The following is a 57,671-nucleotide window of genomic DNA, read 5'->3' on the forward strand; positions in this document are numbered from 1 at the left end:
AACTCGCCAGCATCGGTCCGCTGGCGCAAAAAGGCCTGATCGCCAATGCCCGACTGCTGGATTCGCGCCAGTCCGTGGCCGACCTGCAGGGCAAGATCCTGGACTACGAAACCGCCATCCTCACCGCCAAGCAGGCGATCAGCAAGGCGAAGCAGGATGCTATCGATGCCCAGAACACCTTGAGTTCAAGTCTCGCCACTGACCGGCAGCAGACCGAAGCCGACCTGAACGAGGCCGCGTTGAAGGTGAACATGCAGAAAGGCCTGATAGCCCAGGCCAGCGATCCCGCGATGGCGGCCGCTATGACAAATGATCAGCAGCCGACCCTGCTCTATTCACTGGTGCGCAATGTCGACGGCAAGACCACCGAAATAGCCGCCAAGGAAGAAACCCCGGTGCTGCCTGGCGATGTGATCAAGATCAAGCTGGCGCCGCTGGCCAGCCAGTAGACCGACTTCCAACACGATCCAGTGTTTCGAGCCAGAGCCTCACCCGACAAATCGGGATGAGGCTCTGGCTCAGTTGTTTGAACATCTCCTGCGGAAACCATAATAGCCGTCTCGGGATCGAGGCTTCCCGTCCGAGCACATGCTTGCTCAAAAAAGGAAGGCCGCTCCCTTCAGCCCGCGAGATGATAGTTTATGAGGGACCGGCGCCCGCCGGATGGCCGGCATACCGAGGCCAGTCAGTCTCGCCCCCGGCCGCGTCAGCCGGCTCCAGAGCCGGTGACCGCCGCCTGCGGGTAACGGGCAGCCGCGCCAGCTTGAAGAAGCTGAAATACATCAGGAAAGAACCCATGATGTAGGGATTCAGTATCTCGACCTCGACGAAGGAGCGGATCAGCAGCAGGACCATCACGCCGAAAAGTATCACCGAGTCCGCCTGCCATGCCTTGAAGATCACCGCCGAGACGTGGCCGTAGAGCGTGCGCAGCATGATCAGCGACACCAGCGTCGCTCCGACGAAGCCGAGTTCGACGAGGGCCTCGATATAGGTGTTGTGGAAGTGGAAGCCGGTGCGGGTGGTGATGTAGAATTCGTTCCACAGCCGCTCGGCTTCAGCGAAGCCCTGCACCCAATAGGCGGCATAGCCGACGCCGAGAATCGGCGATTTCTGGACCGTGTTCCAGCCTTGCTCCCACAGATAGGTTCGCCCGGTGAGCGTCGAATCCTTGCCGAAGAGGCCGAGGACGAAGTCCATCAGCCCGAGATTCAAGGCGACGAAGGCCGTCACGACCAGCAGCCCCGCGCCGATCAGGAAGATGACCCGGCGATAGCGGCGTGACAGAAGTTTGCTCATCGCAAGAAGCGCCACCAGCGCCAGAACCGCGGGTATCGAGGCCATCGAGGTGGCGGAATGCGAGGCGACCAGGACATAGGCCGACAGCAGCACGACGGGCACCGCCAGTATGAAGCTCAGCCGGCCGCGTCTGTAGAATGCAAGGAAGACAACGCAGAAATAGATGCCGAGCGAGCCGACAAAGCCGATCTGATTCTTGGAGGCGAAGGCGCCGACGAAGTTCACGGTGCCGTCGAGGACATCCTCGGAATAGTTCCCGACCTTCAGCGAATAGAGAAGGACGACGAATATCCCGACCAGCGCCCCTATGGTCAGCGTGCGCACGCTGACGGTGCGCGCAGCTACGTAGGCGCAGGCAATATGGGAAAAATACTGGACCGACGTCCTTGCGGTGACGCCGGGAGCCTGCGACCAGAAAACCGAGAAGCAGATATAGGCCGCAAACAGCAGCGGCAGCCAGGCGCTGGACAGATGCCGCAGAAACCGCCGGTAATCGACCAGGATGAGCGGAAGCCAGACCGCATAATAGGCCAGGATCAAGATTTGGCCGAAGATGACCGAATAAGAAAACGCCCAGATCGAAACGGCTACGGCAAAGGCGCCATAGACCGAATTCTTCTCGGGATCGATAAGCAGGGACTTTGGAATCTTCATCTCAGGGTTCCGCCGACACGACCCAGGGCCGGCAAGCCATGAGCCGGCCGGAATCTTCGCAAATATGGGCGTGCAATAAACGGCGTCTCCATTGTGCAGTGCAATATAACCTATTGCGCCCGGCGCTCAATGGCAAATCCGGTCACCTTGTCTTACAGCGAGGCATCTGCGGAGAGATCAGCCGCTACCAAAGCGCTCCGCCGGTGATCTGGATGTTCTCCATGGTGATGCCCTTGGCGAGATCCGAGCACAGGAACACCGCCAGAGCCGCGATCTCCTGCGGCTGCAGCATGCGCTGCTGCGGGTTGCTTTTGGCGATCTCGGCCATCGCTTCCTCAGCGGTGCGCCCCTTGCCTTGGCGCTCGACGACCTGCGCCACATTGCGGCGCATCAGTTCGGTCTCGACCCAGGTCGGGCTGATCATGACGCAGGTGACGCCATGCGCTGCCCCTTCCAGCGCCACGCAGCGTGTGAGGCCGAGAAGGCCGGCCTTGGACGCGCAGTAGGCTGGGTTGTCCTTCCAGCCGACCGAGGCGGCGGTTGAGCCGATGTTGACGATGCGGCCCCAGCCGCGTTCGATCATGCCCGGCAGTACCGCACGCGTGACGCGGAAGGCGCCCGTCAGGTTGGTATCGACGATCTTGTCCCATAGCGCGTCGGAATGGCCGCAGACCGGCTGCTCCGCGGTCGTCCCAGCGGCATTGACCAGGATATCGGCGGGGCCGATGGCCACCTCGGCGTCAGCCGCGAACCGATTGGCGACGTCGCTGTCGCGCACGTCTAGATGAGCGGCGTGAACCCTCGTTCCGTGGGCGGCAAGAGCCGCACGCACGCGCCCGATCTCGTCCGCGCCGGGATAATAGGCGGCATCGGACCTGTCGGCGCCGGCCGGCGCGATGTAGGAGCCGACGGCGACGTTCGCGCCGGCTTCAGCCAAAGCCGTGGCAATGGCAAAGCCCATGCCCGAGAACCCACCGGTAACGATGGCGCTACGGCCGAAAAGGTTGTTCATGGCGCACGGTCTCCACTTCGTTCCGGGCAGGCAATCAGGCCTGACCGTATTTGGCAATCACACCGGCGCAGCCTCCATCGCCAGCGTTTCATGTTTGCTGGAGCGGTTTGCCTAGCCATTCGCGATAGAAGCCTTCGAGGTCGGGCTCGAAATCGTGGACGATGGGATAGCCAGGTGCCGCCGCTTCCACTTCGTGCAGCGTGCCGCATTGCGGACAGATGAATTCGCGGATCTCCATCCATTCGGGATCGGGGAGATCGCTGTTGGGATAGATTTCGCGCAAAGCCCCCTCGGTGTTGCGGACGTTGATCGCAGCCTTCAGCTTCCAGTTCTTGCGATAGTCGCCGAAGGAGTGGCCGCATTCGCAGCGGGTAATGCGCTCATCGCCGCTCTGGCAGATGAACAGATGGTCCGAGACCGGCAGCAGGATCGGATCTTTCCAGGCGACACGATCCTGATAGACGGCAACCATCTTGAAGAAACGGTCATCGTCCTTGTAGGCACTCATGATCCGCCTTGTCTGTGGCCAGGGCAGCTTGCCTGCGGCCAGATCGCCCAGGACTTCCTTGCTATACGAGGTCATGGCTTTGCTCCCGGCATGAAGATCGATCTGGCATCGACGTTCCAGAACTCGCTGAATTCGCTGGTGAAGCGCGGCGACAGCTTGATCGCGCTGGCGTACATTTTCTTCACCTCGGGGGCGAAATCGGCCTTTTCGACACGACCACGCTCCTTGGCGATCCAATCCACCACAGGGACCGCCTTGGCCAGACGCTCCTTGCGCATGGCGGCGCGGCGCTCGACCGTGGCGTCGATATCGGCGATGGGATAGCCGTCTTCATCGTCCTTCAGCACAATGCCGAAAACCTGGTCCGCCGCTTGCCGGGTGAGAAAGCCGTTCTCGACATCCCAGGCGGTCTTGATCGGATCGCGCTCCAGTACGTCGCCGTAACCACCGCCGCCATTGTAGGAATGGCTGAAGATGTCGCCGGATTTGTGCGGCGCAGTGATGTAGGGGCCCTCGACCACGACATGGTCGCCACCGATGTTCCGCTCGTAGTCGGAGACATGCGGATCGATGCCGGGCGCATGCGCCAGCGGTTCGCCTTTTGCCGCGAGTTCGTGAATGTCTGAGTTGCGCACGGCGCGATGCTTCTGGCAGGTCGGCGCCGGATAACCGCCGCACATGCCGCCATTGTCGAACACGCGCGAAGAATGTTCGGAGGTGTGGAGCCGCAGATGCGACGTCTTGTTGATCAGCCAGGTCGAGACGAAGGAACAGCCGCCGCGATATTTGCCGGCACCGCCGGAGTTGGGCACGATCGAGCGGCCGATATAGACCATCGGCATCGACTGTTCCCAGACCTCGATGTTGCCCATGTCGGATTCCGGGTTCCAGCCGACATAGGCGGTGTCGAGACCATCCTTGATTGCGAGCGCGCCGGAGCCGGCGGCGGCGCATTCAAAATGGGCCATGCCGAACGGCGTGCCGTACTGGCTCTGGCCACCCATTTCGATCATGGGGCTGTTGACCTGACCGACGAAGGCCTCCTCGACGAAGCCACGCGCGATAAAACTGCGCGACAAAAGCCGCTGGAAGACGCCATAGGCTGGCAGCAGCAGCGCCCACGAGGTGGCGGTCGCCACCATCTCGTTGTCGGGATTGGTCCAGGTGCCGTGCGGCAGTTTCAGTTCGGTCGCCATCCAGGCGCCGTCATTGACCAGCCCTTCGAAATTCATGTGCTGGGTCAAGGTGACGAACATGCCGCCATCCATGCCGGCCGGCGTGCAGTTCATCGAATGGTAGCCCCAGGGCTGCGTGCCCTCGAAGTCCATGGTGATCTTGCCGTCGGTGGTGATCTCCATCTCGATCGGGATGTTGTAGAGCCAGTCCGGATCGCCGAGCAGCTGGAAGCCGGGTTTGCCTGCGGTGACGTGGCCGTAAAAAGTGTGGCCGCGATAGATTCCGGGGACGGTGAGCTGGCGGGTGCGGGCGAGCTGGGCACGGCGGCCTTCCTCGATGAACTCCTTCGACACCTTCATCCAGTAGTCGAGGCCGATCTCGGAGATGAGCTGCTTGACGCTTTCGCGCATATCGATGCAGGAGGCGACCTTGGCCTTCTCGTCCAGCACCCAGTAGATCGGCATGCGCAGATTGCGCTCGCAGCGGATGACGTAGTCGCGGCGGATCTCGTCGTTCTCGCCGATCTTCTCGGCGCAGACGAACAGACCCTCGGTGAAGCGCTCCTGCGCGAGACACACATCACCGCCTGGGGTAATGCCGCCGGCCTCCAGCTCGTGGCAGACGGCGCCGGCCCAGCCGACAAGCGTGCCTTCATGAAAGATCGGCACCACGTCCATCACGTCGGGCACCTGCACGGTGCCTATGAAGGCGTCGTTGTTGGCGAAGATGTCGCCTTCGCGGATGCGCGGGTTGTCCTCGTAGCCGTTTTTGATCATCCATTTGATGAAGCGGCTCATCGTATGGACGTGCACCATGATGCCGTTGGAGAGAGCGATGGCGTCGCCCTCGGGCGTGTAGATGGCGACCACCATTTCGCCGACCTCGCGCACGCCGGGCGAGGCCGAGATGCGGCGCGCCATTTCGCGTGCCGAGACGCAATAGGCGCGCAGCTTGGTGTGCAGCGTCTCGAATTTCAGCGGATCCTGGTTGCGCAGCGTGAGTTCCGTGATGCCGTCATAGCAGCCGGTCTCCTCCATCAGCCGCTCGGAATCGAGCAGTCTTTCGCGAAGGCGCAGGGCCGAGGCAGGTTTGTCCAACATGGCGGTCGCCCTCTCAAGCGTGGGTGTAGTGCAGCAGCGTCCATTCATCGACATGGACACGGTCCTGCGGATGAACGACGAGCGTGGTGGCGGGATGTTCGATGATGGCCGGGCCGATGACTTCATGGCCGGGCTGAAGCAGATCCATCTCGTAGAGATTGGCCTTGTGCCAGCGCCCGCCGATATAGGCCTCGCGCACGCCCTTGTGGGCGACTGCCGGATCAGACTTGCCGAGCGGCCGCTTGAGCAGCACCGGCTTGACCTTGTCTGCGGTGGCGATCAGCCCGAGTTCGGTGATGGTGAAGCCGGCTTCGCCATAGCGCGACACGCGATGGTTGACCTTGGCATAGACCGCCTCGAACTCGTCGATAACCCCGCGCATGTCGTCGGCCGAACCGACCTCGGCCAGCGGCGCCATGACTTCGACGTCCTCGAGCTGGCCGGTGTAGCGCATCATCAGGAACGGCACGGTCCTGATCTTCTCCCTGGTATGGCCGTCGGCGATCATCTCGTCGACCGCTGCCTTGGTCAGGTCGTTCCAGACCGTGGTGACCTTGGCGCCGAAGGCGGCCAGCGTAGCCCCGTCGGCGCGTGACGGGATGTCGTGCTGGGTGGAGACGGAATGACGCCGCATGAAATCGGCCGTGGTGCAACCGAAGGCGGAGAAGGCGGCCGCGAACTGGAAGGTGATGATGTCCTTGAAGCCGATGCCCCTGGAGCAGCCGGCCAGATGCAAAGGTCCCGAGCCGCCATAGGACAGCAGCGTGAATTCGGAGGGATGGATGCCTTGCCCGGAAATGACCCGGCGCAGCGCGTTGTTGGCATCGGACTCCAGCATGTCGATCATGCCTTCCGCGGCTTCCTCGACACCAACGCCGAGCACGCTGGAGCACTTTTCCTCGAAGGCGCGGCGCGCCTTTTCGACCTGCAGCACGACCTTGCCGCCCAGGAAATAGTGTGGGTTGAGGCGGCCGAGGATGGCGTCGCAATCGGCGATGGTCGGCTCGGTGCCACCGCGATCGAAGCAGATCGGACCGGGATCCGAGCCGGCGCTTTCCGGCCCAAGCGAGACCTTCTTGGTCAGGGGATCGACCTTGAGGATCATGCCGGCGCCGGCGCCGATCGTGTCGAGATGCAGCGTCGGCACGTTGAGCTTGAAACGGTCCATCAGCGGCTCGTTCTCGATCCGCGTCTGGCCGCGTGTGATGACGCCCATGTCGAAAGAGGTGCCGCCCATGTCCGAGCAGATCAGCGAGTCGTTCCCGATCAGCTTGCCGACATAGGCAGCGCCCAGAATGCCGCCGATCGGGCCGGAGATCATGGTTTCATGCAGGCGCGGGTGGTTGATCGAGGTCAGGCCGCCGAAGGAGAGCAATGTCTGCACGCCATATTTGAAGCCGTATTTCTTCGAGACATCCTCAATGCCCTTGAGCTGCTTGCGGCCGCGCGACGTGGCGTAGGCCTCGATCAGCACCGAGTTCAGCCGCGACTGCTCGCGGATGACCGGACGAACCTCGTGGCTGGTGTAGACGATGATGTCGGCACCGGCCTTGTCGACCTCCGCGCGGCAGATCTCTGCGATGCGCTTCTCGTGCACCGGATTGACATGTGAGAAGATGGTCATGATGCAGATCGCCTCGACCTTGTCGGCGATCAATTTTTTCGCCGCGGCGGAGACTTCGTGTTCGTAGAGCGGCAACACGATGTCGCCGAACTGGTCGATGCGCTCGGTGACGCCATGCGTGCGGCGGCGCGGCACCAGCGGATCTGGATGGTGATGGGTGACGGCATGCAGCCGGTCGGCATAGGAATAGTCGGCCCAGGCCTGCAGCCCCCGGCCCATCAGGATCATGTCCTCGAGGCCCTTGGTGGTGATCAGGCCGAGCCGGCGGCCGGTGCGCGACAACAGTGTGTTGAGCATGCCGGTGCCGGAATAGAGCACGACGTTGACGCCGGAAAACAATGATTCCAGCGAGATGCCCCAGGCATCCGCCGCGTCCTCGGCAGACGCGAGAAAACCTTCGGCTTCGTTCTTCGGCGTGGTCGCCGACTTGCCGATCTTGAAGTGGCCGTCCTGATCGACAAGGATCGTGTCGGTCATGGTGCCGCCGGCGTCGATACCGATGACGATTGGATTGCCGACGATGGGGCCGGTGAGATTGGGTTGGGTCACGGTCGCCTCGGGATCTGGTCTAGGTTGACGCAAGGCTAGATTCGATGGGCGGCTTCGCGCCATATGCCTAAAGACATAATGACGGCTGAGCTGACATCGCCGAAAAAAGGGCATGCGCATGGGGACCATCTGGGCGCCGCTCGCCAAAGCGATCGCCGCCACCGGCACGGACAGGCATGTCGACTGCCTGATCGACCTGATCGGCGCGGATATCGAGCACGACCTCGTCACGGTGACGCGCTATTCGACGACGCAGACACCCGAATTCATCAAACACCGACGCTTCTCGGACGAAATGGTCCGGCGCTATCTCGACAATTACTATGTCTTCGACCCGTTCTATGCGTCGTGGCGACGCGAGCGAAGGCTGGGCATCATGCCGCTGAAACGGCTTGCCAACGATGAGGCCAAGCGCGGCCAGTACATAGCCGGCTTCCTGGCGCAGTCGGAGATCTGCGACGAGGTCGGCATCATGCTGGCGGACGGCGGCGACTGGTGCCTCGGCATCTTCCTCGACCGCTCGACCACGCCATTCAAGGACAGCGAGATCGCCCTGCTGGATGAACGGCTGCCGGTGTTCGAGGCGCTGCATGCGCTCGACATCAAGGCGCGCGGAACGGAATTCTCCCGCACGTCAGCGCCGACAGGCCCCGGCGCCTCGCCCCGGCGGGAACCGACCATTCCAGCCAGCCTGTGGCCGGAGCTGTCACTACGCGAGCGGGAATTGGTCCAACTGATCCTCGCCGGTCACCCGACGGCCAACATCGCCGAACGCCTCGGCATCACCGTCGGCACGGTCAAGAACCATCGCCGGCGCATCTACGAGAAGCTCGACATCACCACGGAGCGGGAATTGTTTTTGCAGTTCTTCCAGCATCGGGTCGACCGATAGCCCGGGTTCGGACAGCTAAGCGGGTTACGCTTTTCCCGTTGCAGGTTAGAGCTCATCCTCCCAATTGGCGCCGCCATAGAACACACGGAAGATCACCACTTGGTCGGATTCCACTGTAAAGGTCACCGTTACACGGCGCTCGAAACCGACAACCCGAAGGCCCTGGCCGCAGATCGTCACGGCGTGTTCCGCGCTCCGAGGCGTAGTCGAGACCCTGGCAGTAGGCTTCGATACGCTCGATATAGCGTATGGCCGTGACGTTGCCGGCGGCGATCTCGATGGTGTCGTATATCCATCTTAAGTCCGCTAAGGCTTCCGGCAACAGAACAATATGCCGGCGCTTCACACATCCCTCTTAAAGCGGGCGGCGTGGTGAGCGCGGATGTCGTCAAAAGCCTGGTTGGCTGGGATAACTCGGGAAGGATCCGCCTTCCACCTGTCATAGGTCGGCACAACCTCCTCGCGGAGCCAGCGCTCTACGGCCGCGTCGCGCTCTTGCAGGGCGCGAAGGCCGGCGCGGATCACTTCACTGCTGGTCGCGTAGGTTCCTGATTCAACGAGACGGTCGATGAAAGCAGCCTGCTCTGTTGGCAGGCTGAAGGTGCGCTTTTCGGTGGCAGCCATGATTTCTCCTATAATGTCGGTGTGATTATATCATACCAATATCCAATACGTGAGAAAACCTGTCGGCCCAAGAAACCGACATCGGCGCTGCTAGCAGTCTCAAAATTCCTCTTGCGGAACCGCGCCGTCCCGGCTTAGTCTTTGCCTTCTCGCAAAAATGAAATTTAATTCCATTTGCCTGCAACCTTCTTGCCAGCGTCGTGCCCCCAGGAAAAATGAACGGCCCAATCGACTGAGAAAATATTTGATATATCATCTACCAGAGCGGAAATAGCTGACATGGTCCAGCAGACATCGATCCAGCCATCGGCGCCCTGGTTGCGGCTAGATGTCGATGATTCGGACTGGACCGACGCCGAGGTGTCGAGCCTGGTGCGCTGGTATCACCAGATGCTGCTCATCCGCCGTTTCGAGGAAAAGGTGCTCGATCTGGCCAATGCCGGGCTGGTGCATGGTCCGGCCCACGCCAGCATCGGACAAGAGGCCACGGCGGTCGGCGCCATGTCCGTGCTCGGCACCGGCGACCGCATCAACGGCACCCACCGTGCCCATCACCAGGTGCTGGCCAAGCTTGTCAACGCGCAGACGCCCGGCGGATTCGACCCGCTGCATGATGCTTTCAACCCAGGCATGCAGGGATCGGTTCGCGGCCTGATGGCCGAGATCATGGGCCTCAAGTCAGGCTATTGCGGCGGCCGTGGCGGCTCGATGCATATGCGCGACGATGCCTCCGGCATCCCAGGCACCAGCGCCATTATCGGCGGCAACCTGCCGCACGCGGCGGGCTATGCGCTCGCCGACAAACTGCTCGGCACCGGCAACATCTCGGTCGCCTTCTTCGGCGACGGCACGATGATGGCAGGGCCGGCCTATGAGGCGATGAACATCGCCGCGCTCTACCGGCTGCCGGTGATCTTTTTCGCCGAAAACAATCTCTATGCCGTCTCCACGCACATCAATGAGCAGACGCGAGAGACGCGGCTGGCCTCGCGCGGACCTATGCTCGGCTTTCGCGGCATCGAATGCGACGGCATGGATGTGGTGGCAGTCCACCATGCCATGCGCGAGGCGCGCCGGACGATTGAGGAAGACGGCGGCCCGGTGCTGGTCGAGGCGCTCTGCTATCGGTTTCTACACCAGAGCGGCGCCCGCCCGGGCAGCGAATTCGGCTACCGCACGCGCGCCGAGGAAGACGTCTGGAAAGCGCGCGACCCGCTTGCGACGATGGCGGCTCGCCTGAAGACGATGGGCATCCTGAACGCTTCGGACCTCGGTACACTCGACCAGCGCGTCATGGAGGTGGTCAACACCGCTGCCGATTCCCTGACCGAGATGAGCGGCAACGCGCTGCGCATTCCTGATCATCTGTGGCCGGACCCAAGCGACGTCGACAACCAGATCCGCGGCGATCTTTCCGAACTGAAGGGCGAGCGCTTCCTCGAGATCGAGGACGTGCCGCCGGCCGACACCAGGCCGGTCAAGTTCATGGTTGCCGCGTCCGAGGTGATTGCGCGCGCCATGGAGCAGGACGCGCGCATCATCATCATGGGCGAGGATGTGCACCGGCTGCGCGGCGGCGTTTCGGGCGCCACAAAGGGCGCGCTGGAGCGCTGGCCGGAGCGTGTGCTGGCGATGCCCATCGCCGAGAATGGTTTTGTCGGGGTGGCGCTGGGTGCAGCGCTTTGCGGCTTGCGGCCGATGGTCGAGATCATGTTCGGCGACTTCTGCCTGGTTGCCGCCGACCAGCTGTTCAACGCGGTCAGCAAGGTGCGCCACATGTTCGGCGGCGGCTTTCCGGTGCCAATCGTGGTCAGGGTGCGCGTCTCGCCGCACACCGGCTACGGCTCGCAGCATTCGGGCGATCCGTCCGGCCTGTTCGCCCTGTTTCCCGGCTGGCGCATCGTCGCGCCGACGACGCCCTTCGACTATATCGGCCTGATGAATTCAGCGCTGAAATGCGACGATCCGGTCGTCGTCATCGAGCATGTCGAGCTGTTCCCGAGCGAAGGCCCTGTGCCTGCGGACGACCGCGACTATTGCGTGCGGCTCGGCAAGGCGAAGATCGTCAGGCCGGGCAGCGCCTGTACACTGCTCACCAGCGCCAGCATGGTTGCCGTCGCCAGCCAGGTGGTCGAGGAGACCGGCGTCGATGCCGAGATCATCGACCTGCGCAGCCTCGACCCGACCGGGCTCGACTGGCCGCTGGTGGAGGCCTCGATCCGCAAGACCAACCGGGTAGCCGTCATCGAACAGGTGCAGCGTGGGCTATCGCTTGGCGGACGACTGACACAGGAGATTCAGGATCGCGTGTTCGATTATCTCGATCACGAGATCCTGCATGTGACGGGAAGCCTCTCGGCTCCCGTCGTATCGGCCCCGCTCAACCGCGCCGCACTGGGCGGCGCTGAAAAGCTCAAGGCCGCGCTTCAATCCCTCACTGCCGTGGGTGGATAGAGCGAACGCATTGCCACAAAGATCCGACAAGAAAATGGGAGAACTGACATGAGCATCCTACAGAGAAACAAGACCAGGGCGACGATGCTGGCAGCCGTGCTGCTGGCCACCAGCGCCTTCTGGGCGCCGGCCACGTTCGCGCAGGACAGCAAGCCGCTGGTCATTGCGCGCAACATCGACCTCAACTCGCTCGATCCGCACCGCGCCTTCTGCGACACCTGCCAGATCTACAATTCCAGCGTCTATGAATCGCTGCTGACGCTGGACAAGGACAACAAGCTGATCCCGTTGCTCGCTTCCAAATGGGAAGGCAATGCCGACCAGAGCAGCTTCACCTTCACGCTCGACCCGGCCGCCAAATTCTCGGACGGTTCGCCGGTCGAAGCCAAGGACGTGAAATGGTCCTGGGAGAGGCTGAAGAACCTCAAGGGCAGCGCCTCGTTCCTGATGGACAATGTCGCCTCGATCGAGACCCCGGACGCGCATACGGTGGTCGTCAAGATGGTCGCGCCGAGCTCCGAATTCCTCAACATCGCGGCGGCGCCCTACGCAGCGGTCGTCAACAGCAAGGTTGCTTCCGAAGCCGGCGCCAAGGCCGATGCGGACGCTTCGACGACAGACAATGCCGAGGCCTGGTTTCTGGCGCATTCGGCCGGCAGCGCACCGTTCGTGCTGAAATCCTATGAGCCCAATTCGGAACTGCGGCTGGCACGCAACGACAAATACTGGCGCACGGCGCCGGCGCTGAGCGAAGTCGTCATCCGCCAGACCAAGGATGCGGTGGCCCAGGCACAGATGCTGCAGAGCGGCACCGCCGACATCGCCATGCAGATCGACCCGGACACGGCCAAGACGATGACCGGCAGCGACGTGAAAATCGAGACCGTGCCGTCCTACAATTTCATCTATGTGGCGCTGTCGCCCGGCGCCAAGGCCAACAAGGTTCCGCTGACGCCCGAAGTGCGCGAGGCCATTTCGCTCGGTCTCGACCGTCCGAGCATCCTCGACTTCACCATCGGCTCCGAGGGCCAGTTGATCAGCGCACCGATCCCGCTCGGCTTCCCCGGCGGTTCGGGCTTCGAGGCGCAACCCTATGACGTCGCCAAGGCAAAGGAACTTCTGGCCAAGGCCGGCCATGCCGACGGCTTCGAGATGGAAGCGGCGTTTCCCGGCATGAACGTCTATGGCGTCGATCTGTCGCTGTTGATGCAGAAGGTTCAGCAGGATTTGGCCAAGATCAACATCAAGCTCGACCTGCAGCCGATCCCCTTCGCCAACTGGCGCGAACGCGTCAATGGCGACGGCATCCCGATGACGGCGGTGTTCTACGCGCCGGACTATTACGGCACGTCGCAATACGTCGATTATTTCGCCATGACCAAGGGCAGCCCGTGGGCGCGCCGCGCCGGCGCGGAGCGCGATCCGTCGGTGCTCAATCCGAAGGAAGCGGATATCTACAAGGCAGCCCTTGCGGCGAGCGGCGACGAGGCCGCCAAGCTGTGGCACCAGGCCGGCGAGGAGATGATCAAGGACAGGATCATCCTGCCGCTGATCAGCCCGAACCTGATCCTGGCCTACAAGTCGGACGTCAAGGGCGTGCGTTACAGCGCCTGCTGCAACCTCCCGCTGGCGGAACTCAGCCACTGAGCGAAAAGATGCGGGAGGCGGCCAGCCGCCTCCCGCTTCCTTATCCTGGACGGTCAGCAAATCCTGTTCTTCCAGCATTAAGATCAATATATGATATATCAACACGCGGAGAACTCGCTATGCCTTCCCTGATCAACTCCAAGGACCAGTTGCTGCGCGAGCGCGCGGCCTCGGTCATTCCGGGCGGCATGTGGGGACACATGGCGACGCGCTATCTCGGCTCCGCCTATCCGCAGTTCTTCGAGCGCGCCGACGGCTGCCGGGTCTGGGACGTCGATGGCCGCGAATACATCGACCTGATGTGCAGTTGGGGCCCCAATATCCTCGGCCACCATCATCAGGCGGTCGAGGCAGCGGCCGAGCGGCAGCGTCGTCTGGGCGATGCGATGAACGGCCCTGGCGAGGTGTTGGTCGAGCTGGCCGAACTGCTGGTCAAGACCGTCGCGCATGCCGACTGGGCGATGCTGCAGAAGAACGGCACCGACGCCACCACGGCCTGCGTGACGATCGCACGCGCCGGCACTGGCCGGCGCAAGGTGCTGGTCGCGCGCGGCTCCTATCACGGCGCCGTGCCGTGGTGCACGCCTTCGCTCGCCGGCGTCACCGCCGAGGACCGCGCCCATATCATCCATTTCGACTACAATGACGTTGCCAGCCTCGAGGCAGCCGTCGAGCAGGCCGGCAGCGATCTTGCCGCCGTCGTCGTCACCGCTTTCCGCCACGATATCGCCCGCGACCAGGAACTGCCGACCGCCGCCTTCGCCAGACAGGCGCGCGAGCTGACCACCGCCGCCGACGCGGCGCTGATCGTCGATGATGTCAGGGCCGGCTTCCGCATCGATCTCGCCGGCAGCTGGGAACCGCTCGGCGTACGGCCGGACCTGTCCGCTTTCTCGAAGGCGATCGCCAATGGCTATCCGCTTGCCGCGATCACCGGCACCGACCGGTTTCGCGAAGCCGCGACCAAGGTCTATGTGACGGGGTCGTTCTGGTATGGCGCCGTCGCCATGGCCGCCGCGATCGCCACCATCAACACGCTGCGCGACACCGACGCAATCTCCAGGATGACTGAAGCCGGCGACAGGCTGCGCTCAGGCCTCGATGCCGCAGCGAAGAAGCATGGCCTGTCGCTTCGCCAGACCGGCCCAGTGTCGATGCCGATGGTGCTCTTCGACGGCGATGCCGAATTGAAAAAGGCCGACGCCTTCTGCTCGGCCGCCTTGCGCGAGGGCGCCTATTTCCACCCCCGGCACAACATGTTCCTGAGTGCCGCGCATACCGCAAAAGACATAGATCTCGCCCTGCAGGCTGCCGATGCCGGCATGGCCGCAGCGGCGCAGGTGGCGTGACCAGCGCCGATGCGGTGGGAAGGAACAAATCGCTCAGCCGACGGCCGACACCAGGCGGCCGTTCTGCGCCGCGCGGCGCAGTTCCTCCGGCGTGACCGCACCGTCGTTCAGCCGTTCGAGAACCTTGACCAACAGGCGTCCGCCTTCGATCATGTCCTGCTGAATGCCCTTGCGCACGCCGTTCTCGTCACGCGCCCGCAGCGCGTCGAGAATGTCGAGGTGCCGGTGGCGGCCGTCGTAGGTCGGCCTGGCGTGCGGGTATTGATAGTTCACCAGTGGTCCGTTGCGCAGCCAGATGCCCTCGATGATGGCCAGCAACTCCGGCATTTGCGCCGCCTGGTAGATCGAGTGATGGAATTCCCAATTGTCGCGGACGGCTTCGAACCAATGGCCATTGTCCTCGTTGGCAATCAGTCTGTCATGCACCTCGGCCAGACGGTCGATCTCCCGTGGCTCGATGCGCGTTGTTGCCGCCGCCCCCGCCATGCCTTCGAGATGCAGCCGGATGCTGCGCAGTTCCAGATATTGGGCCAGCGACAGCTGGGCGACGGTGATCGAACGGCCAGCCTCCATCTCCAGGCCTTTTTCGCGCACCAGCTGCATCAGCGCCTCGCGCACTGGCGTCTCAGACACCTGAAGGCTGGCGGCAAGGTCGCGGATCTTGAAGCGATGGCCCGGCCAGAAGCGGCCCTCCATCATGGCGCGGCGAAGCTCCTCGTAGACGCGCGTCGTCAGATTGTCGCGCGCGATCGGCGCGATAGAAGCAGTCACATCCGCTCTCCGTTCTTGCAGCGGCGCCGGCGTCGCCTGCGTCGCGTGGGCTGTGTATATGATACCACGAATGGCCTGACCACCGACATGAGACAGGCAGCTGCGAGACGGGCAGCCATGGTGCAGACGGACATGAGACGGGGCGCATGACCGCGACGCCTTCACTCCTGTTCGGCGCCATAGCCGACGATCTGACCGGCGGCACCGAGCTGGCGTCGATGCTGGTGGCGCGCGGCATTCCAACGGGATGCACGGTCGGACTGAGTGCGCCGATCCCACCAGGCAATCTTGCCCATGTGATCCTGCTGAAGACCCGCGTCATCGCGGCCAGCGATGCGGTGCGCCAGGTTCTGGAGGCGGCGGACCGGCTGCTTGAAGCTGGTGCCCGGCAGATCTTCTTCAAATATTGCGCCACTTTCGATTCGACGCCTGCCGGCAACATCGGTCCTTGCGCCGAGGCGCTGCTCGAGCGGCTCGGCGGCGGCGTCACGCTGTTCACCCCGGCGCTGTGTGAGACCGGCCGCACCGTCTATCAGGGACACATGTTCGGCGGCGCCCAATTGCTGGGTGAATCGCCCAAGCGCTTCGATCCGCTGACGCCGATGACCGATTCCAATCTGGTTCGCGTGCTGCAGGCGCAGAGCAAGGGCAAGGTCGGGCTGGTGCCCTATCTCGTCGTCGATGCCGGGGCGGAGGCCATCCGCAACGCCATACGAGAGCACAGCGCGGGCGGCGAGACGCTGCTGGTCACCGACACGATTCGCGAGCGCGACCTGGTTGCGATCGCGGAAGCGACCTTCGACCTGCCGCTGATGACCGGCAATTCCTCGGTCGCCGCGCATCTGCCACCGGCCTGGCTCACGCATGGGCTGCTGAATTCAGTCGATCTCGTTACCGCCAGCCTGCCGGCCATAAACGGCCCAGCGGCGGTGCTGGCCGGCAGCGTCGCCGACCGCACCATCGAACAGCTCGAACGCTTTGCGCAAAACCATCCACTGCTGACGATCGATCTGGCCAGAGCCTTCGCCGGCGCCGATGTAGTGGCCGAAGCGCGTGCCTTCGCCCAGCGGCATTTGCCCGGCGCGATGATCGCCATTGCCACGACAGCGCCGCAAACGACGGTCGAAGCGCTGCAGCAGGCGCATGGCCGCAAGGCGGTGGCGGCAAAGGCGGAAGAGATGCTGGCCGGGATTGCACAGATTCTGGTGCGTGAACTCGGCGTCCGACGGCTGGTCGTCGCCGGCGGCGAGACAGCCGGTTCGGTGGTCAAGGCGCTCGGCATCGACCGCATCGCCATGGGTGCCTATGAGGGGCCGGGACTGTCGCGTGCGACTGCTCACCTCCCCGGCCTGCCATCCGAGCCGCTGGCGCTGATGTTGAAATCGGGGAAGCTCGGCGGCCCGGATATTTTCGCCGACGTCCTGCAAGACATGACACGGGCGACCACCGTCGCGCCGGCGATCGATATATGGCCACCGGCAAAACCTGTCATGCGGCCAACCACAGGAAAAGCATCGTGATGGACACCGAGACTGCACGCGCCAGCCTGATCACCGCGACGCAGACGCTGGACGCCAGCGGGATGAATGTCGGCACCACCGGCAACATCAGTGTGCGGACGACAAGCGGCATGATGATCACGCCGACGGGAATAGCTACAAGCGCGCTTCGGCCGGAGCAGATGGTGCCGATGCAACTCGATGGCAGCTGGGAGGGAGCGTTCCGGCCGTCGAGCGAATGGGAAATGCACGCCGAGATCTACAAGGCTTTCCCCGAGGCCGGTGCCGTCGTGCATGCCCATCCCGATCATTGCGTGGCGCTATCGTGTCTGCGCGAGGGACTGCCGCTGTTCCATTACATGGTCGCGGGTTTCGGTGGCGATGATGTGCGCTGTTCGGGCTATGCGCTGTTCGCGTCAAGCGAACTGGCCAAGGTTGCCGTCGTCGCGCTCAAGGACAGGTCGGCCTGCCTGCTCGCCAATCACGGCATGGTCGCTTTCGGCGGCGATCTCGACATGGCGCTCATCCGCACCATCAAGCTCGAGACCTTGGCGCGGCAATACCTTTTGGCGCGCAGCGCCGGCACACCGGCGATCATCGAGGGCACCGAGCTTGCCGCCATTCGCGGGCGGTACAAGAATTACGGCCAGCAGAAGTAGCTGGCCGAGCATTTCCGGGAACGGCTCTTCGCGCTCTTGAAGTGAAGAACCACTCAGTCGACCCGCAAATGCGAGACGAGGGCTGCCACGTTCCGTGGAAGATCAGGCGGGGATCGGTTCGGCTGCAGGCGCATAGACGCTGACAGCCCCGGAGCCGATCAGTTGGTCGATGGTCTCGGCGCTGTAGCCGAGCACGTCGGCCAGCACGGCAGCTGTGTCCTGGCCCAGCATCGGCGGCGCGGTAAAGTCGGCGGTCAGCTGCGCGGCAAGTCCCTGTGCCGGGCGCACCATGGCGACGGAGCCGAGATGCGGATGCGGCAAGGTCTGGACGAGGCCACGTTCGCGCACATTGGGGCTATCGAAGACTTCCGGTATCGATTTTACCGTGCCGGCCGGCACGCTGGCGGCGGCACAGGTTGCCATCCAGTGGTCGCGTGGCTTGGTCTTGAAGGCAGCCGCCAATTCGGGGATCAAAGCCTCGCGGTTGGTGGCACGCGCGCCTGCCTTGATGAAGCGCGCATCCCCAGCCAGATGTGGCAGATCAAGGACCTTCTCGCACAGCGCCGCGAACTGGCGGTCATTGCCGACGGCCAGCGCGAAGCCGCCATCGGAGGCCTCGAATATCTGATAGGGGACAACCGTCGGATGCGCATTGCCGTAGCGGGCGACCTCGCGGCCGGTGTTGAGGTAACCGCTGCCGACATTGATCAGCAGGCTGAGCGCGCAGTCGATCAGCGACAGGTCGAGGAACTGGCCCTTGCCGGTCGTCGCGCGCTCGTAAAGCGCTGCCAGGATCGACTGCGTCGCGACCATGCCGCAGACGATGTCGGTGATGGCGACGCCGACGCGCATCGGCTCGCCATTGCTCTCGCCAGTGATGGCCATCAGGCCGCTTTCGGCCTGCATGACGAAATCATAGCCGGGCCGTCCGGCATCGGGTCCGGTCTGGCCATAGCCGGAGATCGAGCAGTAGATCAGCCGCGGGTTTGGCGCGCTGAGTTCCTTGAAACCGACGCCGAGGCGGTCGGCGGTGCCGGAGCGGAAATTCTCGACGACGATGTCGGCCTTCGCCGCCAGTTCGCGCACGATGGCCAGCCCCTGCGGGCTTTTCATGTCGAGCGCGATGCTCTGCTTGCCGCGATTGGCGCAGAGATAGTAGGTCGAGACACCCTTGTAGCTCGGCACCGACCACGCCCTGGTGTCGTCGCCGCCATCTATGTTCTCGATCTTCCAGACCTCGGCGCCGAGATCGGCAAGGCTCATCGTTGCCCAAGGACCGGCGAGCACGCGGGAAAGATCGAGAACCTTGATGCCTTCGAGCGGCAGGCGCGCGGATCCTGCCGTACCGGCATTCTCGGAATGGTCCTCAGTCACGATCAAGATTCCTTCGGGTGAATTCGGCAGGCCAATCACACAGTCTTGAACGTGTTGACCGGCTCCGGAAAATGACAGGCGACGCGATGCGAACCGCCAGCCGGATCGAGCGGTGGTTCGACGGCAGCGCAGATCGCCTGCGCCTTGAAGCAGCGCGTGCGGAAGCGGCAGCCGGATGGTGGGTTGAGCGGGCTCGGCACGTCACCGGTCAGTACGATGCGCTCGCGCTTGCGCTCCTTCTCGGGATTGGCGAGCGGCACCGCCGACAGCAGCGCCTGCGTGTAGGGATGCAGCGCCCTCGAATAGAGTTCGGCCGCAGGTGCGATCTCTACGATCTTGCCGAGATACATCACCGCGACCTGGTGCGAGATGTGGCGCACGACCGAAAGATCATGTGCGATGAACAGATAGGATGTGCCGAAGGACTGCTGAATATCCCTGAGCAAATTGAGCACGCCAGCCTGCACTGAAACGTCGAGCGCCGAAACCGGTTCGTCGAGGATCACCACTTGCGGGTTGAGCGCAAGCGCGCGGGCGATGACCACGCGCTGGCGCTGGCCGCCGGACAGTTCATGCGGATAGCGCTTGCCGTGATCGGGATTGAGCCGCACGAGTTCGAGCAATTCGGCGACGCGCGCCCGGCGGTCGGCCGCCGACATGTCGCTCATGCGCAAAGGCTCGGCGATGTTGTCGGCGATGCGCATGCGCGGATGCAGCGACCCGTACGGATCCTGGAAGACCAGCTGGATGTAGCGCCGCATCAGGCGCATGTCTTCGTGGTTGAGGGCGAGCAGGTTCTGGCCACGGAACCAGCTTTCGCCGCTGGTCGGCTCGATCAGCCGCATCAGGCAGCGTCCGAGGGTCGACTTGCCGCAACCGGATTCGCCGACGAGGCCCAGCGTTTCGCCCGGCGCCAAGTCAAAGGACACATCGGCCACCGCACGCACATGGGCAACCGCGCGGTCGAAGACGAGGCCGCCGCGAACCGGAAAATCCTTGACAAGATGGCGTACGGAAAGCGCTGCCGCCGGCTTGGTTTCGACTTGAATTTGCTCCACTGCGCTCATGGGGCCATGCTTCCACTGTCCAGTTCTGCCGCCGCCAGCGCAGCACTATGGAAGGGCGGCAAGGTCGTCGCGAAATGGCAGGCCGAGAAGCGGCCGCCTATGTCGTGCAAAGGCGGATCCTCGGTCCTGCAGCGTGCCTCGGCATAGATGCAGCGCGGATGGAAGGCGCAGCCGCCCGGCAAGCGCCCAAGTGCGGGTGGCGAGCCATCGATCGAAAACAGCCGCTCGCGGCTTTCCTCGAGATTGGGGATCGAGGCAATGAGGCCGCGCGTATAAGGATGGCGCGGGTCGGCGAACAGCTCGGACACGCCAGCCTGTTCGACGACGCGGCCGGAATAGACGACCGCGACGCGGTCGGCATGACCGGCGACAACGCCGAGATCATGGGTAATCAGCACCAGGCCAAGGCCGAGCCGCTCCTGCAACGAACGCAGCACTGCCAAAATCTGCGCCTGCACCGTGACATCGAGCGCCGTGGTCGGTTCGTCGGCGATTAGCAAATCGGGATCGTTGGCGACGGCCATGGCGATGACCGCGCGCTGGCGCATGCCGCCGGAGAATTCGTGTGGATACTGGTTGACCCGGCGTTCGGGCTGCGGGATCGCCACCAGATGGAGCAATTCCACCGCGCGCGCCATGGCCTGCTTGCGGGTGACGCGCTGATGCAGCCTGACCGCCTCGGCGATCTGGGCGCCGACAGTCATCACCGGATTCAACGAGGACAGCGGGTCTTGGAAGATCATGGCGATGCGCGCGCCCCTGATCTTGCGCATTTCGCGTGACGATTTGCCGACCAGTTCGTCGCCGTTGAAGCGGACCGAACCGGTGACGACCGCGTTCTTCGACGTCAGGCCGAGCGCGGCGAGCATGCCGACGGACTTGCCCGAGCCGGACTCCCCGACAATGCCGACCACTTCGCCCTTGGCGAGGTCGAGGTCGATGCCGCGCACCGCTTCGAACTGATCGCCTGCCCGCCGGAAGCCTACCCGCAGGCCGCGTATGGACAGCAGCGGCTCACCTCTGCCCGCCTTGTCGACTGCACCCGGCGGCGCTGTAGATATCTGTGCGCTCATCGCTTAATCCGACCTTGGATCGAGAATGTCGCGCAAGCCGTCGCCGATGAAGTTGAAGCCGAGCACGATGGTGAGGATGGCGACGCCCGGACCGAAGGCGATCCACCATTGGTAGAAATGGACGGCGCCATCCGAGATCATCGACCCCCATTCGGGGGTCGGCGGCGTGGCGCCGAGTCCGATGAAGCTGAGCGACGCGGCAAGCAGCACGACCTGGCCAAGATCCATGGTCGCGCTGATCAGCACTGGGGTCCAGCAAAGCGGCAATATGTGCGTGAACAGCACGCGGCGCGGCCTGGCGCCGGCGGCGATCGCCGCCTCGACATGCTCACGCTCCTTCACCTCCAGCACCTGCGCCCGCATCAGCCGGGCATAGACCGGCCACCAGACCAGAACCATGGCGATGGCGGCATTGCCGAGGCCCGGCCCAAGCGACGCCGCGACGGCCATAGCCAGCAGCATCGGCGGGAAGGACAGAGTGACGTCGACAAGCCGCATGATCGCCGCACCGGTCAGCCCGCCGACGAACCCGGAAATGGCACCGAGCAGCGAGCCGATCACCACAGCCGAGACGACGACCAGAACCGCGATCGGCAGCGAATGCGCCGCCCCGTGCAAGGTGCGGGCGAGAACATCGCGGCCGAGAGCATCGGTGCCCAGCCAGTGCGCCCAGCTCGGCGGCTGCAAGCGGCGCGCGACCATTTCGAGCGGATCGAACTGCACGATTAAGGCGGCGAAGACGGTCATGAACAGCCAGAACAGGATGACGACCGTGCCGATGACCAATGGCGCGGTCAGCCATTCGGGAACAGCGGCGGAATGGGATTTGGTTGTGACCGCCGACATCAGCTCAACCTCACGCGCGGATTGGCCACCACGTAGAGGATGTCTGTGATGAGGTTGGTGACCAGGAAGGCGAGGCCGCCGACGATGGTGACGCCGATGATCGCCGGGAAGTCGAGCGCGCGCGCCGCCTCGACGGCATAGGAGCCCATGCCCGGCCAGGAAAAGATGGTTTCTGTCAGCACCGCGCCGGTGATCAGATAGGCGAAGGAATAGCCGATGACGGTCAGGGTCGGCACCATGGTGTTGCGCAACGCATGGACGATGACGACGCGGAATTCGCTCGCGCCCTTGGCGCGCGCGGTGAGGACGAACTCGCGGCTCATCACATCAAGCATGTTGGCGCGCACCAGCCGCGATATGGTGCCGGAAACCGTCCAGCCGAGGACGAAGGCCGGCAGAAGCAGGTGCCGGAGCGCGTCCTTGAAGACGGTCCAGTCGCCAGCCAGAAGCGAATCGATGGTCAGGAAGCCGGTTATGCCGGGCGGCAATGCCAGGCGGGCATCGACCCTGCCCGGCCCCGGCAGCCAGTTCAGCATGACGGAGAAGATGAACAACAGGCCGAGTCCCGACCAGAACACCGGCAGCGACGAGCCGAACAAGGCGAAGAGCCGCGCACCATGGTCGATCAGGCTGTTGCGGAAATAGGCGGCCAGCACACCAAGCACGATGCCGAGCGTGGTGCCGAAGATCATCGCGGTGAAAACCAGTTCGAGCGTTGCCGGCAAGCGGTAGAGGATGTCGGTGCCGACATTGCGCTTGGTGATGAATGAGGTGCCAAGATCGCCGCTCAGCAGATTGCCAAGATATATCATATAGCGTTCCGGCAAAGGACGATCGAGACCCCAGCGCGCCTTGGCGGCGGCCACCACTTCGGGGTTGCTCATCTGCTGTTCGGCGACAATCGCGGTCAGCGGATCGCCCTTGGTCACCGTGGTGATCAGGAAGGCAATGGTGACGATGCCGAGCACCAGAAACGGCATGGCGATAAGCCGGCGCAAAATATAGCGAGACACGTGGCTACCTTCACAAGGAGGGGCTTCGTAAGATGGCACAGGGCGCTTGGAGATGCCATCGAGGGAAGCATATTGACAGTGGGGGAAAGCGCCTGTCAATATAAATGGAATTTAATTTCATTTTTTAGACAACGCCGGCGACGCTGGCCCGACAGGCGGACGACGACGCCAGAAAGACCTCAGCGTGCGCAAGCGAGCCACCAGGGACGAGACGGAGCTTGAAGTCGAAGGCGCGCAGCTTTCGTCGTCGCTGGTGCGCGGGCTCGGCATCCTGCGCGCCTTCCGCCCGGGCGATGCCTCACTCGGCAATCAGGACATCATTGCCCGCACCGGCTTGCCCAAGGCCACGGTTTCGCGCATCACCTATACGCTAAGCGCGCTTGGCTATCTCCTCTACGACAAGGACCTCGGCCGCTATAGCCTGGGACCAGCCACCGTGGCGCTGGGCTATTCGGCACTGAGTTCCAGTGCGGTCGTCCACGTCGCCCGGCCGCTGATGCAACCGCTGGCCGATCTGACGGGGGCGGCGGTGGCGCTTGGCACCCGCGACAGCCTCAACATGGTCTATCTCGCCAACTGCCGGTCGGAGAGCCTTGTCACGCTGCGCCTCAACCCGGGCTCCTACCTGCCGATCTGGAAGACATCGATGGGGCTGGCCTATGCGGCGGCCCTTTCACCTGAGGAGCGCGCTCGCCTTGTGGAGGCTTTGCAGGAGGCCGAGCCGGACAGGGCGGCGATGATCGGGGCGGCGATCGACGATGCGATCGCCCAGTATGCAGACAAGGGCTATGTGACGTCGTTCGGCGCCTGGCACAGCTATATCCATGCGGTCGGCGTGCCGTTCCGTCCGAGTGACGGCTCGCCGCTGGTTGCCATCACCTGCGGCGGCATCGGCGAGATCATCACGGAAGAGCGCGCGCATGCCGAGATCGGACCGGCGCTGGTGGCGATGGTGAAGGCGCTGGGCAGAGAGCTCGAGGGAAATCCCGGGTAACGGGATTGGCCCAGACGATCGGCCTCGCATGCCGGCTTGAACTCGCCTGATGGGGACCGCACAGTCGCAGTCGATGGTATGGCGGTCGCGTGCCGTCATCGTCCATCGGGTTGGGATGATCGGGAAAATAGGATGCCGATGAATTTTACAGGGCGGTTCAGCGGTCGAGCGGCGGTGATCACCGGCGGCGCTTCAGGCATCGGTCTGGCAGTGGCTCAGAGGATTGTCGAAGAGGGCGGACGGGTTTCAGTCTGGGATCGCGATCCGGCTCAGATCGAACAGGCCAAAGCCACCCTTCCCGGCCTCCACGGTGTTGCCATCGACGTCGCCGATGCGGCCGGCGTGGAACGCGCCAAGCAGTCGGCGATCGAAGCGCTTGGCGGTGTCGACATCCTGGTCACCAGTGCGGCGATCACCGGGCCGAACATGACGACCTGGAACTATTCGACCGAGGATTGGCAGAAGGTCATCGACATCAACATCAACGGCGTCTTCTACTGCAACAAGGCGCTCGTGCCGCACATGCTCGAGCGCAACTATGGCCGCATCGTCAACATCGCCTCGATCGCCGGCAAGGAAGGCAATCCCAACGCTTCGGCCTACAGCACCTCGAAGGCCGCGGTGATCGGCCTGACCAAGTCGCTCGGCAAGGAACTGGCCAAGACCAAGGTGACGGTCAATTGCGTCACACCGGCGGCCGTGCGCACCGCTATCTTCAAGCAGATGAGCCAGGAGCACATCGACTTCATGCTGTCCAAGATACCGATGGCGCGCTTCGGCGAGGTCGAAGAGGTGGCGGCGCTGATCTGCTGGATTGCCTCGGAAGAGTGTTCGTTCACGACCGCCGCCGTGTTCGACGTTTCCGGCGGCCGCGCCACCTACTGAGGCAGGACGCATCTCAATTCCGCGTGACGACGCAACGAACGGGAGCGTAGGGGCGTATAGTCTCAGGCGTCGAATCGACGTTGACGCAACAAAGCTATACGGGAAAGCTATGACACGGCATGACAGTTCAGCGTGCGTGATGACCTGCCGATGCGGGGCAACTGGTTGGCGGTTGACGGACGCTGCAGCCATCCGGCGGGAGCTTGCTTCCTTTGCTTAGACCCGAGCCTGCCGCGCTGTCCGACGACGAGCTTCTGGACCGCTATCAGCGCGCCGCCTTCGACTATTTCCTCGAGAACGTGAACCCCGAAAACGGATTGGTCGCCGACACGTCGCGGCCGAATTCGCCGGCCAGCATCGCTGTCGTCGGCTTCGCGCTGTCCTGCTACCCGATCGGCGTCGAGCGCGGCTGGATGGCGCGCGATGCCGCCGCGAAGCTGACGCTGGCCGCGCTGCGTTTCTTCTCGACCAGCCGGCAAGGCAATAGCGACGACGTCACCGGCCACAAGGGTTTCTACTACCATTTCCTCGATATGCGGACCGGCCTGCGCGTCTGGCGCTGCGAACTGTCGATGGTGGATACGGCATTGCTGATATCGGGCATGCTGGTGGCGGGCGCCTATTTCTCCGGTGACGATGACGAGGAAGCCGAAATCCGCCAACTAGCAGAGGCGCTCTACCGGCGCGTCGACTGGCGGTGGGCACAAGGCTCAAGCCCGACCTTGCGACAAGGCTGGAAGCCGAAGAGCGGCTTTCTCCACTATGGCTGGGAGGGCTACAACGAAGCCACGATCCTCTACATCCTGTCGATGGCCTCGCCCGACAGCCCGACCTCGGACAACAGCTACGAGGGCTGGACGGCGACCTATCAGTGGGAAAACATCTACGGCTACGACGTGCTGTATGGCGGTCCGCTGTTCATGCACCAGTTCTCGCATGCCTGGATCGATTTCGCCGGCATCCGCGACGCCTTCATGCGCGAGAAGAACTCGGACTATTTCGAAAACAGCCGCCGCTCGACCCATCTGCACCGCGACTATGCACGCCACAACCCTTACGGCTATGGCGGCTACGACGAGAACCTTTGGGGTCTTTCGGCGGGCGACGGGCCAGGCGGTTTTCGCACCAGCGTGGAGCGACAGCGCCGGCGGTTTTCCGGCTATGCCGCGCGCGGCGCGCCGTTCGGGCCCGATGACGGGACGATCGCGCCTTGGTCCTATCCGGCATCACTGCCTTTCGCCCCGGAGATCTGCTTGGCGGCGTTGCGCCATCTCGGTGATCGCTACCCCGAGGTGATCGGTAATTTCCGACTGCCGAGCGGTTTCAACCCGACATTGGCGAACCGGCGTAAATTCGGGAGGCACGGCTGGGTGTCGGAAGGCCACTATGGGCTGGATCAAGGCATCGTGGTGATGATGATCGAGAACCATCGGTCAGGGTTGATCTGGAGACTGATGCGGTCAAATCAACACATCCGCAACGGCCTGCGCAAGGCCGGGTTCAATGGCGGCTGGCTGTCTCAGCCAGCAAGCCCGGCGTCGGGTGGCGGCGATGTCGCGTGACCGGACCAGGACTACCGCCTTTCCTGTCGATCACAACGACATTGAGCTGATCAAGGGCGCCCATCCGCCGCACTGGAAGAACCCGCAGCCGGACGATCCCTACAATATCGTGGTCATCGGTGCCGGGCCGGCTGGGCTGACCGCCGCCTACGAAGCGGCCGGCCTCGGCGCAAAGGTCGCGCTCATCGAGCGCAACCTGATCGGCGGAACTTGCGTCAATGTCGGTTGCATCCCGTCGAAGTCGATCATCCGCACCGCAAGGCTTTATGCCGACATGCGCGATGCCGAGAATTTCGGCGGCGACATGCCGGACCGTCTTCACGTCAACTTTCAGCGCGCCATGACGCGGATGCGGCAGATCCGGCAGCGGATCAGCCGCGCCGATGCCGCCGATAGCCTGGCTTCCGAAGGCATCGACCTTTATTTCGGCGAAGCGCGGTTTTCCGGAAGGGACACTGTCACGGTCGCCGGACAAATCTTGCGTTTCAGAAAGGCGCTGATCGCGACAGGCGCGCGCCCGAGGCTGCCGACGATCCCGGGGCTTGCCGACGCCGGCTATCTCAGCAACGAGACCATGTTCGATCTCACGGAGTGCCCGAAGCGGCTTCTGGTCATCGGCGGCGGACCGCTCGGTTGCGAGGCGGCGCAGGCCTTCTGCCTGCTGGGCGCGAAGGTCATCCAGGCGCAGCGCGAACCGATGTTCCTGCCCGGTGAGGAACGCGATGCCGCCCAGATCCTTTCGGATGCGCTGGCGCGCGAAGGTGTCGAGGTTCGCCTCAACACCGAGGTGGTGGCGATACGAACGGAAGGCGACAAGAAGCTCGCCGACCTGGTGTGCGACGACATCACGACGACGATTTCCGTCGATGAGATCATCACTGGCATCGGCCGATCGCCCAATGTCGACGGCCTCGACCTGGAAAACGCCGGGGTGGCTTACGATGCCGACGGTATCAAGGTGGACGACTGTCTCCTCACCACAAATCCGCGCATCTATGCGGCGGGCGATGTCTGCCTCGCCTACAAATTCACCCACACCGCCGAGGCGACAGCCCGCATGGTCGTACGCAATGCCCTGTTTCTCGGACGCAGGAAGCTGAGCGAACTGGTCATTCCGTGGTGCACCTATACCGATCCGGAGATCGCCCATGTCGGCCTCTATCCGGCGGAGGCGCGCCAGAACGGCATCCCAGTCAAGACCTATACAGTGCTGATGCACGATGTCGCCCGTGCGGTGATGGATGGCGAGGAGGAGGGTTTTGTCAAAATCCACGTCAGGGAGGGATCCGACCGCATCCTGGGCGCCACGGTCGTTGCCAGCCATGCCGGCGAGATGATCAATGCGGTGTCGCTGGCGATCAAATCGGGCATCGGATTGCGTGCGTTGGCCGACGTCATCCATCCATTCCCGACGCAGGCGCAAGGCATCAAGATGGCCGGCGACGCCTATCGGCGGACAAGGCTCACCTCATCGTGGAAGCGTCTGGCGGGCCGCTGGTTGGCGTGGTCAAGGCGATGGTGACAGCAGCCTGCCGCAACTGGTGCATCTGACAATCAGCGACGATGCGGCGCTTGACGAAAGCCTCGTTCGGCTGAACAAGTCGAAGCCGATTGTTATGGTTTGGGGCCGTCGCGCATGCCGTCTGGAATGAAGCCTACGGCGCAAAGCCCAGAGTGCCCGCTTTGAAACCCGCGGGCGCACAACCGCTCGACGCTGTCTCCGCGGCGAAAGCCGGGCGACGTGTGCTGGTTGTGTCCCACGATCCAGCCTTTCCGCCGATCTCCGGCGCGGATCTGCGGAACTACCGCAATGCTGAGTCTGCTGCGCAATTCGGCCCGGTCTGCCTGGTGTCTGTGCTGCCGCAGGCGACGGAAACAACCGATCCGTCGATCCGCACCGAAGCCTTGTCGATCAAGGGAGAGGCCCGCTCCGCCTCGATCGGGTGGTGGCGTATAAGGGCGGAGCGTCGCATCTCGCGCGTCGCCTTGACGCGGCTGGAGACACTGGTTCGGGACTTCCGCCCGGACACGGTGGTGATCGAGGGTATCGGCCTGTTCAAGCTGCTGCGGCCTTTGCGGGCACTGACGAAACAGCTCATCCTCGACATGCACAATGTCGAGTCCGACCTGGCGGGACAGTTGCGGCACGTCGATGCGAAGCGGGCTGCGGTGGCGACGATCAGCGAGGGCCTTGGCATCAGGCGTCTCGAGAGAAAGGCGCTTGCCCTTGTCGACAGGGTCTGGGTCTGCTCGAGCCAGGATCGAGAGCGGTTGATGGCGCTTTCCCGGCACAAGTTGCCGATCGATGTCGTTCCAAACGGAATTCCGCACGCCGGGCACAGCCCCGAAACGCTGCCCGCCGAGCCCGTATCCGACGAAAGCTTTCCGGTGATCCTGTTCGTCGGCCATCTCGGCTATCCGCCAAACGTCGATGCCGTCCAGAGGTTAGCCGGCTCCATACTTCCGCGCATCCGACTGGCCTTGCCGACCGCGACACTGATTCTCGCCGGGCGCAACCCAACAACGGCCGTGCAAGCGCTGGCAGGATTGCCTGGCGTGGAGCTCGTCGAAGACCCCGGAGACATGGCGCCGCTTCTGTCGAGAGCGCATCTCACCATCATCCCGCTTGCGGCAGGCGGCGGCACCCGCATCAAGATTCTGGAGGCGATGGCGTGGGGCGTGCCGGTGATCGCCACGCCTCTGGCGGCCGAGGGCCTGGACCTGGTCGACGGGGAGGAACTGCTGCTGTCGGATACCGATGAAGGACTTGCCGAGACGGCTGTCGGACTCTGCCTGGATGCCGACCGCAGGGCACGGCAGCGCATCCGCGCGCATCAAGCGGTTTGGGCAAGGTTCGGCCCGGAAGCCATCCGCGATGCTGTCCGCGGCGGACTGGGGCTGGACGAGGCTGGCACATGATCCCTCACTCCACCAGATATGGAGGAGCGACATCGTTCCACATCGCTTGCAGGAGCTCCGCTTCGCACCGCGTCCAACCGGAATTTCGTGGCCTGCCCAATCAGGATGCGTGCAGAAGCTCTTGCCGAATGGGGCCGAGATAGGTTTGCGGATGCAAGCGTCGCCAAACATGGTCCCGGTCGGTCAGATGCGCGACCTGCTCTATCCAGCGTCTCGGCGCATCGGGGTCCCTCACCTCATGCCAGTCGTCGACGATAATGACAGGCAGGCCCTGGTAGAGCGGGTCGAGCGGCGAGGTCCTGGTGACGACGATGCAGCCGAGATAAAACAGCTCCCATGTCCTATGGCAGTCCAGGCCGTTGCCTTCGGTGGACAGCACGAGCGGGTATTGCGAGTACAGTCGCCAGATCGAGCGCTGCGAGACGCGTTTCGTCAGGAAATCGACGTGCGGACATCCGCCGAGGGCATCAAGCAGTTCCCGGCGCTGCCTCGAGCCATTGCTGATGCTGAAATCAGAGAACAGCCTGGGCGGGCGGCGGTCCACATGATCCTGCCGGGCGCGTATGATTTCCAGTTGCTTCACAAGCCCTGCCGGCGTGGCAAGGGACCGAGGCGTGTGAAGATCGAGCCCGATCGGGAAAGGCTTCACCCTGGGGTGAGTGCCATCACAATTCTGGCTGTACCAGGAGACCAGGAAAGGGTTGGCGAGAAGCTGGTCGACGGTGTCCTTCGCCAGATCCGACGGCACCGAAGCATCTCCATCGGTCGTCAGCAGCGTGAACGGTGCCGTAATCGTCGGCAGCACGATCCTGACGAACGTATCGAGGTCGCAGGTTTGCGCATCCCTGGACAAGGTGCTCAGGCGCAGCCAGACGATGCCATGCGCGCCGCTGTAATGTTGGCGGAAAAATGCCTCGCCCTGCGTCGATGCAGTTGGCGCGTTGCGATACCAGCGCGGCCCGGCGAAATCGCAGAAATGCCCGATGCCCTGCGACCACAGCACGGGCGGAACGCCAAGAAACCTTAGCGCCCTGGAATAGACGGCTCTTTTGACAGCCCTTCGAAACCTGCCCATCGGCAACTCCTAGCGCGGATGCCAATAGCGTTGCAACGTCCTTGCACCGCCGGAGCCGAACCAGGGGCCAAAAATTTCGAACCGTCTGGCGGCATCGCAACTGGCTGACGATCTCGCCGGCTGCAGTGCCGCGACAACCCCCCGGCTCGGCCGGAGGCACGGCGGTCTACAGACTTGATTGTGGCAAAGGTCGAAGTGCTTGCGGTTCAGCGCAAGACCGCACGTCTCAATCGTGCAATTCCCGCGATATCGGCGGACCGAGGGAGAAATCCGAGAACGTTACCTCAAAGCCTTCGCGTTGCGGCGAACAGCACATCATGCCGATATCGACCGTCTTCGAGGTCGGGAAATAGGCAAGCCGCACAGGCTTCCAGTGGCCGTTGGAAGCATCGAGGTACTGGACGCGGATCGCTTCTGCGTGACGGGTCAACCGGATCCTGACGCCGTTCGGATCGGCATGAATGGCGACCAGCGACCAGTCTGACGTGTCGTTGGTGACGACGACGGAGAAATAGGCAAGGCCGTCGGTGTACTCGATACCGGCCTTGATCCAGTGCGTTTCGCTGAGCCGGACCATCAGCCCGGCCTGATCATAGAGGACCTCGTAGTCGCCCTTGACCGTGACTTCGGCGCTGAAATCGCCTTCGACCGGCCGGTGCAGGAAGTGGCCGTTGTCGCGACAGAAACCGTAGAAGGTCTCACGCCAGAAATCGGTCTCCTTGCCGGTGCGCACACGAACGCTATCGCCCTCGATTGCGTGGTGCGGCGGCGGGTTAAGCCAGGTCAGGTTCTGCACTGTCATCCCTTCGCGCCGCTCCAATCCAGATGTGCATGGCGGTGTGCCGGTCCGATCAGCCCGGCATGATCGGTCGACGGCCGATCAGCCTGCGAACGTATAGGCCGTCTTTACCGTGGTGTAGAACTCCGCCGCATAGTGGCCCTGCTCGCGCGGCCCATAGCTCGAGCCCTTGCGGCCGCCGAAGGGAACATGGAAATCGACACCCGCCGTCGGCAGGTTGACCATCACCATCCCGGCCTCCGAATTGCGCTTGAAGTGCGTGGCATGCTTGAGGCTCGAGGTGCAGATGCCGGAGGTCAAGCCGAAGGGCGTGTCGTTGGCGACGGAAAGCGCCTCGTCATAGTCCTTGACGCGAATGACGCTGGCGACAGGTCCGAAAATCTCCTCGCGCGAACTGCGCATGGCATTGGTGGCCTCGGTGAGCAATGCCGGCTGCAGGTAGAAGCCTGGCGTCTTGCGGTCGAGCCGCTCGCCGCCGAAGGCGAGCGTGGCACCTTCCCTGACGCCGATGGCGATATAGTCCTCGTCCTGCTTCAGCTGCGTCGCGTCGACGACAGGACCGATCTGGGTCTGCGCGTCGAGCGCATCGCCGATGACCAGTTTGCTCATGCGGTCCTTGAGGGCATCGACGAAACGGTCGTGAATACCGTCAGCCACAATCAGCCTGGATGACGCGGTGCAGCGCTGGCCGGTCGAGAAGAAGGCGCCATTGAGCGCGCAATCGACGGCGATCGCAAGATCGGCATCGTCGAGCACGACCAGAGGGTTCTTGCCGCCCATTTCAAGCTGGAACTTGCGCATGTGTTCGATGCTTGCCGCGGCAACGCGCTTGCCGGTACCGACCGAGCCGGTGAAGCTGATGGCGTTGACGTCGGGACTGTCGAGCATCGCCTGACCGACGACCGAACCCTTGCCCATGACGAGATTGAGCACGCCCTTTGGCAGGCCGGCGCGATGCAGGATGTCGACAATGGTCCAGGCGCTCTCGGGAACCAGCTCCGCCGGCTTGAAGACGACGGTGTTGCCGTGGGTTAATGCCGGAGCGATCTTCCAGGCCGGAATGGCGATCGGAAAATTCCACGGCGTGATGATGCCGACCACGCCGACCGCCTCGCGCGTCATCTCGACGCCGACGCCCGGTCGCACACTCGGCACGACCTCTCCGGTTAAACGCAACGTTTCGCCGGCAAAGAAATCGAAAATCTGGGCGGCGCGAATGGTCTCGCCTATGCCTTCGGCCAGCGTCTTGCCTTCCTCACGCGCGAGATTGCGGCCAATCTCGTCCTTGCGCGCCAGAATCTCGTCGGAGGCCTTTTTCAGCACTGCGTGACGCGCCAGCGGACCGGAACGGGACCAAGCCGGGAACGCTGCCTTGGCCGCGGCGATCGCCTGCTTGGCCTGTTCGACACCCGCCGAGGCATAATCGCCGACGATGTCACCGGTATCCGAGGGGTTGATGTTGCGCGAACCGGCGTCGCCGACCCATTCGCCATCGATGAGGTTCTTTCGAAACAGCGTCATATCGTGTGTTCCTGCTTGGCCGCGCGGGCATCTGTCTGAACTGGTATTTGCCAGACAATTGCCTCGCGGGAAAGCAAACAGTGAACCAGCAGCCGCGACAAAAATCCCCCCGCTTGCGCCGCGCGGATGGCGGGTGACGACATTGCCTCATCGAGCTTCGATGCGGCCAACATCCATGGTGCGTCGTCCGGCTTGGGCCGATTTCCTCTATACACTTCTGTCCATAGCCTTGATTTGCCTGAGGCAGCATGTCATGCGTCGTGCCGATGGCAGCTCTCGAAACGACGATTCAGCGCGCCGGCGCCACCGGCAACATCAAGGCCACTCGCGAAGACTGGCTGAAACTTGCTCTTGAAACGTTGATCTCCGACGGTGTCGAACGCGTCCGCGTGCTGACGCTTGGACAGAAGCTCGATGTGTCGCGTTCCAGCTTCTACTGGTATTTCAAGAGCCGGCAGGATCTGCTCGACCAGCTGCTGGATTACTGGCGGCAGACCAACACCAAATTCATCGTCGAACGGGCCAGGCGGCCTTCCGCGACCGTCATCCGCGGGGTGATGAGCATTTTCGAATGCTGGGTAGACGAAAGGCTGTTCGATCCGCAGCTGGATTTCGCGATCAGGGCCTGGGCCCGCCGCTCGCCCGCCATCAGACGCGCGCTCGACGAGGCCGACGAGGAGCGTGTCAACGCCATCCGCGACATGTTCATGCGTCATGGCTACGACGAGGAGGATGCCTTCGTGCGGGCTCGCGTGCTGTACTTCATGCAGATCGGCTATTACTCGCTTGAGCTCAACGAGCCGATGAGCAGCCGCCTGCCTCACGTCGCCGGTTATCTGCGCAGCTTCACCGGCCAGGAGCCCCCGGCGGAGGATGTCGAGGACTTTTCGCGCTATGTCGAGAAGACGCTTTCGCGCAACCGATAGTACGGCCCGCCCGGCCGCCGCGGCTGACGATTTCGCTTAGCGCATCGCCCCAATAGCAAGCACGTTTGCTGCCGACAGCAGCAGAGGAGCCCCCTCTGCTGCATCGGCGCAGAGCGGAGTCATGGGCCGCTCATTCTATCGCCTTTCCAAGCTCTAGACACATATGTACAATACCAGTAGGGTACGCCACTGACTGGGTGGAGTGCGACAGGATGAAATCCCAATACAGGGCGATCGTCATCGGCGGCGGCGTGGTTGGAGCCTCGGTGCTCTATCACCTGGCGAAGTTCGGCTGGAACGACGTCGCGCTGATCGAACGCGAGGTACTGACAGCGGGATCGAGCTGGCATGCGGCCGGCGGGTTCCATGCGCTGAACGCCGATCCCAACATCGCCGCCCTGCAGGCCTACACGATCGACCTGCTCTCCGAAGTCGAGAAGGAATCGGGCCAGAGCATCGGCATGCACATGACCGGCGGCATCTCGGTCGCCTCGGCGCCCGAGCGCTGGGAATGGCTCAAGGCCTCCTACCGCATCTTCCAGACCATGGGCATCGACGATGTCCATCTGGTTGGCGTCGACGAAATCCGACAGCGCTGCCCGATCCTCAACACCGACGGCATGCTGGGTGGGCTTTATGCCGCGCGCGAAGGTCATATCGATCCTTCGGGCGTCGTTCACGCCTATGCCAAGGCAGCCAGGCTGCGCGGCGCCGACATCATCGAGCACAACCGCGTGCTGGAACTCAACCGCCGCGCCGATGGCGGCTGGGACGTGGTGACAGAGAAGGGCACGGTGATTGCCGAGCACGTCGTCAATGCCGGCGGACTGTGGGCCAAGCAGGTTGGCAGGATGGCCGGCATCGACCTGCCGGTGTCGCCGATGGAGCACCATTATCTCGTCACCGAGGCGCTGCCCGAAATCCAGGCGCTGGACAAGGAATTGCCGCTGATCGTCGATCTCGAAGGCTTCACCTACATGCGCCAGGAGCAGAAAGGCCTGCTACTGGGTATCTATGAGGTCAACCACAAGCACTGGAACATGGACGGGGCGCCCTGGGACTACGGTATCGAACTGATCCAGGAAGACACCGACCGCATCGCCGACGAACTGGCGCTCGGCTTCAGCCGTTACCCCTGCCTGGAGAATGCCGGCATCAAGCGCTGGGTGAACGGTGCCTTCACCTTCTCGCCGGACGGCAATCCGCTGGTCGGCCCGGTGCGCGGCGTTCCCAACTACTGGGTGGCGTGCGGTGTCATGGCCGGCTTCCTGCAAGGCGGCGGCGTCGGCAAGTCGCTGGCCGAATGGATGATCCATGGCGAGCCGGAAGCCGATGTCTACGGCATGGACATCGCCCGCTATGGCGACTTCGCCTCCAACCGCGAATACATCAAGCAGACCACCGGGCAGTTCTATTCGCGCCGTTTCGTCATGAGCTATCCCAACGAGCAACTGCCTGCGGGACGGGCCTTGAAGACGGCCGGCGCGCATGACGCCATGGACGCCGCCGGGGCGCGCTGGGGCAATTCCTGGGGCATGGAAGTGCCGCTCTATTTCGCGCCGCAAGGTTTCGTCGAGACACCGACGCTGAAGCGCTCCAACGCCTTCGACATTGTCGCACAGGAATGCCGCAAAGTGCGCGAAGGTGTCGGCCTGCTCGATATATCGGCCTTCTCGCGCTACGAGATCACCGGCCCGCAGGCCGAGGCTTGGCTCGACCGGCTGCTCGCCTGCGCGCTGCCCAAGCCGGTACGCGCCAAGCTCGCGCCGATGCTGGGTGAAAACGGCAAACTCAAGGGCGATCTCACCGTCTTCAACTGGGGCGATGGCTCCTGGTGGATCATGGGATCCTACTATCTGCGCCAGTGGCATATGCGCTGGTTCGAGCAACATATGAGCGATGGCGTCACCGTTCGCGACATCTCGGACGCCGTCGTTGGTTTCTCGCTCGCCGGTCCCAATGCGCGAAGGTTGCTTGAGCGCCTCACACATCAGGACGTTTCGCACGAGACCTTTGGCTTTCTTGCCTGCAAGACATTGGATGTCGGACTGGTTCGCGCCAAGGTCGGACGACTGTCGGTCATCGGCGAACTCGGCTACGAGATCCATTGCCAGGCCAATGAACACGCGGGGCTGCGCCGTGCGCTGCTGTCGGCAGGCAAGGATCTTGATGTGACCGAATATGGCTTCGGCGCGGTCAATTCGCTGCGGCTCGAAAAGAGCTTTGGCATCTGGTCACGCGAGTTCACGCAGGACTATACGCCTGATGAGACCGGAATGGGCCGCTGGATCGCTTTCGACAAGGGCGATTTCATCGGCCGCGAGGCGGCTCTGAAGGAACGGCAAGTCGAATCCCGGCGCACGCTGGTGACGCTCGAAATCGACGCGGCGGATGCCGATGCCAGCGGCTACGAACCCATCTGGAACAAAGGCAGGCTCGCCGGCTTCGTCACTTCGGGCGGCTACGGTCACACGGTCGGCAAGAGCCTCGCCATGGCGCTGGTCGAGCGCGAAGCGGCCGATATCGATACGCCGTTGACAACCCACATCGTCGGCGTCGAAAGAGATGCGCGCGTCATCGCTTCGTCGCCATATGATCCACTGGGCAAGGCGATGCGGGCATGACCGATCGAACCGATGACGTCGGTGCGAAAGACCATTCGATGATCCACATTTCTTTCCGAACATCAGGCCTGTCCGGCACGTCATGACCACACGCTATTCCGCCCTGTCGCTGTTCAAGGAGGGCCTGGCTGGCCAGACCGGCTGGCAACCGGCCTGGCGATCGCCCGAGCCGAAGCCGTCCTACGACGCCATCGTCATCGGCGGCGGCGGCCATGGGCTGGCGACGGCCTATTACCTGGCAAAGAATCACAACATCACCAGGGTGGCCGTGCTGGAAAAAGGCTGGATCGGCGGCGGCAACACAGGGCGCAACACCACTGTGGTACGCTCCAACTACTATTATCCCGAAAGTGTCGAACTCTACGGGCTGGCGCACCAGCTCTATGAGGGATTGTCGAAAGACCTGAACTACAACGTCATGCTGTCGCAGCGCGGCATGGTCAATCTGTGCCACTCGACTGCCGAGATGGAGATCGGGGCGCGCACCGTCAACGCCATGCAGATCAACGGCATCGATGCGGAGTTGTTTTCACCTGACGATGTGCGCCGGGTAGCGCCGATCTATAATTTCTCAGCCAATGCACGCTTCCCGGTGTTCGGCGGCATCTGGCAAGGCAGGGCCGGCACGGCGCGCCATGACGCCGTCGCCTGGGGCTATGCGCGGGCGGCGAGCCGGCTCGGCGTCGACATCATCCAGAACTGCGAGATCACCGATTTCATCATCGAGGGCGGCCGCTGTCGCGGCGTCCAGACTTCGCGTGGCGCGATCCGGGCCGAGCGCATCGGCATGGCGGTAGCCGGGCATTCTTCGGTGCTAGCGGCCAAGGCCGGCTTCCGGCTGCCGATCAATTCCTATGCGCTGCAGGCCTGCGTGTCCGAGCCGGTCAAGCCGATCCTCGACACGGTGGTGCTGTCGCCCGGCTGCGGCGTCTATGTCAGCCAGTCGGACAAGGGCGAGATCGTCATCGGCGGCGGCCTCGACCGCATTCCTTCCTATGCGCAGCGCGGCAATCTGCCGACGCTGGAGGGGGTGATCGCCGGCCTTTTGGAGATGTTCCCGATCTTCGGCCTGCTCAAGCTGATGCGGCAATGGGCTGGGATCGTCGATGTCGTGCCGGATTCCTCGCCGATCATCGGCGAATCGCCGCTGCCCGGCCTGTTCCTCAATTGCGGCTGGGGCACGGGCGGCTTCAAGGCCATTCCCGCAGGCGGCACGCTGCTGGCAAACCTGCTGGCATCAGGCAAGCACAACGACATCAGCCGCCCGTTCGACCTCGATCGCTTCGCCAGCGGGCGGCTGATCGACGAAGCGGCCGGCTCCGGCATCGCGCACTGAGACAAAGACCAGAGGCAATCATGCAACTCTTTCCTTGCCCGTTCTGCGGCTCGCGTGACGAAACCGAATTCCACTATGGCGGCGACGCCGGCAATGCCAGGCCGGATGGCGCCGACGTGCCGATCGATCGCTGGGCAAACTATCTCTATCTGCGCACCAATCCGAAAGGCGCGGCGCGCGAGATCTGGGTCCACATGATTTGCGGCGAGTTCTTCGTCATGGAGCGGGACACCGTCACCCACAAGGTGCTGTCTTCGGCCGCTCTCGACGGGGAGCATGCCGCGTGACCGCCTCGCGTCTTGCCACCGGCGGCAGCGCCATCGACCGCTCGCGCCCGATCCGCTTCAGCTTCGAAGGAACCATCGTGCAAGGCTTTGCCGGCGACACCATCGCCTCGGCGCTGCTGGCGGATGACGTCGCGGTCGTCGGCCGCAGCTTCAAATACCACCGGCCGCGCGGCATCTGGGGCGCCGGCGTCGAGGAGCCGAATGCGCTGGTCGATCTCGGCGGCCCGCGGACGATGCCGAACACCCGCGCCACGACCGAGCCGGCGCGCGACGGACTGGTGGCGAAAAGCGTCAACGCCACGCCCAGCGCACTGGCCGACCGCAACGCCTTCCTGGACCGTTTTGCGCGCTTCATCCCGGCCGCGTTCTACTACAAGACCTTCATGTGGCCGGACTGGCACAGGTTCGAGCCGCGCATCCGCGCCATGGCGGGGCTGGGCACGGTCGATGCTGACTGGACCTCGCCCGGCATGGCCGACCAGATCAACCATCATTGCGACGTGCTGGTGGTGGGCGCGGGGCCGGCAGGGCTGGCGGCGGCAAGACTGGCGTCCGGTGCTGGCCTGACCGTCACACTGGTCGACGACCAGCAGAGCCCTGGCGGATCGCTCGGCCATCGTGCCGCGGAGATCGACGGCAAGCCGGCGGCCGTATGGGTCAAGGAGACGATTGCCGAGCTTGCCGCTGGCGGTCACCTCATCCTGCCTTCGACCACCGCCTTCGGCATTTACGACCACAATCTGGTCGGGCTGAATCAACGCCATTTCGACGGCCGGCCGGATACGCTGTGGCGGGTCAGGCCGCGCCAGATCGTGCTGGCGGCCGGCGCCATCGAGCGGCCGCTGCCTTTCGCCAACAACGATCTGCCGGGCATCATGTCGGCGGATGCGGCGTTCGCCTATCTCCGGCGCCACGCTGTGCTGGTCGGCCGCCGCATCATCGTCGCCACCAACAATGACAGCGCCTATGAGGTGGCGGGGGCGCTTGCCGAGGCCGGCGCCGAAGTCAGGCTTGTCGACATCCGGCGCAACGGCACGCCTGCCGCGCCGGCCAATGTCCGGTTGATCAAAGGGCGTTCTCTCGCATCCGCCAGCGGCAGACTGCGCGTCGACGGCGTGACGCTCGACGACGGCACGAGGTTCGATGCCGATTGCGTCCTGGTCTCCGGCGGGTGGACGCCGACCATCCATCTCTTCGGCCAGGCCAAGGGCAAGCTCGCCTGGAGCGATGCGCGCGCCGCCTTCCTGCCAGGCGATCCGGTCGATGGTATCTCCGTGGTTGGCGCCGCAGCCGGCGCGGTCTCCTTGTCGGAGGTGTTTGCTGGCGTGGGAAAGGCATTCGCCGGCAAGGAGAACTCGGCAACACCACGCAGCACCGGGCCGGAGGCGACGGGCGGCATAGTCGCGGCATGGCCAATACCGGGCTCTAAGGGGCGCATCTGGATCGATTACCAGAACGACGTGACGGTGAAGGACGTCGAACTGGCGGCGCGCGAAAACTTCGTCTCGGTCGAACATCTGAAGCGCTACACCACGCTCGGCATGGCGACCGACCAGGGCAAGACCTCCAACCTGCCCGGCCTGGCGCTGATGGCCGGTATCACCGGGCGTACGGTGCCGGAGGTCGGCACCACCACCTATCGTCCGCCGTTCACGCCGGTGCCGCTGGCAAGCTTTGCCGGCGCGCGCGTCGGCGAATTGATGGCGCCGGTGCGCCGGCTGCCGCTCGAAAATGTCCACCGTTCCAGTGGCGCCGTTTTCCAGGAATATGGCGGCTGGCTGCGCCCGGCTCACTATGGCGGCAACGGGGACGCGGAACGTTCGATCGCGGACGAGGCGCGCCGTGCCCGCCACTCGGTCGCGCTGTTCGATGGTTCGACCCTCGGGAAGATCGAGGTGATCGGGCCGCAGGCGGCCGCGTTCGTCGATTTCCTCTACTACAACACCATGTCGACGCTGAAGCCGGGCCGCTGCCGCTATGGCTTCATGCTGTCGGAGAACGGCGTGGTCTTCGACGACGGCGTTCTGGTCCGACTGGACGAGCATCGCTTCGTCGTCTCGTGCTCGTCCTCGCATGTCACTTTGGTGCATGCGCGGCTGGAGGAATGGCGCCAGGACCGCTTCGGGCGCGGCGCCGTCTACATCCACAACGCCACATCGGACATGGCGACGCTGACAGTTTCAGGACCGAACGCCCGAAAACTGCTCGAAGCGCTGGATCTCGGTCTCTCGCTCGGCGACGCCGATCTTCCGCATATGGCGATCGGTCATGGAACCTACGCCGGCAACGAAGTCCGCATTGCCCGCGTCAGCTTCACCGGCGACAGGAGCTACGAGATTTCGATCCGGGCCGATCGCGCCGAGCCGTTATGGGCGCATCTGCGCGAGGCCGGCCAGGCGCTCGAGGCCGTCGTCATCGGACTCGAGGCGCTGATGATCCTGCGGGCCGAGAAAGGCTTTATCGTCATCGGCAAGGACACTGACGGCACCACGCTGCCGCATGATCTCGGCGTCGACGGTCCGCGCGTCAAGCGCCAGACCGAGTTCTTAGGCCGCCGCTCGCTGTTCACAGAGGAGGCCTCGCGTGACAACCGCATGCAGCTTGTCGGACTAGCGGTGCCGCAAGGCGAAGCGCCGCTGGCCACCGGTGCGCATGGCATCAAACGGATCGACGGCGGATTGCACAGCCAGGGCTTTGTCACCTCGAGCTACCAGAGCCCGACGCTTGGCCGCGCCGTGGCGCTTGGCCTGATCGAGCGCGGCGCGGCGCGTCACGGCGAAACGATCGAAATCCAGCATCTCGGCAAGATCAGCAAGGCGACAATTACCGCCCCTTGCGCCTTTGACCCGGCAGGAGACCGGCTGCATGCGTGATCTCGCGGAAAAATGGTCTGTTGCACCGGACTGGCAGAGCGCGGCCATCACCACGCCGGGCCTTGCGATACGAGCCGTCCTCGACCTCAACCAGTTGATGGTCAGCGGCGACCTCGACGCGTGGACACGGGCTTCCAGCATCGGCGGGACTGGCGTGGGTGCCTTTGGTATCGCACAGGGCGACCGCTACGCGGCGCGGCTGGCGCGCGACCGGTTGCTCGTCGTATCGAAGAGCCCGCTCGCCATCGCCACGGGCTGGCATGCAGACGGGTTCGCGGTGACGGCGATCAGCGCTGGGTTGCAAATATTCGAGGCCGAGGGCATGGCGCTCGACGCTTTCATCGCGCGTGGAACGACGCTCGATCCCGCGAAGCCAAGTGCCAGTGCAGCACTTTCCTTCGCCGGCATCAGCGCCGTCGTCTATCGTCTTGACGGCAAGCTGCGCATCCATGTCGACCGCGGCCTTGCCACTTATCTCTGGACATGGATGGAAACGGCCGCCGGCAACATCGCGACCGGATCAGCCGACTAACCGGCGACACGTCAGAGCGTGAACGACCAAAACAGGCAGGCCAGCGTCGCGGCGGCAAAGACCACGAAGAACAGGCTGCGCAGCAGCACATTGCGGCGCAGCTCGTTCATGACGAAGTGACAACCGACGATCGCCGCGGCAAACAGGAACCGCCAGTTCAGCAGCGCCCACACGGCGCTGCCCTGCCCGAACGCCCATCTGGCGACCAGACAGCCGACGATGGTCGCAAACAGCGCGATCACGGTCCAGAAAAGGGCGTCGGCGGCATGGGTCAGGACGATGCCGGCCGCCCTGATCGGCAGGATCATCATCAGCATCGCGCTGAAGAAATAGACAGCGGCAATCGGGATGAACACGCCGGCGTCGGCAATGCCGTCAAGGCGCCTGACGCCGATCGCGCCATAGGGATAGCCGTGCCTGGCCACAGCCAGGCTCAACGCCATGAGCAAGGCGGTCAGCACGGCGACCAGTGCGAAGGATGTGAGGGCTTTGCTCATGACGTTCCTGTCCCAGACGAATCAGACAGGAACGTTTTTAGCGGGCGGTCGTAAATTGCGGGTAAGCGAGGGCGCTGCCCTCGCCTGTTTCGATCGCAATCTGGTGACAAAGCCTATTCAGCGGCGATCCTGCCGGCCGAGCGGTTGGCCAGCACGAAGCCGACCTCGTCAACCGCCTGTGCCGCACGCTTCAGGATCGCCTCGGAGCGCAGCACACCGTCGGTGAAATCCTTGTCGGTGGCGTAGACGGCGGTCGGCAGCGCGAAAGCCTCGAAGAAGCCGAACAGCGGCCGCAGCTGATGCTCGACGATCAAGGCATGGCGCTCGCCACCGCCGGTCGCCGTCAACACGATGGGCTTCCCCCGCAGCGCTGCCGGATCGATCAGATCGAAGAAATGCTTGAACAGGCCGGTATAGCTGCCCTTGTAGGTCGGCGAGCCGACGACGAGCACGTCGGCGGCAAGGATTTGTTCCAGGATCGCGCGCGCCTGGCCGTCGAGATCGCGGGCCCATTTCGCCGTGCCCAGCGACGGGCCGAGATCCTCGATATCATAGGTGCTCGCCGATAGGCCGTGGCTGGCGGCGATGTCCCTGGTGACCAGGTCGACGAAGGCGCGCGTCTTTGACGGCCTGGTGATGTTGCCGGAAAAGCCGACGACTGTTGGATTTGACATGGCAGTGGGCCTCTTGGATGGTCGAAGGTTTGACGTGGCAGGCCGCCCGCCCGCCGGTGGGAATCAGCTCCAGGCGTGCAGCGGCGGATTTTCGCCGTTGAGGAAATATTTGCCGAGGATGGAATATTTCCAGCGCACCGGATCGTGCAGCGTGTGCGTGCGCGCGTTGCGCCAATGCCGGTCGAGATTGTATTCGGCCAGCGTCGAGCGGGTTCCCGCAAGTTCGAACAGCCTGTTGGTTGCGGCAATGGCGATCTCGGTCGACAGGATTTTTGCCTCGGCGGTGACGATCTGGGCATGCGCGACGGTCTCGGCGGTCGGATCGATCACTGCCCGGTCGATCGCATGACCGGCCTTTTCGAGCAGCGCCTGCGCCGCGTGCAGGCGCAGCGTCAGGTCGCCGATGGCCTGAATGGTGTAGGGATCGTCCCAGGCATTGTCGACGCCGCTGTCGATCCAGGCGCGGCTTTTGGTCCTGACGAAATCGACGGTCTCGTCGATCGCCGCCTGGGCGATGCCGGTGTCGACCGCCACCTGGATGATCTGGAAGATGGCGCCGTCGGCGGTCGGCCTGTCGTAGCCCTTGTAGCCGGGTACCAGATGGGTCTTCGGCACCTTGACGTTGTCGATGATAACGGTGCCGGACAGCGTCGTGCGCTGGCCGAAGCTCGACCAGTCGTCGATGACCGTCAGCCCGGGTGCGGCACGGTCGGCGATCGCATACCAGGCGCGGCCCTCGTCATCGAGCGCCACGATCGGCACGAGATGGGCAAGCAGCGCGCCGGACGAATAGAATTTGCGGCCGTTGACAACCACATGATCGCCGGCATCGGTGAAGCGGGTCTCAAAATCGGCGGCGCGCTTGGAGCCGAACTCGGAAAAGGCGTTGCCGAACCGCGTGCCTTTCAACGCTTCGGCAAACAGCAGCTTCTGCTGGTCCGCGTCGGACACGGTGCGAATGGCGGCGACAACACCGAGATGGTTCTGCGCAACCTGGCCGATCGAGGAATCCGCCGCCGAGATGATCTCGATTACCTTCGCCAACGTCGCATAGGACACCTCCGGCCCACCGAATGCCTTGGGTACATTGATCGACCACAGGCCGCTTTGCGAAAAGGCATCGAGTTCGGCGACCGGCCAGATCCGCTCGCGGTCGCGCTGGGAGGAGTCCTTCACGAATTCGGCGGCGAGTGCGTGGGCAATCGCAATCGCCTCGGCATCATCCTTGATGATGTGCGCTGGGGCGGTCGGCCTTGCGACTGGCGGCACGGCGGCGGAAGCCTTGTCGGTTTTGACGGTCGAAACGGTCATTTCACTGCTCCTTGGGATTTTGGCTCAGGCAACGGCGTGGAGATGGGCGGGCTTGGTGGCGGGTGACACCTGTTGCCCGGGGGTTGATTGACCGAGATAGAAGGCTCTGATGTCCTCGCGCTGGCGAAGTTCGACGGCAGCGCCGGCGAGAACGGAAACGCCGTTTTCGAGCACGGTGGCGTGGTCGGCGTATCTGAGCGCGACCGCCGAGTTCTGCTCGGCAACCAGGATCGACAGGCCGGTCTCGCGGTTGAGTTTTTTCAAGCTCTGGAAGATGTCCTGGACGATGAGCGGCGCGAGTCCCATCGACGGTTCGTCGAGAACCAGCAAACGCGGTCGCGACATCAGCGCCCGGCCGATGGCGGTCATCTGCTGTTCACCGCCGGAGGTCAGGCCGGACAATGTCCGGTGCTTCTCCCTGAGGCGCGGGAAATAGCCGTAGATCCGTTCGAGATCCTCGTTGATCTCGGCGCGGCTGCCGCTGCGGCCGATGCCGCCGGCGATCAGATTCTCCTCGACGGTGAGGCTTTTGAAGCAGTGGCGGCCTTCCAGCACCTGGACCAGCCCGGCGCGCACCAGATCACCCGGTTTGCGGCGCGAGACATCGGACCCTTCATAGCGGATGGTGCCGGCATTGACCTGGCCACGTTCCGCCGGCAGCAGGTTGGAGACGGCCTTCAGCGTCGTGGTCTTGCCGGCGCCATTGGCACCGAGCAGCGCCAGGATCTGACCGCGCCTGAGCTCGAAGCTGACGCCATGCAGCGCCGTGATGGCGTGGTTGTAGGTGGCATGGACCGTGTCCACGGCAAGAATGACGTCATCGTTCGGCATAGGCTGTTCTTTCGCGGTTCGAAAACCGAACAGGTCGGGCGCCACGGAAACTTGGTCCGCGACGCCCGGCACTGACTGATCAGTTGGTGGTCACAGCATTGGCATCGTCGGCGGTACGCAGCTTGATGCCCTTCTCGGCGGCGTAGGCCTCGGCGGACTTCTCGATGATCGGCCGCAGCAACGCCCAGTCCGGCGCGATCCAGTCGGAGACGACGTTCCACTTCCTGCCGTCCCACTGCTGGAAGGTCACGTAGCCTTCGCCTTCGTGATTGTCCCAGCTGACGTTGATCGAATGGAACAGATCCTTGGCGCCGAGCGCCTCGACCTTGGCCGGATCGAGCTTGAGATGCTCGAAGCCCCAGCGGACCTCGTCGCCGGTCAGCGTGCGGTGGCCGAACTTCTCCTGCGCGACCCGGATCGCCTCGACATTGAGGATGCCGTTGACGATGCCGAGATTGTGGTAGACTGAGCCGATGCGCGCCTTGTCTTCAAGGTTGCCCTTGGAGGCGCCGTAGACCGTCTTCACGATCTCCTGCACCACCGGATAGGAATTCCCGGAAGCCTGGGTGGTGATGGCGGTATAGCCCTTGGCGGCGTCGCCGGCCGGGATCACGTCCTCTTCCGAATTCGACCAGACATTGCCAACGATGTGGTCGACGGGATAGCCGACCTTCACCGCCGTCTTCAGCGCCACCGGGTTCATCACGCCCCAGCCGCGCAGGACGACGAAGTCCGGCTTGGCGCGGCGGATCGTCAGCCACTGGGACTGCTGCTCGTTGCCGGGATGCGGCACCTCGATCTGCTGCACGGTGAAGCCGTATTTCTGCGCCAGCAATTCATAGATCGGGATGGTTTCCTTGCCGTAGGGCGACCCATGATAGAGCACGACGATCTTCTTGCCCTTCAGCTTGTCGATGCCGCCTTCCTTCGAGGCGATGTAGTTCACGATGCCTGAAGTCTCGCTGTAGGGATTGAGCAGGAGCGGGAAGACGTAGGGGAAAACGCGCCCATCTGTGGAATCGGTTCGGCCGTGATTGACGGTGATCAGCGGCACCTTGTCGGCGGTGATGCGATCGATCATGGCATAGGCGATGCCGACCGAGAGCGGGTTCCAGGCGGCGGCACCGGCATGGCTCTTCTGCCGCTCATAGCATTCGACACCACGCTCGACCTCATACTGGGTCTCGCATTCGTCCCAAGTCAGTTTGACGCCGTTGACGCCGCCGTCACGGATGTTGATGAGGTTGAGATAGTCGATGAAGCCGCCGAAGAAGCCGGTGCCGCCGGCCGCGTAAGGCCCGACGCGATAGCTCTGCAGCGGAAAATATTGCTCGTCGGCGTGCGCGGCCGGTAAGGCCACCGACACGATCATCGCCGCGGACAGCGCCGCCGCCTTGATTGTGCTGAGGAAAGTCATGGTCGAGATACTCCCGGTATGGGCCGTCTTGGGTTCGGCCCCTTGTTCATTTTCGGATTGGATTCATTTTCAATGCATCAGCTCAAGTCGACTGCCAGGCGAACAGGAGCCGTCTTCGGACCCTGTCCCACAGCGCCACCAGCCCGTCAGGTTCAAGGATCAGAAACAGGATGATGAGCGCGCCCAGCACGATGCGCTGGCTCATGTCGAGCACGCCCGAGTCGAAGAGATCGCCAAGCAGAAAGCCGCCGAGGCGCGACAGAGCGAGTGGAAAGACCACGATGAGGGCGGCGCCGAAAAACGCGCCGCGGATCGAAGCCAGACCACCGATGATGATGATGAACAGGATCTGGAACGACCGGTCGAGATCGAAGCCGTCCGGCTCGACCGTTCTGAGATAGGCGAAGGCCCAGATGACGCCGGCAACCCCAATGATGAAGGACGAGATGGCGAAGGCCAGAAGCTTGGTCTTCAGGACCGGAATGCCGATGATGCGGGCGGCGGTTTCATTGTCGCGGATGGCGATGAAGTTGCGCCCGGTCTGCGACGAGACCAGCCTATAGGCAAGGAAGGTGAGCACAGTGACGATGGTCAGCGCGAACAGATAGCGGCCGATGGCGCCGTCGAGCGCGAAACCTGAAATCGACAGTCTCGGCGCGTCGATGACGCCGGACGCCGAGTTGTTGGAAAACCAGCTGAACTTGGTCAACGCCCATTGCACGAAGAACTGCGCGGCAAGGGTCGAAACCGCGAGATAAAAACCCTTCAGGCGCAGGCTCGGCAGGCCGAAAACGACGCCTATCGCGGCCGCCACTATGCCGGCCAGGAAGATGCTGCCGACCAGCGGCAGGCCTTCGACACGCAGGTTGAAATTATAGGCGGCAAAGGCGCCGGCCGCCATGAAAGCAGCACTGCCAAGCGACACCTGGCCGGCATAGCCGGTCAGGATGTTCAAGCCCACGCCGGCAAGGCTGAGCGCCAGGAAAGGCAGCAGGATGGCCTCGAACAGATAGCTTGAGCCGATCAGCGGCACGACGCCGTAAGCGAAAGCGAGCAAAAGCACGGGCACGACCCATTTCGGCAGCACCGGCGCGGCGGCGAAATCGCTTGTTATCGCGGTCATCGTTCAGATCCTCTCGACAAGCTTCTGACCGAACAGGCCGGAAGGGCGGATCAGCAGGAAGACGAGCGCGACGACATAGGCAAACCAGCTCTCTATGCCGCCGCCGAAATAGTCGCCGATATAGACTTCGGCGAGCTTCTCGCTGGCGCCGATCAAGAGGCCGCCGACGATGGCGCCGAGGATGGAATCGAAACCGCCGAGCACCAGCACCGGCAGCGCCTTGAGCACCACCAGCGACAGCGAGAACTGCACGCCGAGGCGTGCGCCCCACAGCAGTCCGGCCACCAGCGCGACGAGGCCGGCGGCGGCCCATACAGTGGCCCAGATCAAGGGTAGCCTGAGGCCGACCGCGAGTGCCGCGAACTGATCGTCGGCGACTGCGCGGAAGGAGAGGCCGATGCGGGTGTAGCGGAAGAACAGCGACAGCAAGAGGACCATGCCGGAAGCAACCACGGCCGCGAAAATATCGAACTGGCTGATCAGCACGCCGCCGATTTCCAGCGGCACGTCCTCGATGCCGAGATCGAGGCCGTGGACCTGCGTGCCCCAGATCAGCTGGGCAGCGCCTTCGATGATGTAGGACAGGCCAAGCGTCGCCATGAACAGGGTGATCGGCGGCTTGTTGGTCAGTGGCCTGAGCACCGTGCGCTCGATGGCGATGCCGATCGCCACCATGATGGCGAAGGTGACCACCAGCGCCAGCGCGAAGGGAATGCCGCGCTCGGAAAGGCTGACGAAGGTGAGTGCCGCAAACAGCAGCATCGCGCCTTGCGCGAAATTGAGCACGCCCGAGGTCTTGTAGATGAGCACGAAGCCGATCGCGACAAGCGAATACATGACGCCTGAGAGCAGGCCTCCGACGAGCACTTCGATGAAGAACTGGTAGTCGAAACCGGCGATCATATGCCTGCCCCGTCTTCATTGTCCGAGGCGACGCCGAGATAGGCATCGATGACGCGCTGGTCGTTCCTGACCTCATCGGGCGTGGCGTCGGCGATCTTGCGGCCGTAGTCGAGAACGGCGATGCGATCGGACAGACCCATGACGACGCCGACATCGTGCTCGATCAACACCACCGTGGTGGCGAAACGATCGCGCGCGGCACGGACGAAAGCCGCCATCTCGCTCTTTTCGCTCGCTGTCATGCCGGCCATCGGCTCGTCGAGCAAAAGCAGGCGCGGCTCGGCCACCAGCGCGCGGGCCAGTTCGACACGCTTCTGCAGCCCGTAAGGCAAGGTGCCGACAAGACGGTCGCGAATGGCGGTGAGATGGAGGAATTCGAGGACCTGTTCGGCACGGCTGCGTGAATCGCGCTGCTCGCCACGCGAGCGGCCGATGCCGAGCACCTGGCCGGCAAAGTTGGAGCGAACCTTGTAGGCAAGGCCAGAGGCGACATTGTCGAGGACGCTGAGGCCCTTGAACAGTGCAAGGTTCTGGAAGGTTCTGGCGACGCCGAGATGGGCCAGCCGCTGCGTCGGGACCTGGGCATAGAAGGTACCGTCGAGCTGGACATGGCCACGATCCGGCCTGTAGACGCCGCTGATGACGTTGATCAGCGAGCTCTTGCCGGCGCCGTTAGGGCCGATGATGGCGCGGATCTCGCCTGGTAGAACCGACAGGTCGATATCGGCAAGTGCGACGACGCCGCCAAACGACAGGCTTATGCCCTGAAGCGCGAGCAAGGGAGAGGCGGCGTCGGCAACGGACCCTGCCGGCCTGGCGGCATCTTCGAACGACTGCTCCGACCGCAGGCCTGACGGCAAGCCGCGTGCAAAGACTTCCGGCGCATAGACCGAAGCGTCCATCACTCCGAGCGTATAACTGGGCAACGGCATTCCAATCGTCCTCGATTAGGCGCGCAAAATCCTATTGCCGCCCGACGGATCAGCGCGCCGGGCAAGCTTCATGTGTGCAGGCCGGCGCCTGTCCGGCGTGCCTATGGGGTGACTACTCCGCCGCCAGCGACGCCGCCGCCTCGGCATCTTCCAGTTCGCGAACGAGTGGGATGACATGCTTGCCGAAATACTCGACCTCTTCCTGGAAGTGCAGGAAACCGAGCAGGATGAGATCCGCACCCGCGCGCTTCAGGTCGACGACGCGTTGAGCGACCTGCCTGGGGGTGCCGATCAGGTTGGAGCGGAAGCCGTCATTGTACTGGACCAGGTCGTCGAAGGACGATTTCGCCCAATTGCCCTCACCTTCCGGCGAGGCCTTACCGGCGTTCTTGACCTCATGGCCGAAAGCATTGACAGCCTCGGGATTGGCCTTGGCGATGATTTCGGCGAGCACTGCTCTCGCCTCGTCCTCGGTCTCGCGAACGACGGCGAAAGCGTTGACGCCAACCTTGACGGAATGGTTGTTGGCCTTCGCCTTGATCCTGATATCGTCGACCTGCTTGGCGATTTCGGCCGGCGTGTTGCCGTTGGTGAAGTACCAGTCCGAGACGCGCGATGCCATGTCGCGCGCGGCGCGCGACGAGCCGCCCTGGAAGATTTCGGGCAGCGGCTTCGGCGGCTTCGGCTTCAGCGAATATTCGTTGAAGCGGTAGAAATCACCACGGAAGGTGAAGCTGTCTTCAGTCCATATTCCGCGCAGCGCACGAATGAATTCTTCCGAGCGGCGGTAGCGCTCGTCATGGTCGAGCCAATGCTCGCCAATGGCGTGGAACTCGCCGCGGAACCAGCCGGAGACAAGATTGATCGCGACGCGGCCGTTGGTCAGGTAGCTGATGGTGGCGATCTGCTTGGCCGCCAGCGCGGGGTTCCATGGCCCGGGCAGGATCGCGGCGATGACCTTGAGCGTGGTGGTCGCCGCCAGCAGATCATGGCTGAACGCCACCGATTCATGCTGTTCGTCGGCGCCGTAGCCGGCGGTGAAACGGATCTGGCTGAGCGCGTAGTCGAAGCCGGACCTCTCGGCGATCTGCGCCAGCTTGCGGTTATACTCGGCCGAATGGTTGGTGCGCTGCTCGATGTTGGAGATCACCAGGCCGCCCGAAACATTCGGCACCCAGTAGGCAAACTTGATCGCGTCGGTCTCTGCGTGTGCCATGAAATGTCTCCCATTCAGGCCGTGTCATTGATCGATCCGGCCGCAGCCGGACTTCGCCGATATTTATTATGTTTATAGAATATATATACAAAGAAGGATTTTCCGTTTTTAGGGCACTCTTGGGACGGAAATACCAATTTTCGCTGCCGAACCCGGCCTGCAGATGTCAGCCCGCAAGAGGTCCATGCGCGGCATGGGCGCCGATCGCCTGCGCTGACGGCAGCGTAACCAGCAGCTTGGCAATTTCCCCCGCGACCGCACGGGCATGGCGGGCGACTTCCGGCAGACCCATGAGCTCGCCGAAAGTGCCTCTTGCCAGCGGGCCGGCGACCAGGAGTGTCGCAACCGCCTCACCGTCCGAGCCGATTGCGCGGCTGTCGAGACTTGTCTCGATGCCAAGTCCATATTGGTCCGTCCTGATCAAGCCGGCTTCCGCCAGCGAGCTCAGCGCCGGGTTCAGCTGTAATGCCTGCCCATGAGCCGGACCCGTAGTGTTGATGACGGCATCGAAGCGCGTCGTCTCGATCCGTGTCTGCCCGCGCCGTTGAAAGCTGACAGCCAGGCTGCCGTCCTCATCGTTCGACGCGACAATCCTGGCGGCAATGGTGTCGAATGTTCCGGCCGCATGACGCCGGTCGAGCACCGCCGCCACCTGCGGAGCGATCCTGAAGCGATGCACGTCCCAGAACACGCGCAGCCGGCGGACCAGCCTTGTCCGCTCCGGCGGGGCAAGTGCGGCCCACAGCACCGGCCCCTGCAGGCGCAGCTGGTCGAAGACCGACTGCCAGTTGACATTGGCCGCTCTCGCAGCTGTCAGCGTCGCCCGAATGGCCCTGAGCAGGCCGAGCGCCGTCGTGGCCGGCTCGAATGCAAAATCGCCAAAGGGCTCGCCCCTGACATCGGGGTGTCCGCGCGAGCGTAAGCCGCGGCGCGACAGCGCCAGGATGCGACCGCGATGGCCACGACGGTCGAGTTCGGCGACCATGTCGGCAGAGGTCAGCCCGGAGCCGACGATCAGCACCGACGCCTCCGGACCGATCCCGGCAAGCGCCGCTGGTGCGTACGGGTCGGCGATGAAACCCGGTGCTTCCGACAGGTGGACCAGCGCGGCTGGAATCGCGGGCTGTGGGTGCGTCGCTGCCAGGACGACGATATCGGCAGCGACCAACCCACTGGACGTATGCACGGTCCAGCCCGCGCCACTGGCATCGCGCGTCACGCGCATGGCGGGACCTTCGACATGACGGACAAGGCCGGAACCAAGATACGGCGCCAGATGCTTGGCGACGTAGCGACCGAACACGCGTCGGCGCGGAAAAGCGTCGCCGTTCTTCCAGATGGCGTCCGGGTCGCGTTCGAGTTCTCCGCTGCCAGTCAACCAGCGTGCAAAATGCTGCGGGTCGTCGGGAGCCATGCTCATCCTGGCTGCGGGGACATTGACCCGATGAGACGGTTCCTCGCTGGAATAGGCAAGGCCACCGCCAAGAACCGGCCGTGGCTCGACCACGGAAATGGAAATCCGCTCCGGCCGAGGCATTTGCGCCAGGTGCCACGCCACCGCGGCGCCGGAAAAGCCGCCGCCAATAATGGCGACGCGCAACCGCGAGGACGCAGGAAGCAAGTTCACGAGGCGCTGGCGAGCGACTTCGGCCGGTGGTCGCCGGCGATGGTTTCGCCGAACGGACCGGTGTTTACGGACGAGCCGGCTGCTTTGACCGGATGGTCGGTCGGCAGTTTCGGCAGCACCAGCTCACCGAAGCGATAGGCTTCTTCGAGATGCGGATAGCCGGAAAGGATGAAAGTATCGATACCGAGGCGCCGGTACTCGTCGATGCGCTCGGCGATCGTGTCGGGATCGCCGACAAGTGCGGTCCCTGCGCCGCCGCGCACCAGGCCGACGCCGGCCCAGAGGTTGGGGGCGATCTCGAGCTTGGCGCGATTGCCGCCATGCAATGCGCTCATCCGCGCCTGGCCGACCGAATCCATGCGGGCAAAGACCTTCTGCGCCGAGGCGATCGTCGCATCGTCGAGCCGGCTGATCAGCCTGTCGGCCGCGGCCCAAGCCTCCTCGGTGGTTTCGCGGACGATGACATGCAGCCTAATGCCGAAGGAGAGCTTGCGGCCAGCCTTCTGCGCCAGTTCACGCATGCCGTCCAGCTTGCGCTCGACATCGGCTGGCGGCTCGCCCCAGGTCAAATATTTGTCGATCTCCTGCGCTGCCACAGTCGACCCGGCATCGGACGAGCCGCCGAAGTAGAGCGGGGGATAGGGCGTCTGCACCGGCGGAAACAGCAGCCTTCCATCCTCGATGCGGAAATGCTTGCCCTCATGCTCGACCGTCTCGCCGCTCAGCACCCGCTTGTAGATCCGAAGGAATTCCTGCGTCACCTCGTAGCGCTCGGCATGCGACAGGAAAATGCCGTCGCCCTTGTTCTCCAGCGGATCGCCGCCGGTGACGACGTTGATCAGCAGGCGGCCATTGGAGATGCGATCCAGCGTCGCAGTCATGCGCGCGGCCAGCGTTGGCGACTGCAAACCGGGCCGCACGGCGACAAGGAAACGCAAGCGTTCGGTCATCGGCACAAGAGCCGATGCGATCACCCAGGAATCCTCGCACGAGCGGCCGGTCGGCAACAGCACGCCATAGTAGCCGAGCGTGTCGGCCGCCTTCGCCACTTGAGTCAGATACGGCAGATCGACCGATCTGCCGCCCTCGGCCGTGCCAAGATAACGGCTGTCGCCATGCGTCGGCAGAAACCAGAGCACCTTGATGCGGTCCGGCACGACCCGGCTCATGGCCTCTCTCCCGCTGCCTGACGAAGGCGGCCGGATATGCCTGCTTTGGTGAGTAGCTGATGCGAAAGAGTGGGCATGGCGTGGTCCTGTCCGGGTGGAAACCAGATCGCCAGTGCAGATTGCTTATTCCACAAACTCTGTAGAGTTAGTTTATTCCAATTCTGCCGCCGCTATTAGAATTTCTCTCTCTGGAAGAAAAGGAGGCCGGCCCGAATACACCGGGCCGGCCTCCTCGTATCAGAACGCTGGTTCGACCGCGTTGACGTTGTCCTTGGTGACGACGGTCAGCGGGATGGGCAGCCGGTCCTTGACCTGCTTGCCGTCGATGATCTCGGCCATCGTGTTGATCGCCAGGCGGCCATCCTCGACGGGGGACTGGACGATGGTCGAGTACATTTCATTGGTGCGGATCCATTCGAACGCATCCTTCTGGCCATTGATGCCGACGATCGGCGGTGCGGCCTTGGAGGGGTTGGCCTCCTTCCATGCGTCGATGAAGCCGCGGGCCATCGTGTCGTCATTGGCGTAGACGCCGCTGATCTGGTCGCCGAAGCGTGTGATCAGATCGCGGCTGACCACCAGTGCCTTTTGCTGGTCGAAGTCGGCGTTGACCGTGTCGAGCACCTTGATGTCGGCATTGGTTTCCTTCAGACGGTCGGTGAAGCCGCTGACGCGTCCGATCGTGGTGCCGTTGCCGGCCTGGCCGGCGATGATGACGACGGAGCCCTTGCCGCCGAGCGCCTTGCTCAGCGAGTCCGCCGCCAGCTTGCCTTCCTCGTAGACGTCAGGCCCGGTGAACGACTTGATGAACGGCTTGGCATCGTCGCTCATCGGTGAATTGATGAGGATCGCCGGGATGTTCGCCTGCTGCGCGCGCGCCAGCCCCGGTATGTATGCCTGCGGGTCGAGCGGCCACAGGATGATGCCGTCGACCTTGCGCGCAACGCAGGTGTTGAGCTGCTCGGTGCCTTTCTGGACATCAAAATCCTGGCTGAGGCTCAGGATCTCGATGCCGAGTTCCGCGGCGCGCGCCTGAAGCGCCTTGTTGGCCGGCGTCGCGTAGGCATGCGAATCCGCTGCCGTCACGTAGCAGACCGTCTTGGCGCTGGCCCAGCCCGTCGATGCCAGCACAGCCGCCACGGCGGCGACGTGAAGCATGCTTTTCTTGCCAATCATGTGTTTCCTCCCAATCATGTGGTTCCTCCTTGCGTGATTGGATTGTCGCGAACGAGCGCCGGGCGCGTGCCCGGAGCCCTCCCCTTGGTGGTAACGGCCCGATCGAGCACGACGAGCAGGATCAGGATAAGCCCGGACACGACCTGCTGGACGTATGCGGGAACGGACTGGAACTCCATCGCGATGGTCAGCGAACCGATCGTCAGCACGCCGCCGAGCGTGCCGAGCGCAGATCCCCTGCCGCCTTCGAGACGAGTCCCGCCGACAACGACCGCGGCAATGACGGCAACCGTCAGTTCCGAGCCGAAGACAGGCGAGCCGGTGTTGGTGACGAGGCTCTGGAGAACCCCCGCCAGGCCGGCAAGCGTGCCGGCAAAGACAAAGCCGAGAAAAACGATACGGTCCGAGGCGATACCGCTTTCCTTGGCAGCCGCCGGGTTGGATCCCACCGCAAAGACGTTGCGCCCAGGTATGGTGCGCGTCAGCCAGAAATGCAGCAGCACGATCAGGGCGATGAACAGCGCGCTGCGGAGGGTGAAGACATCGAGATAGATCTTGGCCAGCGCCAGGGAGAGCATGATGTCGGTTCCGGTCACCGGCTGGCTGTTGGTGATCCAGTGCGCGAGCGAGCGGAAGATGAGCATCGTCGCGAGCGTCAGCACGAGCGAATTCACCTTCAGGCCGACGACCAGCATGCCGTTGACGGCGCCTGCCAGGGTACCGACCAGGATGCCGACGATCCCGGCAGGCAGGATGCCGATCTCTCGCTGCAGGATGACCGATACGATGCCGGCCAGGGCAAACACCGCGCCACCGGAGAGGTCGATCTGGCCCGATATCAAAAGCACCGTCAGGCCGATCGCGATCAGGCCGATTGTCGCCGCCCGGTCGAGGCCGAGGCCGAGGGTCGATGCCGAGAGGTAGCCGGGGACCACCAGCGCGGAAATGACGAGCGTCAGACCGAGAATGACGATGACGCGATACTGCGAGACAAGCGAAAGAAAACGCATCACGACACGCCCCGCTTGCGCAGCGCCGCATCCATGCCAACGGCGCCGACGATCAGGATGCCGAGCACGAAACCCTGGATCGGCGTGCGCACACCGTCGAGCACCATGACGTTGGTCAGCAGTTGCACGAAGATGAGGCCGGCGATGGCCCGTGGCACCGATCCGAAGCCGCCGACGATCGACACGCCGCCGACCACCACCGCCGTGATGGCACTGAATTCGTAGCCGCCGCCGATGAGCGGCCGCGCGCTCTGCAGCGTCAGCCCGAGCAGGCCGCCGCTGATGCCGGAAGCGAGTGCTGTGATCACGAAGGCGCCAGCCTTCACGGCCTGCACCGGAACCGCACTTGCCTCGGCGGCGCTGTAATTGCCGCCGGTGGCAAGCGTCCATCTGCCCCAGAAGGAGCGGGACAGCACGAAATGGCCGACAAGGGCGATGACCAGGAAGATCAGCACCACGACCGGAATGCCGAACAGCCGGCCCTTGGCGAACTCGGCGGAAGCGGGATTGCTGCCATAGACGATGACGCCGCCGACAGCCGCCTGGACGATGCCCAGTCCGATCGTGCCGATGCCGAGCGTGGCGATGATGGGGTTGATGCCGACATAGCCGACCAAGACGCCGTTGAGCAGGCCTATGAGGCCGGCAAGGCCGACGGCCAGGACGAATGCGGGCAGCGGCCCGATCATCGGCTGCAGCCCGAGCGACAGGATGGCGCCGCAGGCGATGGTGGCCGGCACCGAGAGGTCGGCCAGGCCGCCGACCACGAGCACGAAGGTCATGCCGACGACGACGATGCCGACGATGGACATCGAGGTCAGGACGTTGAGCAAATTGCCTGATGTGAAGAAGGCGGGGCTGACGAAGGAGCCGTAGAGCATCACGGCGAGGATAGCGAAGGCGAGCCCCGCCTTCGACAGGACATCGACAAGCCTGCTGCCGCGCGTAAAGCGGTCATTGCGGTTCACACCGCCGATCTCCATGGCCGCTTCGGTCACGCCATCTCCTCCCCCGTGGCCAGCGCCATGATGCGCTCCTCGCTCAATTCGCTGCGCAGGAGAGGCTCGGAGGCATAGCCATCGCGCATCACCACCACGCGGTCGCAGACACCGAGGATTTCGGGCAGCTCCGACGAGATCATCACGACCGCCATGCCGCCGGCGACGAGTTGGCCGATGATGTGGTGGATCTCGGCCTTGGCGCCGACGTCGACACCCCGCGTCGGCTCGTCGAGGATCAAGGCCGAAGGTTTGGCGGCAAGCCATTTGGCGATGACCACCTTCTGCTGGTTACCGCCCGACAGCAGGCTGATGCGCCGTTCGCCGTCGGGCGGTGAAATTGAAAACTGCTTGACCGAGTCCGCGGCAAGCGCGTGATCGGCGCTGCGGCTGATGCGTCCGAAACGGCTCAGGCGGCGCAATATGGGCAGGCTGATGTTTTCCCGGATCGACATTCCAGGCACGACGCCGTCGCCCTTGCGATCTTCCGGAACATAGGCAATGCCTGCCCTGACCGCCTGGGATGGCGAGTTGATCGAGACCTCGCGTCCGTTGACGCTGACTGTGCCTTCGACAAGCCGCGACAGGCCGAAGATCGCGCGGGCGACCTCGGTGCGGCCAGCGCCCACCAGCCCGGTCAAGCCCAGTATCTCGCCGGCGCGTACATCGAAGCTGACATCGCGGAAGCGCGCGCCGTCGCTGATGCGTTCGACGCGCAGCACCGACTTGCCGATCTCGGCCGGGCTTTTCGGGAAGACATTGCTGACTTCGCGACCGACCATCAGCCTGATCATGTGAGCGGCATTTATGCCTTCGATCGGCCGCGTCTCGATCATTGAGCCGTCGCGCAGCACAGTCACCTCGTCGGCGATTTCGAGCACCTCCTTCAGTCGGTGGCTGATGTAGATGATGGCGATGCCGTCATCGCGCATCTTGCGCAGGATCCGGAACAACGCCGCCGTCTCATGCTCGCTGAGGCTCGATGTCGGTTCGTCCAGGACGATGATCCTGGGCTGCGCCGCGTAGGCCTTGGCGATCTCGACGAGCTGCTGCTGGCTGATCGACAGGTTGCCGAGCCGTTCACGCGGGTTGATGGCCGCTCCGAGCTCATCGAGGACGGCGGCTGCCGCCCGGATCATCTCGCCCTTGCGCAGAAAGGTCCACTTGCCCGGCATGCGGCCGAGATAGACGTTTTCGGCGACGCTCAGGTCGGGGACCAGATTGATTTCCTGATGCACCATGCGGATGCCCAGCGCCTGGGCGT

Annotated in this window: 49 protein-coding genes (2 of these 49 running past the window's edge); 18 read left to right on the plus strand and 31 right to left on the minus strand. The window is 63.6% G+C overall.

Going from position 1 to position 57,671, the window contains the following annotated elements; genetic code table 11:
• Positions 1-449 carry the 3' portion of a polysaccharide biosynthesis/export family protein gene (locus tag EJ079_RS04015; RefSeq protein WP_164761652.1) on the plus strand. 817 nt of this gene lie to the left of the window's left edge, so the window shows 449 of its 1,266 coding nt (coding positions 818-1,266); the start codon falls outside the window, past its left edge; it ends in the stop codon at positions 447-449.
• A gap of 190 nt (positions 450-639) precedes the next feature.
• On the opposite strand, the gene EJ079_RS04020 is transcribed toward EJ079_RS04015, so the two are convergent.
• The 5 genes from EJ079_RS04020 to EJ079_RS04040 all read right to left on the minus strand — a co-directional run bounded on the left by EJ079_RS04020 (position 640) and on the right by EJ079_RS04040 (position 7,922).
• The gene (locus tag EJ079_RS04020; protein ID WP_127395548.1) at positions 640-1,953 is read right to left on the minus strand and encodes an O-antigen ligase; all 1,314 of its coding nucleotides are present in this window, start codon (positions 1,951-1,953) and stop codon (positions 640-642) included.
• Between the two features lie 184 nt (positions 1,954-2,137).
• A complete protein-coding gene (locus EJ079_RS04025; RefSeq protein WP_127395547.1) occupies positions 2,138-2,965 on the minus strand; it encodes an SDR family NAD(P)-dependent oxidoreductase in 828 nt (275 codons plus the stop codon).
• An 88-nt stretch (positions 2,966-3,053) separates the two neighbouring features.
• Complete coding sequence (locus EJ079_RS04030; RefSeq protein ID WP_127328812.1) at positions 3,054-3,548, minus strand: acetone carboxylase subunit gamma; 495 nt, start codon at positions 3,546-3,548, stop codon at positions 3,054-3,056.
• Complete coding sequence (locus tag EJ079_RS04035; protein WP_127395546.1) at positions 3,545-5,749, minus strand: hydantoinase B/oxoprolinase family protein; 2,205 nt, start codon at positions 5,747-5,749, stop codon at positions 3,545-3,547. The genes EJ079_RS04030 and EJ079_RS04035 overlap by 4 nt, the downstream gene beginning before the upstream one ends.
• 13 nt (positions 5,750-5,762) lie before the next feature.
• A complete protein-coding gene (locus tag EJ079_RS04040) occupies positions 5,763-7,922 on the minus strand; it encodes a hydantoinase/oxoprolinase family protein (RefSeq protein WP_127808153.1) in 2,160 nt (719 codons plus the stop codon).
• A gap of 112 nt (positions 7,923-8,034) precedes the next feature.
• On the opposite strand from EJ079_RS04040, the gene EJ079_RS04045 reads away from it, so the two are divergent.
• Complete coding sequence (locus EJ079_RS04045) at positions 8,035-8,814, plus strand: LuxR C-terminal-related transcriptional regulator (RefSeq protein WP_127397718.1); 780 nt, start codon at positions 8,035-8,037, stop codon at positions 8,812-8,814.
• 52 nt (positions 8,815-8,866) lie between these two features.
• Here the strand turns inward: EJ079_RS04045 and EJ079_RS04050 are convergent, their stop codons facing one another.
• Positions 8,867-9,160, minus strand: a complete 294-nt coding sequence (locus tag EJ079_RS04050) for a type II toxin-antitoxin system RelE/ParE family toxin (protein ID WP_348629729.1) — start codon at positions 9,158-9,160, stop codon at positions 8,867-8,869.
• Positions 9,157-9,438 carry a type II toxin-antitoxin system ParD family antitoxin gene (locus tag EJ079_RS04055; protein WP_023811572.1) on the minus strand — a complete coding sequence of 94 codons (282 nt, stop codon included), beginning with the start codon at positions 9,436-9,438 and terminating at the stop codon, positions 9,157-9,159. Before EJ079_RS04055 ends, EJ079_RS04050 begins: the two co-directional genes overlap by 4 nt.
• A 279-nt stretch (positions 9,439-9,717) precedes the next feature.
• Between EJ079_RS04055 and EJ079_RS04060 the strand changes: the two genes are divergently transcribed.
• The 3 genes from EJ079_RS04060 (at position 9,718) to EJ079_RS04070 (ending at position 14,888) form a co-directional block, all read left to right on the plus strand.
• Positions 9,718-11,892, plus strand: coding sequence for an alpha-ketoacid dehydrogenase subunit alpha/beta (locus EJ079_RS04060; RefSeq protein WP_127808154.1), 2,175 nt, complete (start codon positions 9,718-9,720; stop codon positions 11,890-11,892).
• Between the two features lie 84 nt (positions 11,893-11,976).
• Complete coding sequence (locus EJ079_RS04065; protein WP_164761653.1) at positions 11,977-13,539, plus strand: ABC transporter substrate-binding protein; 1,563 nt, start codon at positions 11,977-11,979, stop codon at positions 13,537-13,539.
• Between the two features lie 119 nt (positions 13,540-13,658).
• A complete protein-coding gene (locus EJ079_RS04070) occupies positions 13,659-14,888 on the plus strand; it encodes an aminotransferase class III-fold pyridoxal phosphate-dependent enzyme (protein WP_127808156.1) in 1,230 nt (409 codons plus the stop codon).
• A gap of 33 nt (positions 14,889-14,921) precedes the next feature.
• Here EJ079_RS04070 and EJ079_RS04075 read toward each other — a convergent pair whose 3' ends face one another.
• Positions 14,922-15,659, minus strand: coding sequence for a GntR family transcriptional regulator (locus tag EJ079_RS04075; protein ID WP_127267755.1), 738 nt, complete (start codon positions 15,657-15,659; stop codon positions 14,922-14,924).
• 146 nt (positions 15,660-15,805) lie between these two features.
• Here EJ079_RS04075 and otnK point away from each other — a divergent pair, with 146 nt between their 5' ends.
• A complete protein-coding gene (gene otnK / locus EJ079_RS04080; protein ID WP_127397187.1) occupies positions 15,806-17,179 on the plus strand; it encodes a 3-oxo-tetronate kinase in 1,374 nt (457 codons plus the stop codon).
• Positions 17,179-17,817 carry a class II aldolase/adducin family protein gene (locus EJ079_RS04085; protein WP_127808157.1) on the plus strand — a complete coding sequence of 213 codons (639 nt, stop codon included), beginning with the start codon at positions 17,179-17,181 and terminating at the stop codon, positions 17,815-17,817. Before otnK ends, EJ079_RS04085 begins: the two co-directional genes overlap by 1 nt.
• Positions 17,818-17,919: 102 nt before the next feature.
• Here EJ079_RS04085 and EJ079_RS04090 read toward each other — a convergent pair whose 3' ends face one another.
• The 5 genes from EJ079_RS04090 to EJ079_RS04110 are packed head-to-tail and all read right to left on the minus strand — an operon-like array spanning position 17,920 to position 23,190.
• Entirely contained in the window at positions 17,920-19,191 is a 1,272-nt protein-coding gene (locus tag EJ079_RS04090) for a CaiB/BaiF CoA-transferase family protein (protein ID WP_127808158.1), read from the minus strand.
• Positions 19,192-19,226: 35 nt separating this feature from the next.
• On the minus strand, positions 19,227-20,258 hold the full coding sequence (locus EJ079_RS04095; protein WP_127399202.1) for a dipeptide ABC transporter ATP-binding protein: 1,032 nt from the start codon (positions 20,256-20,258) through the stop codon (positions 19,227-19,229).
• Entirely contained in the window at positions 20,255-21,331 is a 1,077-nt protein-coding gene (locus EJ079_RS04100) for an ABC transporter ATP-binding protein (RefSeq protein WP_127808159.1), read from the minus strand. The genes EJ079_RS04095 and EJ079_RS04100 overlap by 4 nt, the downstream gene beginning before the upstream one ends.
• A 3-nt stretch (positions 21,332-21,334) precedes the next feature.
• Positions 21,335-22,177, minus strand: coding sequence for an ABC transporter permease (locus EJ079_RS04105; protein ID WP_127276927.1), 843 nt, complete (start codon positions 22,175-22,177; stop codon positions 21,335-21,337).
• Positions 22,177-23,190: an ABC transporter permease gene (locus EJ079_RS04110; protein ID WP_127808160.1), complete on the minus strand. Its 1,014-nt coding sequence runs from the start codon at positions 23,188-23,190 to the stop codon at positions 22,177-22,179. Before EJ079_RS04110 ends, EJ079_RS04105 begins: the two co-directional genes overlap by 1 nt.
• 184 nt (positions 23,191-23,374) lie before the next feature.
• On the opposite strand from EJ079_RS04110, the gene EJ079_RS04115 reads away from it, so the two are divergent.
• From EJ079_RS04115 to EJ079_RS04135, 5 genes are all read left to right on the plus strand, one after another.
• Positions 23,375-24,184: an IclR family transcriptional regulator gene (locus EJ079_RS04115; protein ID WP_127808161.1), complete on the plus strand. Its 810-nt coding sequence runs from the start codon at positions 23,375-23,377 to the stop codon at positions 24,182-24,184.
• Between the two features lie 132 nt (positions 24,185-24,316).
• Positions 24,317-25,069, plus strand: a complete 753-nt coding sequence (locus EJ079_RS04120) for an SDR family NAD(P)-dependent oxidoreductase (protein ID WP_127266933.1) — start codon at positions 24,317-24,319, stop codon at positions 25,067-25,069.
• 212 nt (positions 25,070-25,281) lie between these two features.
• Positions 25,282-26,631 (plus strand): glucoamylase family protein, encoded by a 1,350-nt coding sequence (locus EJ079_RS04125; RefSeq protein ID WP_127808162.1) that lies wholly within the window; start codon positions 25,282-25,284, stop codon positions 26,629-26,631.
• Positions 26,621-28,153, plus strand: a complete 1,533-nt coding sequence (locus tag EJ079_RS04130) for a mercuric reductase (RefSeq protein ID WP_127808163.1) — start codon at positions 26,621-26,623, stop codon at positions 28,151-28,153. Before EJ079_RS04125 ends, EJ079_RS04130 begins: the two co-directional genes overlap by 11 nt.
• Positions 28,154-28,479: 326 nt before the next feature.
• Positions 28,480-29,550: a glycosyltransferase family 4 protein gene (locus EJ079_RS04135; RefSeq protein ID WP_245481815.1), complete on the plus strand. Its 1,071-nt coding sequence runs from the start codon at positions 28,480-28,482 to the stop codon at positions 29,548-29,550.
• Between the two features lie 100 nt (positions 29,551-29,650).
• Here the strand turns inward: EJ079_RS04135 and EJ079_RS04140 are convergent, their stop codons facing one another.
• The 3 genes from EJ079_RS04140 to EJ079_RS04150 form a co-directional block, all read right to left on the minus strand.
• Positions 29,651-30,625, minus strand: coding sequence for a hypothetical protein (locus tag EJ079_RS04140; RefSeq protein WP_127395982.1), 975 nt, complete (start codon positions 30,623-30,625; stop codon positions 29,651-29,653).
• A 226-nt stretch (positions 30,626-30,851) separates the two neighbouring features.
• Positions 30,852-31,427, minus strand: coding sequence for a DUF1349 domain-containing protein (locus EJ079_RS04145; RefSeq protein ID WP_127395983.1), 576 nt, complete (start codon positions 31,425-31,427; stop codon positions 30,852-30,854).
• A 78-nt stretch (positions 31,428-31,505) separates the two neighbouring features.
• Complete coding sequence (locus tag EJ079_RS04150) at positions 31,506-32,945, minus strand: aldehyde dehydrogenase family protein (RefSeq protein ID WP_127808165.1); 1,440 nt, start codon at positions 32,943-32,945, stop codon at positions 31,506-31,508.
• A 266-nt stretch (positions 32,946-33,211) separates the two neighbouring features.
• Between EJ079_RS04150 and EJ079_RS04155 the strand changes: the two genes are divergently transcribed.
• The 6 genes from EJ079_RS04155 to EJ079_RS04180 all read left to right on the plus strand — a co-directional run bounded on the left by EJ079_RS04155 (position 33,212) and on the right by EJ079_RS04180 (position 41,523).
• Complete coding sequence (locus tag EJ079_RS04155) at positions 33,212-33,871, plus strand: TetR/AcrR family transcriptional regulator (RefSeq protein WP_024501867.1); 660 nt, start codon at positions 33,212-33,214, stop codon at positions 33,869-33,871.
• 212 nt (positions 33,872-34,083) lie between these two features.
• Complete coding sequence (locus tag EJ079_RS04160; RefSeq protein WP_127808167.1) at positions 34,084-36,495, plus strand: FAD-dependent oxidoreductase; 2,412 nt, start codon at positions 34,084-34,086, stop codon at positions 36,493-36,495.
• A gap of 82 nt (positions 36,496-36,577) precedes the next feature.
• The gene (locus EJ079_RS04165) at positions 36,578-37,831 is read left to right on the plus strand and encodes a sarcosine oxidase subunit beta (protein WP_127397886.1); all 1,254 of its coding nucleotides are present in this window, start codon (positions 36,578-36,580) and stop codon (positions 37,829-37,831) included.
• A gap of 20 nt (positions 37,832-37,851) precedes the next feature.
• Positions 37,852-38,118 (plus strand): sarcosine oxidase subunit delta, encoded by a 267-nt coding sequence (locus tag EJ079_RS04170; protein WP_127808168.1) that lies wholly within the window; start codon positions 37,852-37,854, stop codon positions 38,116-38,118.
• Positions 38,115-40,991, plus strand: coding sequence for a sarcosine oxidase subunit alpha family protein (locus EJ079_RS04175; protein WP_127808169.1), 2,877 nt, complete (start codon positions 38,115-38,117; stop codon positions 40,989-40,991). The genes EJ079_RS04170 and EJ079_RS04175 overlap by 4 nt, the downstream gene beginning before the upstream one ends.
• Positions 40,984-41,523: a hypothetical protein gene (locus EJ079_RS04180; protein WP_127395877.1), complete on the plus strand. Its 540-nt coding sequence runs from the start codon at positions 40,984-40,986 to the stop codon at positions 41,521-41,523. The genes EJ079_RS04175 and EJ079_RS04180 overlap by 8 nt, the downstream gene beginning before the upstream one ends.
• 11 nt (positions 41,524-41,534) lie before the next feature.
• Here the strand turns inward: EJ079_RS04180 and EJ079_RS04185 are convergent, their stop codons facing one another.
• The 15 genes from EJ079_RS04185 to EJ079_RS04255 form a co-directional block, all read right to left on the minus strand.
• A complete protein-coding gene (locus EJ079_RS04185) occupies positions 41,535-42,020 on the minus strand; it encodes a hypothetical protein (RefSeq protein ID WP_023811545.1) in 486 nt (161 codons plus the stop codon).
• Between the two features lie 113 nt (positions 42,021-42,133).
• Positions 42,134-42,694: an FMN reductase gene (gene msuE, locus EJ079_RS04190; protein WP_127256266.1), complete on the minus strand. Its 561-nt coding sequence runs from the start codon at positions 42,692-42,694 to the stop codon at positions 42,134-42,136.
• A gap of 63 nt (positions 42,695-42,757) precedes the next feature.
• Positions 42,758-44,005 carry an SfnB family sulfur acquisition oxidoreductase gene (locus EJ079_RS04195; RefSeq protein ID WP_127395876.1) on the minus strand — a complete coding sequence of 416 codons (1,248 nt, stop codon included), beginning with the start codon at positions 44,003-44,005 and terminating at the stop codon, positions 42,758-42,760.
• A 24-nt stretch (positions 44,006-44,029) separates the two neighbouring features.
• Positions 44,030-44,836 (minus strand): ABC transporter ATP-binding protein, encoded by an 807-nt coding sequence (locus tag EJ079_RS04200; RefSeq protein ID WP_164873725.1) that lies wholly within the window; start codon positions 44,834-44,836, stop codon positions 44,030-44,032.
• A gap of 79 nt (positions 44,837-44,915) precedes the next feature.
• Entirely contained in the window at positions 44,916-46,253 is a 1,338-nt protein-coding gene (locus tag EJ079_RS04205; protein WP_127808171.1) for an ABC transporter substrate-binding protein, read from the minus strand.
• 82 nt (positions 46,254-46,335) lie between these two features.
• Positions 46,336-47,376: a branched-chain amino acid ABC transporter permease gene (locus tag EJ079_RS04210; RefSeq protein ID WP_127328846.1), complete on the minus strand. Its 1,041-nt coding sequence runs from the start codon at positions 47,374-47,376 to the stop codon at positions 46,336-46,338.
• Positions 47,377-47,379: 3 nt separating this feature from the next.
• The gene (locus EJ079_RS04215; protein WP_127395873.1) at positions 47,380-48,279 is read right to left on the minus strand and encodes a branched-chain amino acid ABC transporter permease; all 900 of its coding nucleotides are present in this window, start codon (positions 48,277-48,279) and stop codon (positions 47,380-47,382) included.
• On the minus strand, positions 48,276-49,211 hold the full coding sequence (locus tag EJ079_RS04220) for an ABC transporter ATP-binding protein (RefSeq protein WP_127808172.1): 936 nt from the start codon (positions 49,209-49,211) through the stop codon (positions 48,276-48,278). The genes EJ079_RS04215 and EJ079_RS04220 overlap by 4 nt, the downstream gene beginning before the upstream one ends.
• A gap of 112 nt (positions 49,212-49,323) precedes the next feature.
• Positions 49,324-50,427 (minus strand): dimethylsulfone monooxygenase SfnG, encoded by a 1,104-nt coding sequence (sfnG, locus tag EJ079_RS04225; protein WP_127808173.1) that lies wholly within the window; start codon positions 50,425-50,427, stop codon positions 49,324-49,326.
• A 166-nt stretch (positions 50,428-50,593) separates the two neighbouring features.
• Positions 50,594-52,054: an FAD/NAD(P)-binding protein gene (locus EJ079_RS04230; RefSeq protein ID WP_127808174.1), complete on the minus strand. Its 1,461-nt coding sequence runs from the start codon at positions 52,052-52,054 to the stop codon at positions 50,594-50,596.
• Positions 52,051-53,223, minus strand: coding sequence for an FMNH2-dependent alkanesulfonate monooxygenase (ssuD, locus tag EJ079_RS04235; RefSeq protein WP_127808175.1), 1,173 nt, complete (start codon positions 53,221-53,223; stop codon positions 52,051-52,053). Before ssuD ends, EJ079_RS04230 begins: the two co-directional genes overlap by 4 nt.
• 237 nt (positions 53,224-53,460) lie before the next feature.
• Positions 53,461-54,399 (minus strand): sugar ABC transporter substrate-binding protein, encoded by a 939-nt coding sequence (locus EJ079_RS04240; protein ID WP_127808176.1) that lies wholly within the window; start codon positions 54,397-54,399, stop codon positions 53,461-53,463.
• A gap of 14 nt (positions 54,400-54,413) precedes the next feature.
• Complete coding sequence (locus EJ079_RS04245; protein WP_127808177.1) at positions 54,414-55,409, minus strand: ABC transporter permease; 996 nt, start codon at positions 55,407-55,409, stop codon at positions 54,414-54,416.
• Positions 55,409-56,407 (minus strand): ABC transporter permease, encoded by a 999-nt coding sequence (locus EJ079_RS04250; RefSeq protein WP_245273225.1) that lies wholly within the window; start codon positions 56,405-56,407, stop codon positions 55,409-55,411. Before EJ079_RS04250 ends, EJ079_RS04245 begins: the two co-directional genes overlap by 1 nt.
• Positions 56,404-57,671: the 3' portion of a sugar ABC transporter ATP-binding protein gene (locus tag EJ079_RS04255; RefSeq protein ID WP_127808178.1), read on the minus strand. Its footprint extends 235 nt past the window's final position; 1,268 of the gene's 1,503 nt are visible here — the last part of the coding sequence; its start codon lies off the right edge, out of view; the stop codon is at positions 56,404-56,406. Before EJ079_RS04255 ends, EJ079_RS04250 begins: the two co-directional genes overlap by 4 nt.

Source organism: Mesorhizobium sp. M7A.F.Ce.TU.012.03.2.1 (genome assembly GCF_004006095.1).
Classification (GTDB): Bacteria; Pseudomonadota; Alphaproteobacteria; order Rhizobiales; family Rhizobiaceae; genus Mesorhizobium.

What these genes read in the sequence shown, in the direction of transcription:
- EJ079_RS04020 (WP_127395548.1), bottom strand. Translation starts at nt 1,953, where the DNA reads ATGAAGATTCCAAAGTCCCTGCTTATCGATCCCGAGAAGAATTCGGTC.
- EJ079_RS04025 (WP_127395547.1), bottom strand. Translation starts at nt 2,965, where the DNA reads ATGAACAACCTTTTCGGCCGTAGCGCCATCGTTACCGGTGGGTTCTCG.
- EJ079_RS04030 (WP_127328812.1), bottom strand. Translation starts at nt 3,548, where the DNA reads ATGACCTCGTATAGCAAGGAAGTCCTGGGCGATCTGGCCGCAGGCAAG.
- EJ079_RS04035 (WP_127395546.1), bottom strand. Translation starts at nt 5,749, where the DNA reads ATGTTGGACAAACCTGCCTCGGCCCTGCGCCTTCGCGAAAGACTGCTC.
- EJ079_RS04045 (WP_127397718.1), top strand. Translation starts at nt 8,035, where the DNA reads ATGCGCATGGGGACCATCTGGGCGCCGCTCGCCAAAGCGATCGCCGCC.
- EJ079_RS04055 (WP_023811572.1), bottom strand. Translation starts at nt 9,438, where the DNA reads ATGGCTGCCACCGAAAAGCGCACCTTCAGCCTGCCAACAGAGCAGGCT.
- EJ079_RS04060 (WP_127808154.1), top strand. Translation starts at nt 9,718, where the DNA reads ATGGTCCAGCAGACATCGATCCAGCCATCGGCGCCCTGGTTGCGGCTA.
- EJ079_RS04065 (WP_164761653.1), top strand. Translation starts at nt 11,977, where the DNA reads ATGCTGGCAGCCGTGCTGCTGGCCACCAGCGCCTTCTGGGCGCCGGCC.
- EJ079_RS04070 (WP_127808156.1), top strand. Translation starts at nt 13,659, where the DNA reads ATGCCTTCCCTGATCAACTCCAAGGACCAGTTGCTGCGCGAGCGCGCG.
- otnK (WP_127397187.1), top strand. Translation starts at nt 15,806, where the DNA reads ATGACCGCGACGCCTTCACTCCTGTTCGGCGCCATAGCCGACGATCTG.
- EJ079_RS04085 (WP_127808157.1), top strand. Translation starts at nt 17,179, where the DNA reads ATGGACACCGAGACTGCACGCGCCAGCCTGATCACCGCGACGCAGACG.
- EJ079_RS04095 (WP_127399202.1), bottom strand. Translation starts at nt 20,258, where the DNA reads ATGAGCGCAGTGGAGCAAATTCAAGTCGAAACCAAGCCGGCGGCAGCG.
- EJ079_RS04100 (WP_127808159.1), bottom strand. Translation starts at nt 21,331, where the DNA reads ATGAGCGCACAGATATCTACAGCGCCGCCGGGTGCAGTCGACAAGGCG.
- EJ079_RS04105 (WP_127276927.1), bottom strand. Translation starts at nt 22,177, where the DNA reads ATGTCGGCGGTCACAACCAAATCCCATTCCGCCGCTGTTCCCGAATGG.
- EJ079_RS04120 (WP_127266933.1), top strand. Translation starts at nt 24,317, where the DNA reads ATGCCGATGAATTTTACAGGGCGGTTCAGCGGTCGAGCGGCGGTGATC.
- EJ079_RS04130 (WP_127808163.1), top strand. Translation starts at nt 26,621, where the DNA reads ATGTCGCGTGACCGGACCAGGACTACCGCCTTTCCTGTCGATCACAAC.
- EJ079_RS04140 (WP_127395982.1), bottom strand. Translation starts at nt 30,625, where the DNA reads ATGGGCAGGTTTCGAAGGGCTGTCAAAAGAGCCGTCTATTCCAGGGCG.
- EJ079_RS04145 (WP_127395983.1), bottom strand. Translation starts at nt 31,427, where the DNA reads ATGACAGTGCAGAACCTGACCTGGCTTAACCCGCCGCCGCACCACGCA.
- EJ079_RS04150 (WP_127808165.1), bottom strand. Translation starts at nt 32,945, where the DNA reads ATGACGCTGTTTCGAAAGAACCTCATCGATGGCGAATGGGTCGGCGAC.
- EJ079_RS04155 (WP_024501867.1), top strand. Translation starts at nt 33,212, where the DNA reads ATGGCAGCTCTCGAAACGACGATTCAGCGCGCCGGCGCCACCGGCAAC.
- EJ079_RS04160 (WP_127808167.1), top strand. Translation starts at nt 34,084, where the DNA reads ATGAAATCCCAATACAGGGCGATCGTCATCGGCGGCGGCGTGGTTGGA.
- EJ079_RS04165 (WP_127397886.1), top strand. Translation starts at nt 36,578, where the DNA reads ATGACCACACGCTATTCCGCCCTGTCGCTGTTCAAGGAGGGCCTGGCT.
- EJ079_RS04170 (WP_127808168.1), top strand. Translation starts at nt 37,852, where the DNA reads ATGCAACTCTTTCCTTGCCCGTTCTGCGGCTCGCGTGACGAAACCGAA.
- EJ079_RS04180 (WP_127395877.1), top strand. Translation starts at nt 40,984, where the DNA reads ATGCGTGATCTCGCGGAAAAATGGTCTGTTGCACCGGACTGGCAGAGC.
- EJ079_RS04185 (WP_023811545.1), bottom strand. Translation starts at nt 42,020, where the DNA reads ATGAGCAAAGCCCTCACATCCTTCGCACTGGTCGCCGTGCTGACCGCC.
- msuE (WP_127256266.1), bottom strand. Translation starts at nt 42,694, where the DNA reads ATGTCAAATCCAACAGTCGTCGGCTTTTCCGGCAACATCACCAGGCCG.
- EJ079_RS04195 (WP_127395876.1), bottom strand. Translation starts at nt 44,005, where the DNA reads ATGACCGTTTCGACCGTCAAAACCGACAAGGCTTCCGCCGCCGTGCCG.
- EJ079_RS04200 (WP_164873725.1), bottom strand. Translation starts at nt 44,836, where the DNA reads ATGCCGAACGATGACGTCATTCTTGCCGTGGACACGGTCCATGCCACC.
- EJ079_RS04205 (WP_127808171.1), bottom strand. Translation starts at nt 46,253, where the DNA reads ATGACTTTCCTCAGCACAATCAAGGCGGCGGCGCTGTCCGCGGCGATG.
- EJ079_RS04210 (WP_127328846.1), bottom strand. Translation starts at nt 47,376, where the DNA reads ATGACCGCGATAACAAGCGATTTCGCCGCCGCGCCGGTGCTGCCGAAA.
- EJ079_RS04215 (WP_127395873.1), bottom strand. Translation starts at nt 48,279, where the DNA reads ATGATCGCCGGTTTCGACTACCAGTTCTTCATCGAAGTGCTCGTCGGA.
- EJ079_RS04220 (WP_127808172.1), bottom strand. Translation starts at nt 49,211, where the DNA reads ATGCCGTTGCCCAGTTATACGCTCGGAGTGATGGACGCTTCGGTCTAT.
- sfnG (WP_127808173.1), bottom strand. Translation starts at nt 50,427, where the DNA reads ATGGCACACGCAGAGACCGACGCGATCAAGTTTGCCTACTGGGTGCCG.
- ssuD (WP_127808175.1), bottom strand. Translation starts at nt 53,223, where the DNA reads ATGAGCCGGGTCGTGCCGGACCGCATCAAGGTGCTCTGGTTTCTGCCG.
- EJ079_RS04240 (WP_127808176.1), bottom strand. Translation starts at nt 54,399, where the DNA reads ATGATTGGCAAGAAAAGCATGCTTCACGTCGCCGCCGTGGCGGCTGTG.
- EJ079_RS04245 (WP_127808177.1), bottom strand. Translation starts at nt 55,409, where the DNA reads ATGCGTTTTCTTTCGCTTGTCTCGCAGTATCGCGTCATCGTCATTCTC.